The organism is Microbacterium sp. H83, from assembly GCF_001650405.1.
Classification (GTDB): domain Bacteria; phylum Actinomycetota; class Actinomycetes; order Actinomycetales; family Microbacteriaceae; genus Microbacterium.
The window spans coordinates 225,601-281,255 of the sequence record NZ_LWCU01000001.1 but is presented as its reverse complement, the minus strand read 5'-3'; the positions used below and the strand labels follow the sequence as shown (position 1 = coordinate 281,255).

55 protein-coding genes and 1 tRNA gene (2 of these 56 only partly in view) are annotated in these 55,655 nt (G+C 70.5%); 31 read left to right on the top strand and 25 right to left on the bottom strand.

The genetic code is table 11. The annotated features are described in order from the left end of the window. Positions 1–1,407: the 3' portion of a sensor histidine kinase gene (locus A4X16_RS01390; RefSeq protein WP_067115221.1), read on the top strand. 78 nt of this gene lie to the left of the window's left edge; the window shows 1,407 of its 1,485 coding nt (coding positions 79–1,485); the start codon falls outside the window, past its left edge; the stop codon is at positions 1,405–1,407. Between the two features lie 54 nt (positions 1,408–1,461). Here the strand turns inward: A4X16_RS01390 and A4X16_RS01385 are convergent, their stop codons facing one another. Then, positions 1,462–1,710, bottom strand: a complete 249-nt coding sequence (locus tag A4X16_RS01385; RefSeq protein WP_017203224.1) for a WhiB family transcriptional regulator — start codon at positions 1,708–1,710, stop codon at positions 1,462–1,464. A 232-nt stretch (positions 1,711–1,942) separates the two neighbouring features. Here A4X16_RS01385 and A4X16_RS01380 point away from each other — a divergent pair, with 232 nt between their 5' ends. After that, positions 1,943–2,326 (top strand): hypothetical protein, encoded by a 384-nt coding sequence (locus tag A4X16_RS01380; protein WP_067115218.1) that lies wholly within the window; start codon positions 1,943–1,945, stop codon positions 2,324–2,326. A 20-nt stretch (positions 2,327–2,346) separates the two neighbouring features. Here the strand turns inward: A4X16_RS01380 and bcp are convergent, their stop codons facing one another. From bcp to aroA, 3 genes are read right to left on the bottom strand one after another with little or no spacing between them, the layout of a single operon-like run. Beyond that, positions 2,347–2,820 carry a thioredoxin-dependent thiol peroxidase gene (gene bcp / locus A4X16_RS01375; protein WP_067115216.1) on the bottom strand — a complete coding sequence of 158 codons (474 nt, stop codon included), beginning with the start codon at positions 2,818–2,820 and terminating at the stop codon, positions 2,347–2,349. A gap of 9 nt (positions 2,821–2,829) precedes the next feature. Then, a complete protein-coding gene (gene rsgA, locus A4X16_RS01370; protein WP_067115214.1) occupies positions 2,830–3,900 on the bottom strand; it encodes a ribosome small subunit-dependent GTPase A in 1,071 nt (356 codons plus the stop codon). After that, the gene (gene aroA / locus A4X16_RS01365) at positions 3,897–5,222 is read right to left on the bottom strand and encodes a 3-phosphoshikimate 1-carboxyvinyltransferase (protein ID WP_067115211.1); all 1,326 of its coding nucleotides are present in this window, start codon (positions 5,220–5,222) and stop codon (positions 3,897–3,899) included. The genes rsgA and aroA overlap by 4 nt, the downstream gene beginning before the upstream one ends. A 70-nt stretch (positions 5,223–5,292) precedes the next feature. On the opposite strand from aroA, the gene A4X16_RS01360 reads away from it, so the two are divergent. The 3 genes from A4X16_RS01360 to A4X16_RS01350 are packed head-to-tail and all read left to right on the top strand — an operon-like array spanning position 5,293 to position 7,550. Continuing rightward, positions 5,293–5,955 carry a sigma-70 family RNA polymerase sigma factor gene (locus A4X16_RS01360; protein WP_067115209.1) on the top strand — a complete coding sequence of 221 codons (663 nt, stop codon included), beginning with the start codon at positions 5,293–5,295 and terminating at the stop codon, positions 5,953–5,955. Continuing rightward, on the top strand, positions 5,952–6,197 hold the full coding sequence (locus A4X16_RS01355) for a zf-HC2 domain-containing protein (RefSeq protein ID WP_042541911.1): 246 nt from the start codon (positions 5,952–5,954) through the stop codon (positions 6,195–6,197). The genes A4X16_RS01360 and A4X16_RS01355 overlap by 4 nt, the downstream gene beginning before the upstream one ends. A 48-nt stretch (positions 6,198–6,245) precedes the next feature. Further along, positions 6,246–7,550 (top strand): GNAT family N-acetyltransferase, encoded by a 1,305-nt coding sequence (locus A4X16_RS01350; protein WP_067115206.1) that lies wholly within the window; start codon positions 6,246–6,248, stop codon positions 7,548–7,550. Between the two features lie 114 nt (positions 7,551–7,664). Here A4X16_RS01350 and A4X16_RS01345 read toward each other — a convergent pair whose 3' ends face one another. After that, a complete protein-coding gene (locus tag A4X16_RS01345) occupies positions 7,665–11,339 on the bottom strand; it encodes a multifunctional oxoglutarate decarboxylase/oxoglutarate dehydrogenase thiamine pyrophosphate-binding subunit/dihydrolipoyllysine-residue succinyltransferase subunit (protein WP_067115204.1) in 3,675 nt (1,224 codons plus the stop codon). Positions 11,340–11,498: 159 nt separating this feature from the next. On the opposite strand from A4X16_RS01345, the gene A4X16_RS01340 reads away from it, so the two are divergent. The 3 genes from A4X16_RS01340 to A4X16_RS01330 all read left to right on the top strand — a co-directional run bounded on the left by A4X16_RS01340 (position 11,499) and on the right by A4X16_RS01330 (position 15,436). Beyond that, positions 11,499–12,953: a GuaB1 family IMP dehydrogenase-related protein gene (locus tag A4X16_RS01340; RefSeq protein ID WP_067115201.1), complete on the top strand. Its 1,455-nt coding sequence runs from the start codon at positions 11,499–11,501 to the stop codon at positions 12,951–12,953. A 108-nt stretch (positions 12,954–13,061) separates the two neighbouring features. After that, entirely contained in the window at positions 13,062–14,378 is a 1,317-nt protein-coding gene (locus tag A4X16_RS01335; RefSeq protein ID WP_067115198.1) for a hemolysin family protein, read from the top strand. Beyond that, positions 14,375–15,436, top strand: a complete 1,062-nt coding sequence (locus tag A4X16_RS01330; protein WP_067115196.1) for a hemolysin family protein — start codon at positions 14,375–14,377, stop codon at positions 15,434–15,436. The genes A4X16_RS01335 and A4X16_RS01330 overlap by 4 nt, the downstream gene beginning before the upstream one ends. 54 nt (positions 15,437–15,490) lie before the next feature. Here A4X16_RS01330 and A4X16_RS01325 read toward each other — a convergent pair whose 3' ends face one another. Beyond that, positions 15,491–16,558, bottom strand: coding sequence for an NADH:flavin oxidoreductase/NADH oxidase (locus A4X16_RS01325; RefSeq protein ID WP_067115194.1), 1,068 nt, complete (start codon positions 16,556–16,558; stop codon positions 15,491–15,493). Between the two features lie 56 nt (positions 16,559–16,614). On the opposite strand from A4X16_RS01325, the gene A4X16_RS01320 reads away from it, so the two are divergent. From A4X16_RS01320 to A4X16_RS01300, 5 genes are all read left to right on the top strand, one after another. Then, a complete protein-coding gene (locus A4X16_RS01320) occupies positions 16,615–17,460 on the top strand; it encodes an ADP-dependent NAD(P)H-hydrate dehydratase (protein WP_067115192.1) in 846 nt (281 codons plus the stop codon). Beyond that, positions 17,457–18,695, top strand: coding sequence for a hypothetical protein (locus A4X16_RS01315; protein ID WP_231880224.1), 1,239 nt, complete (start codon positions 17,457–17,459; stop codon positions 18,693–18,695). The genes A4X16_RS01320 and A4X16_RS01315 overlap by 4 nt, the downstream gene beginning before the upstream one ends. Before the next feature lie 4 nt (positions 18,696–18,699). Then, positions 18,700–19,029, top strand: coding sequence for a thiamine-binding protein (locus A4X16_RS01310; protein ID WP_067115189.1), 330 nt, complete (start codon positions 18,700–18,702; stop codon positions 19,027–19,029). Positions 19,030–19,084: 55 nt separating this feature from the next. Then, positions 19,085–20,305 (top strand): MFS transporter, encoded by a 1,221-nt coding sequence (locus A4X16_RS01305; RefSeq protein WP_067115185.1) that lies wholly within the window; start codon positions 19,085–19,087, stop codon positions 20,303–20,305. A 67-nt stretch (positions 20,306–20,372) separates the two neighbouring features. Continuing rightward, a complete protein-coding gene (locus tag A4X16_RS01300; RefSeq protein WP_067115183.1) occupies positions 20,373–20,981 on the top strand; it encodes an NUDIX hydrolase in 609 nt (202 codons plus the stop codon). On the opposite strand, the gene metX is transcribed toward A4X16_RS01300, so the two are convergent. Together metX and A4X16_RS01290 are read right to left on the bottom strand one after the other, a co-directional pair. Beyond that, positions 20,978–22,186 (bottom strand): homoserine O-acetyltransferase MetX, encoded by a 1,209-nt coding sequence (gene metX, locus A4X16_RS01295; RefSeq protein ID WP_067115181.1) that lies wholly within the window; start codon positions 22,184–22,186, stop codon positions 20,978–20,980. The genes A4X16_RS01300 and metX overlap by 4 nt on opposite strands. Before the next feature lie 169 nt (positions 22,187–22,355). Then, positions 22,356–23,678 carry a bifunctional o-acetylhomoserine/o-acetylserine sulfhydrylase gene (locus A4X16_RS01290; RefSeq protein WP_067115179.1) on the bottom strand — a complete coding sequence of 441 codons (1,323 nt, stop codon included), beginning with the start codon at positions 23,676–23,678 and terminating at the stop codon, positions 22,356–22,358. 148 nt (positions 23,679–23,826) lie between these two features. Here A4X16_RS01290 and A4X16_RS01285 point away from each other — a divergent pair, with 148 nt between their 5' ends. Genes A4X16_RS01285 through A4X16_RS01275 form a run of 3 tightly spaced genes read left to right on the top strand, consistent with a single transcriptional unit; the run spans position 23,827 to position 25,945 of the window. Beyond that, the gene (locus A4X16_RS01285; protein WP_067115177.1) at positions 23,827–24,609 is read left to right on the top strand and encodes an SDR family oxidoreductase; all 783 of its coding nucleotides are present in this window, start codon (positions 23,827–23,829) and stop codon (positions 24,607–24,609) included. A gap of 45 nt (positions 24,610–24,654) precedes the next feature. Next, positions 24,655–25,323, top strand: coding sequence for a uracil-DNA glycosylase (locus A4X16_RS01280; RefSeq protein ID WP_082914197.1), 669 nt, complete (start codon positions 24,655–24,657; stop codon positions 25,321–25,323). A gap of 4 nt (positions 25,324–25,327) precedes the next feature. Next, entirely contained in the window at positions 25,328–25,945 is a 618-nt protein-coding gene (locus A4X16_RS01275; protein WP_067115173.1) for a GNAT family N-acetyltransferase, read from the top strand. Between the two features lie 35 nt (positions 25,946–25,980). Here the strand turns inward: A4X16_RS01275 and A4X16_RS01270 are convergent, their stop codons facing one another. From A4X16_RS01270 to A4X16_RS01245, 6 genes are all read right to left on the bottom strand, one after another. Then, complete coding sequence (locus A4X16_RS01270) at positions 25,981–26,775, bottom strand: ABC transporter ATP-binding protein (protein ID WP_067115171.1); 795 nt, start codon at positions 26,773–26,775, stop codon at positions 25,981–25,983. Then, the gene (locus A4X16_RS01265) at positions 26,772–27,563 is read right to left on the bottom strand and encodes an ATP-binding cassette domain-containing protein (protein ID WP_067115169.1); all 792 of its coding nucleotides are present in this window, start codon (positions 27,561–27,563) and stop codon (positions 26,772–26,774) included. Before A4X16_RS01265 ends, A4X16_RS01270 begins: the two co-directional genes overlap by 4 nt. Continuing rightward, a complete protein-coding gene (locus A4X16_RS01260) occupies positions 27,560–28,426 on the bottom strand; it encodes an ABC transporter permease (protein WP_067115166.1) in 867 nt (288 codons plus the stop codon). The genes A4X16_RS01265 and A4X16_RS01260 overlap by 4 nt, the downstream gene beginning before the upstream one ends. After that, positions 28,426–29,373, bottom strand: a complete 948-nt coding sequence (locus A4X16_RS01255; protein ID WP_067115164.1) for an ABC transporter permease — start codon at positions 29,371–29,373, stop codon at positions 28,426–28,428. Before A4X16_RS01255 ends, A4X16_RS01260 begins: the two co-directional genes overlap by 1 nt. Before the next feature lie 13 nt (positions 29,374–29,386). Continuing rightward, positions 29,387–30,907, bottom strand: coding sequence for an ABC transporter substrate-binding protein (locus A4X16_RS01250; protein ID WP_067115162.1), 1,521 nt, complete (start codon positions 30,905–30,907; stop codon positions 29,387–29,389). Positions 30,908–31,005: 98 nt separating this feature from the next. Then, complete coding sequence (locus tag A4X16_RS01245; protein ID WP_231880223.1) at positions 31,006–31,920, bottom strand: alpha/beta fold hydrolase; 915 nt, start codon at positions 31,918–31,920, stop codon at positions 31,006–31,008. A 178-nt stretch (positions 31,921–32,098) separates the two neighbouring features. Here A4X16_RS01245 and A4X16_RS01240 point away from each other — a divergent pair, with 178 nt between their 5' ends. From A4X16_RS01240 to A4X16_RS01230, 3 genes are read left to right on the top strand one after another with little or no spacing between them, the layout of a single operon-like run. Further along, positions 32,099–32,575, top strand: coding sequence for a carboxymuconolactone decarboxylase family protein (locus tag A4X16_RS01240; protein WP_067115160.1), 477 nt, complete (start codon positions 32,099–32,101; stop codon positions 32,573–32,575). Next, on the top strand, positions 32,572–33,300 hold the full coding sequence (locus tag A4X16_RS01235; RefSeq protein ID WP_067115158.1) for a tyrosine-protein phosphatase: 729 nt from the start codon (positions 32,572–32,574) through the stop codon (positions 33,298–33,300). The genes A4X16_RS01240 and A4X16_RS01235 overlap by 4 nt, the downstream gene beginning before the upstream one ends. 33 nt (positions 33,301–33,333) lie before the next feature. Next, positions 33,334–33,804, top strand: a complete 471-nt coding sequence (locus tag A4X16_RS01230; protein ID WP_067115155.1) for an SIP domain-containing protein — start codon at positions 33,334–33,336, stop codon at positions 33,802–33,804. Here A4X16_RS01230 and A4X16_RS01225 read toward each other — a convergent pair. From A4X16_RS01225 to A4X16_RS01210, 4 genes are all read right to left on the bottom strand, one after another. After that, entirely contained in the window at positions 33,762–34,241 is a 480-nt protein-coding gene (locus tag A4X16_RS01225; protein WP_067115153.1) for a Fe-S oxidoreductase, read from the bottom strand. The genes A4X16_RS01230 and A4X16_RS01225 overlap by 43 nt on opposite strands. Continuing rightward, positions 34,238–35,041 carry an arginase family protein gene (locus tag A4X16_RS01220; RefSeq protein ID WP_067115340.1) on the bottom strand — a complete coding sequence of 268 codons (804 nt, stop codon included), beginning with the start codon at positions 35,039–35,041 and terminating at the stop codon, positions 34,238–34,240. Before A4X16_RS01220 ends, A4X16_RS01225 begins: the two co-directional genes overlap by 4 nt. A gap of 65 nt (positions 35,042–35,106) precedes the next feature. Next, positions 35,107–35,850, bottom strand: coding sequence for a PspA/IM30 family protein (locus tag A4X16_RS01215; RefSeq protein WP_067115151.1), 744 nt, complete (start codon positions 35,848–35,850; stop codon positions 35,107–35,109). 55 nt (positions 35,851–35,905) lie between these two features. Continuing rightward, positions 35,906–37,942, bottom strand: a complete 2,037-nt coding sequence (locus A4X16_RS01210; RefSeq protein WP_067115149.1) for a TPM domain-containing protein — start codon at positions 37,940–37,942, stop codon at positions 35,906–35,908. A 120-nt stretch (positions 37,943–38,062) separates the two neighbouring features. Here A4X16_RS01210 and A4X16_RS01205 point away from each other — a divergent pair, with 120 nt between their 5' ends. From A4X16_RS01205 to A4X16_RS01185, 5 genes are all read left to right on the top strand, one after another. Continuing rightward, a complete protein-coding gene (locus A4X16_RS01205) occupies positions 38,063–38,902 on the top strand; it encodes a DUF3097 domain-containing protein (RefSeq protein ID WP_067115148.1) in 840 nt (279 codons plus the stop codon). A 42-nt stretch (positions 38,903–38,944) separates the two neighbouring features. Beyond that, positions 38,945–39,670, top strand: a complete 726-nt coding sequence (gene trmB / locus A4X16_RS01200) for a tRNA (guanosine(46)-N7)-methyltransferase TrmB (protein WP_067115146.1) — start codon at positions 38,945–38,947, stop codon at positions 39,668–39,670. Beyond that, the gene (locus tag A4X16_RS01195; RefSeq protein WP_067115145.1) at positions 39,667–40,560 is read left to right on the top strand and encodes a CPBP family intramembrane glutamic endopeptidase; all 894 of its coding nucleotides are present in this window, start codon (positions 39,667–39,669) and stop codon (positions 40,558–40,560) included. Before trmB ends, A4X16_RS01195 begins: the two co-directional genes overlap by 4 nt. Positions 40,561–40,599: 39 nt before the next feature. Then, a complete protein-coding gene (locus A4X16_RS01190) occupies positions 40,600–40,992 on the top strand; it encodes a DUF1304 domain-containing protein (protein ID WP_067115143.1) in 393 nt (130 codons plus the stop codon). 76 nt (positions 40,993–41,068) lie between these two features. Continuing rightward, complete coding sequence (locus A4X16_RS01185) at positions 41,069–42,148, top strand: DNA polymerase IV (RefSeq protein WP_067115141.1); 1,080 nt, start codon at positions 41,069–41,071, stop codon at positions 42,146–42,148. 266 nt (positions 42,149–42,414) lie between these two features. On the opposite strand, the gene A4X16_RS01180 is transcribed toward A4X16_RS01185, so the two are convergent. The 4 genes from A4X16_RS01180 to A4X16_RS01165 all read right to left on the bottom strand — a co-directional run bounded on the left by A4X16_RS01180 (position 42,415) and on the right by A4X16_RS01165 (position 44,844). Further along, positions 42,415–43,392 (bottom strand): zinc-binding dehydrogenase, encoded by a 978-nt coding sequence (locus A4X16_RS01180; protein ID WP_067115139.1) that lies wholly within the window; start codon positions 43,390–43,392, stop codon positions 42,415–42,417. 44 nt (positions 43,393–43,436) lie between these two features. Further along, entirely contained in the window at positions 43,437–43,859 is a 423-nt protein-coding gene (locus A4X16_RS01175; RefSeq protein WP_067115138.1) for an organic hydroperoxide resistance protein, read from the bottom strand. Positions 43,860–43,902: 43 nt separating this feature from the next. Then, positions 43,903–44,364 carry a MarR family winged helix-turn-helix transcriptional regulator gene (locus A4X16_RS01170; RefSeq protein WP_197491738.1) on the bottom strand — a complete coding sequence of 154 codons (462 nt, stop codon included), beginning with the start codon at positions 44,362–44,364 and terminating at the stop codon, positions 43,903–43,905. Positions 44,365–44,451: 87 nt separating this feature from the next. Further along, the gene (locus A4X16_RS01165; RefSeq protein ID WP_067115136.1) at positions 44,452–44,844 is read right to left on the bottom strand and encodes an ester cyclase; all 393 of its coding nucleotides are present in this window, start codon (positions 44,842–44,844) and stop codon (positions 44,452–44,454) included. A 103-nt stretch (positions 44,845–44,947) separates the two neighbouring features. Between A4X16_RS01165 and A4X16_RS01160 the strand changes: the two genes are divergently transcribed. The 5 genes from A4X16_RS01160 (at position 44,948) to A4X16_RS01140 (ending at position 51,029) form a co-directional block, all read left to right on the top strand. Continuing rightward, positions 44,948–46,660 carry an MDR family MFS transporter gene (locus A4X16_RS01160; protein ID WP_067115134.1) on the top strand — a complete coding sequence of 571 codons (1,713 nt, stop codon included), beginning with the start codon at positions 44,948–44,950 and terminating at the stop codon, positions 46,658–46,660. Between the two features lies 1 nt (position 46,661). Next, on the top strand, positions 46,662–47,117 hold the full coding sequence (locus A4X16_RS01155) for a MarR family winged helix-turn-helix transcriptional regulator (protein WP_067115132.1): 456 nt from the start codon (positions 46,662–46,664) through the stop codon (positions 47,115–47,117). A gap of 64 nt (positions 47,118–47,181) precedes the next feature. Next, positions 47,182–47,676 (top strand): MarR family winged helix-turn-helix transcriptional regulator, encoded by a 495-nt coding sequence (locus A4X16_RS01150; RefSeq protein ID WP_067115130.1) that lies wholly within the window; start codon positions 47,182–47,184, stop codon positions 47,674–47,676. Between the two features lie 120 nt (positions 47,677–47,796). Beyond that, on the top strand, positions 47,797–48,852 hold the full coding sequence (locus A4X16_RS01145) for an NAD(P)-dependent alcohol dehydrogenase (protein ID WP_067115128.1): 1,056 nt from the start codon (positions 47,797–47,799) through the stop codon (positions 48,850–48,852). Positions 48,853–48,938: 86 nt separating this feature from the next. Next, positions 48,939–51,029, top strand: a complete 2,091-nt coding sequence (locus A4X16_RS01140; RefSeq protein ID WP_082914191.1) for a heavy metal translocating P-type ATPase — start codon at positions 48,939–48,941, stop codon at positions 51,027–51,029. An 86-nt stretch (positions 51,030–51,115) separates the two neighbouring features. Here A4X16_RS01140 and A4X16_RS01135 read toward each other — a convergent pair. Then, positions 51,116–51,188: transfer RNA gene (locus tag A4X16_RS01135), tRNA-Arg, on the bottom strand. Between the two features lie 16 nt (positions 51,189–51,204). After that, the gene (locus A4X16_RS01130) at positions 51,205–52,011 is read right to left on the bottom strand and encodes an SGNH/GDSL hydrolase family protein (RefSeq protein ID WP_067115126.1); all 807 of its coding nucleotides are present in this window, start codon (positions 52,009–52,011) and stop codon (positions 51,205–51,207) included. 70 nt (positions 52,012–52,081) lie between these two features. Between A4X16_RS01130 and argS the strand changes: the two genes are divergently transcribed. Then, on the top strand, positions 52,082–53,746 hold the full coding sequence (gene argS / locus A4X16_RS01125) for an arginine--tRNA ligase (RefSeq protein WP_067115124.1): 1,665 nt from the start codon (positions 52,082–52,084) through the stop codon (positions 53,744–53,746). Between the two features lie 37 nt (positions 53,747–53,783). After that, positions 53,784–54,632 (top strand): LmeA family phospholipid-binding protein, encoded by an 849-nt coding sequence (locus A4X16_RS01120; protein ID WP_067115122.1) that lies wholly within the window; start codon positions 53,784–53,786, stop codon positions 54,630–54,632. Positions 54,633–54,645: 13 nt separating this feature from the next. Here A4X16_RS01120 and A4X16_RS01115 read toward each other — a convergent pair whose 3' ends face one another. Continuing rightward, positions 54,646–55,655 carry the 3' portion of a YihY/virulence factor BrkB family protein gene (locus tag A4X16_RS01115; RefSeq protein WP_082914190.1) on the bottom strand. Its footprint extends 58 nt past the window's final position, so only the last 1,010 of its 1,068 coding nucleotides appear in the window; its start codon lies off the right edge, out of view; it ends in the stop codon at positions 54,646–54,648.

Here is a 55,655-nt window from a genome sequence, read left to right as displayed (position 1 = left end):
GGCGACGGCCAGCTCCTCGCGGATCTCGCCTCGGCGGACATCGTGGTCTGGGTCCAGACGGAGGACGGATCCTTCATCGCCGTCGCGCACGCGCGTCCGAGTGGAGCGGCGACGCTCTTCTACCGGGACATCGTGGGCGAGCGCGTCCGACCGCAGTGGAGGACCCAGGTCCAGGGCGCCTTCGAGTCGGCCCAGATCGTGGACTCCTCGTCGCCGGACTGGTTCGAGGAGACGCCGACCAGGGTGCGCGCCGTTCCCATCGTCAGCGAGCGACAGGGCGGTCAGCGCCCGGCATCCGTGATCGGCGTCGTGACCCGGCACACGAACCTCGGCGAGGCCAGGACGCCCTCGCGACAGCAGATCACCTTCGACGAATGCGCGAACGACCTGTTCCGCATGATCGCGGACGGCAGCTTCCCCGACCCCGCCGCGCCGACGTCTCCGCGTCGAGGCGCTCCGCGAGCGTCGGACGGCCTGATCCGCATCGACGTCGACGGGATCACCACGTTCGCGAGTCCCAACGCGCTGTCCGCCTTCAACCGGATGGGCTTCGACGACGAGCTCGAGGGGGAGTCCCTCGCCGAGGTGACCACCCGTCTCGTCCCGCCGTCGCGACAGGTCGACGAGTCGCTGCCGGTGGTCGTGACCGGGCGCGCCCCGTGGCGGACGGACATCGAAGCCCGAGGCGTCACCGTCTCGCTGCGCGCCATCCCGCTCAAGGACCACGGCACGCGCATCGGCGCGATCCTGCTCTGCCGCGACGTCTCGGAGCTGCGCCACCAGGAGCAGGAACTGATCACCAAGGACGCGACGATCCGCGAGATCCACCACCGCGTCAAGAACAACCTCCAGACGGTGGCATCGCTGCTGCGCATCCAGGCGCGTCGCACGCATTCGGACGAGGCGAGGGATGCTCTGACCCAGGCCATGCGCCGGGTCGATTCCATCGCCGTCGTGCACGACACGCTCGCGCAGGGTCTCACGCAGAAGGTCGACTTCGACGAGGTCTTCCACCGTGTGCTCAAGCTCGTCGCCGAGGTCGCCTCTGCGCCCAACACCCGGGCGCGGACACAGTCCACCGGTCGTTTTGGGGTCCTGCCGAGCGAGTACGCGACGCCGCTGGCGCTGGCGCTCACCGAGGTCGTCACGAATGCGGTGGAGCACGGCCTCGCGGGGCAGGAGGGCATCGTGACGATCGATGCCGCCCGCACCGAGGAGAACCTGCGTGTCACGGTGCGCGACACCGGGCACGGGCTGCCGGAGGGCCGGATCGGCCAGGGGCTCGGCACTCAGATCATCCGCACGCTGATCCAGGGCGAACTGGGCGGTTCGATCGAGTGGCGGGGGAGCGAGGGCGACGGCACGGAGGTCGTGATCGACATCCCGCTGCGGTGGCTCACGGCCTGACCCCGGATACACGGAAGGGGCCCGAGACGACGTCTCGGGCCCCTTCCGGTTCGATCAGGAGGCGCGGCGGGCGCGCGCGGCGCGACGCTTGAGAGCGCGACGCTCGTCTTCGGAGAGGCCGCCCCACACGCCCGAGTCCTGGCTGGTCTCGAGGGCGTACTGCAGGCAGATCTCGGTCACCGTGCAGGTGGCGCAGACGGTCTTCGCCTTCTCGATCTGGTCGACGGCCGGGCCGGTGTTCCCGACGGGAAAGAAAAGCTCGGGGTCGACAGTCAAGCAGGCGGCCTTGTCGCGCCAATCCATGGGGGCTCCTCGGTGTGGATGTTCAAGAGATGTCGCAGCGCGACGTCTCGATTTCGGGTGGCAGTTCGGGTTCAGCTACCCTGTTGAGATACGGACGGATGCCCGCATTTGTGATGCGGGCACGAAGCCCGCCCCACGCCGCTGTGGGAGCACATGACGCTGTCCATTCTGTTACATGAAACCGGCGAAATCAAGGGTTTTCTCCCTTCTCATTCGATTCTCAGGAGACATCGTGCGCTCACCAGCTCTGGCTCTCGCGGCGGCGGCCGTCCTCGCGGCGGAGGGGATCGCGCTCCTCGTGTTCGCGGTCGTGGAGCTCATGGGACTGGGCGCGGGGGACGCCGCATCGACCTCGACGGCGGTGGCTCTGATCGTGCTCACGCTCATCGGCGCCGTCGCTCTGATCGCCTTCGCGATCGGGACGCGCAGCGGCCGATCCTGGGCGCGCTCCGGCGGTATCGTCTTCCAGGTCCTGGCCGTCGCGCTGGCCTTCGCCTCGCTCACGGTCCAGCCCATCGTCTGGGGGTTCACGCTCGCGACCGCGATCCCGGGGGTCGTCGGGTTCGCGCTGCTGATCGCGAGCACGCGCGCCGAGAACGAGCGTCCGGCCGAATGAGCCGTCGCCGGTCCTGACCGTCAGGCGTCGATGCCGAGGAGCTTCCGCAGGCGGGCGACGTGGCCGGTGGCCTTGACGTTGTACTGCGCGATGGCGATCGATCCCGCCGCGTCGATCACGAACGTCGAGCGGATCACGCCCTCGACGACCTTGCCGTAGTTCATCTTCTCGCCCCAGACGCCGTACGCGGTGTGGACGGAGTGGTCGGGGTCGCTGAGCAGCGTGAACGTCAGGCCGTCGCGGTCGCGGAACTCCGCGAGCTTCGCCGGCTCGTCGCGGGAGACCCCGATGACCCGGTATCCGGACCCCTGCAGCGAGGCGATGCTGTCACGGAAGTCGCAGGCTTGGGTGGTGCATCCCGGCGTCATGGCGGCCGGGTAGAAGTACAGCACGATCTTCTCGCCCCGGAGGTCGGAGAGGCGGACGGTCTCGCCGTCCTGATCGAGCAGCGAGAAGTCGGGGGCAGCGGTTCCGGGTTCCAGGCGCACAGTCACGCGTCCAGCCTAGCGGCCGGGTGCCTGGTCGGCCTTGTCGGCGAACGTCTGCAGCAGCCGCTGCAGGGAGTCGAGGCGAGCCAGACCGGTCTCGGTGAGATCGCCGCGCTGCGCGGCCTCGATGAGGGCGCAGTCCGGGGCGTCCGGCAGGTGCGTGCAGCCGCGGGGACAGTCCTCCGCGATCTCGGCGAGCTCCGTGAAGGCGGCGAGGATGTTCTCGGGATTCACGTGCCCCAGTCCGAAGGAGCGAACCCCGGGTGTGTCGATGACCCACCCGCTGCCCTCCGGGCCCTCGTAGCGGAGCGAGACCGTCGAGGACGAGGTGTGGCGACCGCGCCCTGTCACCTGGTTGACGTGCCCGGTCGCCCGGAGCGCGCTGGGGACCAGGGCGTTCACGAGGGTCGACTTGCCCACCCCGGAATGGCCGACGAACACGGTCGAGTGGCCGACCAGGGCGGCGCCGATCTCGTCGACCGGCATCTCGTCCCGGGCGCTCGTGAAGACGCGCAGATCGAGCCCGTCGAAGTGAGCGAGGAAGGCGGTCGGGTCGGCGATGTCCGTCTTCGTGACGACCAGGAGCGGGCGGATGCCCGCGTCGAGAGCTGCGACGAGGTAGCGATCGACGAGACGGGCGCGCGGCTCCGGGTCGGCGGCGGCGACCACCACGAGCATCTGGTCCGCATTCGCCACGATGACGCGCTCGACCTGGTCGGTGTCGTCCGCGCTGCGCCGCAGCAGCGACGTGCGCTCGACGATGCCCACGATCCTGCCGAGCGTCCCCTCCTCGCCCGAGGTGTCGCCCACGACGCGCGCCTGGTCGCCGGTGACGATCGGCGTGCGACGCAGCTCCCGTGCACGAGCCGCGGTGATGGTGCGCTCGTCGTCCGACCCCTCGAGGAGGAGCACGGAGTAGCGGCCGCGATCGACGCCGAGCACGCGCCCGATCTGGGCGTCCTCGTGCGCGGGTCGTCGTTTCGTGCGGGGGCGGTTCGCCTTCGGGTTCGGACGGGTGCGGATGCTGCTCTCGTCGTAGTCCTCGAAGTCGCCCTCGAGGTCGTCAGCGTCGTCGAGCCAGCTCACGCGGGGGCGCCCCCCAGCATCCGCTCCCACAGCATCGTGAACTCGGGGAGGGTCTTCGACGTCGTGCCGATGTCGTCGATCTCGACGCCGGGGACGCGGAGTCCGATGAGAGCTCCCGTCGTCGCCATGCGGTGATCGTGATGGGCGGCCCAGCCGCCGCCGCGGAGCTCGCGGGGGATGATGCGGAGCCCGTCAGGGAGCTCCTCGGCCTCGCCGCCGAGCGCGCGGATGTTGCCGATGAGGGCGGCGATGCGGTCGGTCTCGTGCATCCGGATGTGACCGATGCCGCGGATCGTGGTGGGGCCCGAAGCGAAGGCGGCGAGACCGACCAGGGTCGGGGTGAGCTCGCTCGCGGCGGAGAGATCGAGCTCGAGTCCGCGGATCTCGGTGCCCGCTCGGACGGTGAGGACGCCGCTGTGCCGTCCGACGTGCGCACCCATCGCCTGCAGGATCTCCGGCAGGAGTGCGCCGGGTTGCGTGGAGTGCACGGGCCAGCCGGTGACCGACACCGCGCCGCCGGTGACCAGCGCAGCCGCGAGGAAGGGGGCGGCGTTCGAGAGATCGGGCTCGATCGCGATCTCCTTCGCGCGCGGGACCCCCGCCTCGACGAGCCATTCACCCGTCGCCGGCCGCTCGATGCGGATGCCGCGGCGGCTGAGCGCCTCGATCGTCATGTCGATGTGGGGGAGGCTCGGCAGGTGGTCGCCGGTGTGCACGAGGTGCAGTCCGACATCGAAGCGCGGCGCCGCGAGGAGCAGACCGGACACGAACTGACTGGACGCCGAGGCGTCGATCTCGACGCGCCCGCCCCGGATGCGTCCGTGGCCGCGGATGGTGAACGGGAGCGCCCAGGTGCCCTCGTCGTCGATGTCGACGCCGAGATCGCGAAGAGCGCTGATCAGACCGCCCATGGGGCGGTGCAGAGCCGTCTCGTGCGCCGTCAGGTGGACATCGTGCTGCGCGAGTCCGGCCAGCGGGGCGATGAACCGCATGACGGTGCCGGCCTGACCGCAGTCCACGGTGGTGCCCCCGAGGAGCTTCGCGGGGGTCACGACGAGATCGGGGCCGAACTCGCCGGAGCCCTCGACCTCCTCGATGCCGACGCCGAGCGCACGCAGCGCATCGACCATCCTCCGGGAGTCGTCCGAGTGCAGAGGGGAGACCAGGCGACCCGGTCCATCGGCGATCGCGGCGATGATGAGCTCGCGATTCGTGAGCGATTTCGACCCCGGAACCGTCACGGTGGCACGAACGGGATCAGAGGTCGTCGGCGCCACGTAGGCGCCCTGGACAGGGGAGGGGGAATACCTGTTGGCGCTCATCGGTTCCCACCTTAGTAAACGCGAGTCGCAGGCCCATCGAATCCGGTGCGCTCGCCGAGAAGGAGAGAGTATGCTCGCCACGCTGGAACGCGGGTTCGCGGACCTCAGCGGCCTAGACTGGCCGGTGATGGATGACACCGCACCCGCAGCCTCGGTCGACGACCCTCGCCGCGAATTCGAGGAACAGGCGATCCCGTTCATGGATCAGCTGTACGCCGCTGCCATGCGCATGACGAGGAACCCCGCGGACGCCGCCGACCTCGTGCAGGAGACCTTCGTGAAGGCGTACGGCTCGTGGTCGACCTTCACGCAGGGGACCAATCTCAAAGCGTGGCTGTACCGCATCCTCACCAACACGTACATCAACATGTACCGCAAGAAGCAGCGCGAGCCCTTCCAGGGCACGATCGACGAGCTCGAGGACTGGCAGCTGGGCGGCGCGGAGTCGACCACCGCCTCGCACAGCCGGTCGGCCGAGGCGGAGGCGATCGACCACATGCCCGCATCCGTCGTGAAGGACGCGCTGCAGGCCGTGCCCGAGGATTTCCGGCTGGCGGTGTACCTCGCCGACGTCGAGGGCTTCGCCTACCAGGAGATCGCGGACATCATGAAGACGCCCATCGGCACCGTGATGAGCCGTCTGCACCGAGGCAGGCGGATGTTGCGGGAGCTGCTGGCTGATTACGCCGCGGAGCGGGGAATCTCCGCGGCCGACCCGAGGAGCAGGAAATGACCGACTGCGGCTGCGACAAGGCCCGGAAAGACCTGGAGGAGTACCTCCGCAACGAGGTGTGCAACACCGAGCACACCGAGATCCGCGAGCACCTGGAGAACTGCCCCTCGTGCCGCGATGAGGCGCTCGTCGCCACGACCTTGACCGAGGTGGTGGCGCGCGCGTGCAAGGAGACCGCTCCGGAGGAGCTGCGCGATCAGGTGTTCGCGCGCCTGCGCGAAGTGCAGGCCGCCCAGCACTGATCCCGGAGGCCCGCCGGCGACGTCGGCGTGCGCCCGTAGGGTAGGGGCATGACGCTCATCGACTCCCGCGACATCCCCGCAGACCCGACCTCCGCCGAGCGACTCGCCGCGCAGTCCCTGTCGTATCGCGTCGTCGATCTGAGCGACGACCCGCATGTCGAGAGGTTCCAGCGCACGATGGCGCGCGGATTCCTGGGACCCGAGCCGTCGCCGGAGGCTGTCGCCTTCGGCCGGTCGACGGTGGACGCTCGCCGCAACGTCGGCGTGTACGACGACGTCGCTCCGGAGGACGCCGGACCCGTCGCCACGGTCGATGCCTGGGTCACGCCCCTCGCCCTCGGCGGCGGAGCGGAGATCCCGATGTGGGCGATCAGCGGCGTCACCGTGGCGGGCACGCATCGGCGACGCGGGATCGCACGGGCTCTGCTCGAAGGCGAGCTGCGGGCTGCGGCCGACGCGGGGGTGCCGATCGCCGGGCTCACGGTCACCGAGGCCACGATCTACGGACGCTACGGATTCGGCTCCGCCGTGCCGATGGCGCAGTTCGCGGTCGACACGCGCCGCGCCGGATGGTCGGGGCCGCCCGTGGCCGGCTCGCTCGAGTACATCGACCGGGACACGCTCGCCGCGGAGCTCGGCGCCGTGCACGAGCGCGCGCGTCGCGATCGACCGGGGTCGATCCCGGGGTGGGACGCACGCTGGCGGGGCATGGCCGGGCTCTCGCCGAGTGACACCGACCGAGACCAGGTGCGCGGGGTGCGGTTCCGCGACGAGTCCGGCGCTGTGCGCGGTGCGCTGGCGTTCACGCTCGGCGAGCGGAGCGGCTCGTTCCGCTTCACCCTGACCGTGCGCCTGCTCGTCGCGGAGACGCCCGCGGCGACGGCCGCGCTCTGGGGATTCGCCCTCCAGCATGACCTCGTCGACGAGGTGCGCGCCGACCTGCGACCCATCGACGATCCGCTGCCATGGCTCGTCCGCGATCCGCGCGGCATCACGCAGACGGTGCACGACCACGGCTGGCTCCGGATCCTCGACGTGCGGGCATCGCTCGAGGCGAGGAGGTACTCGGCTCCCGCGGATCTCGTCATACGGGTCCACGACCCGCTCGGCCTCGCCGAGGGCGCGTGGCGGCTGCGGATCGACGAGAGCGGTCGCGCGGCGGTCGAGCACGCAGCCGATGCGGCGGAGGACGTCGAGCTGGACATCTCGGCCCTCTCGATCCTGGTGGCCGGCGGCGTGCGGGCGTCCGCTCTGGCCGCCGCGGGCCGCATCACCGCCGACGCTGCGGTCGTCGAGACGCTCGACCGCGCGTTCGCCTCGTTCCCGGCGCCCGCGTTGGACATCTGGTACTGATCGCACGCAGGAACAGCGAAGGGGGCGTCCCGACCTCGGTCGCGACGCCCCCTTCACTTCTCTGCTCAGGTGCTGTTCTGTTCAGGTGCCGTTCTGATCAGGACGCTGTTCTGGTCAGGACGTCGTCAGCGCGTCGCGGAGCAGCTTCGCCTGCTCGGCGGCATGCACCTTCGACGACCCCGTGGCGGGCGACGCGGAGGCGGGCCGCGACACCGGCCGGAACGACCGATCTCCCGGGACGTCGGCGAAGGCCAGCGCCAGGAACGGCCATGCACCCTGGTTCTCCGGCTCCTCCTGGACCCACACGAGCTCCGCGTTCGGGTAGGAGTCGGTGATCGCCTTGAGCGCGTCGATCGGAGTCGGGTAGAGCTGCTCGAGCCGGACGAGGGCCACCTCGGGGTTCGGCTTCTTCTCGAGCTCGGCCCGCAGGTCCCAGTGCACCTTGCCCGAGTGGACGAGCACGCGCTTCACCGCGGACCGGTCGAGGTCGCGTGCGTCGTCGATGACCGGCTCGAAGCGGCCCTGGGTGAACGCCTCGACCGGGCTGGTCGCGCCGCGGAGGCGCAGCATCGCCTTCGGCGTGAAGACGATCAGCGGCTTGCGCGGACGGGCGTACGCCTGGCGACGCAGCAGGTGGAAGTACGATGCCGGGGCCGACGGACGCGCGACGATCATGTTCTCCTGCGCGCACAGCTGGAGGAAGCGCTCGATGCGGGATGACGAGTGGTCGGGTCCCTGGCCCTCGTAGCCGTGGGGGAGCAGCAGCGTGACGCTGGACTGCTGGCCCCACTTCTGCTCCGCCGCGGAGATGTACTCGTCGATCACGGATTGGGCGCCGTTGACGAAGTCGCCGAACTGCGCCTCCCAGAGGACGAGCGCCTCGGGCGCCTCGACCGAGTAGCCGTACTCGAATCCGAGAGCCGCGTACTCGCTGAGCAGCGAGTCGTAGACGAAGAAGCGGCCCTGGGACTCGGAGAGGTTCGCCAGCGGCAGCCACTCCTGCCCGTTGGCGCGGTCGTGCAGAGTCGCGTGACGCTGCACGAACGTGCCTCGGCGGGAATCCTGTCCGGCGAGTCGCACGGGGGTGCCCTCGACGAGCAGCGAACCGAAGGCGAGCAGCTCGCCGAAGCCCCAGTCGATGTTGCCGTTGCGGCTCATGTCGAGACGCTTCTCAAGCTGCTGCTGCAGCTTGGGGTGCACCGTGAAGCCCTCCGGCTTGTTCACGAAGGCGTCGCCGATCAGCTGGATGACCTCGTTCGGCACGCCCGTCACCTCGGGTGCACCGGTCTGCTCGTCGGCGGCCGGCAGATCCTGGCCCACCGACATCGCGCCGGTCTCCGCGGCGTGGGTCTCGGCGAACGCGATCTCCAGACGGTTCTGGAAGTCGGCCTTCGCCTCGTCGTACTCCTCCTCGGTGATGTCACCGCGACCGACGAGCGACTCCGTGTACAGCTTGCGCACCGAGCGCTTCGCCTGGATCAGGTCGGTCATCAGCGGCTGCGTCATCGAGGGGTCGTCGCCCTCGTTGTGGCCGCGGCGGCGGTAGCAGACGAGATCGATCACGACGTCGCGGTGGAAGCGCTCACGGTACTCGAACGCGAGCTGGGCCACGTGGATGACGGCCTCGGGGTCGTCTCCGTTCACGTGCAGCACGGGCGCCTGGATGGTCTTCGCGACGTCCGTGGCGTAGACCGAGGTGCGGGAGTCGTTGGGGAGGGTCGTGAAGCCGACCTGGTTGTTGACGACGATGTGCACGGTGCCGCCGGTGCGGTAGCCGCGCAGCTGGGACATCTGCAGCGTCTCGACGACGACGCCCTGACCCGCGAACGCCGCGTCGCCGTGCACGAGGATCGGCAGCCAGGTGAAGGTGCCGATCGGCTTGCGGTCCTGCTTCGCGCGGACGATGCCCTCGAGCACGCCGTCGACGGTCTCGAGGTGGGACGGGTTGGCGGCGAGGTAGACGGGGAGCTGCGAGCCGTCGTCGGCGACGAAGGTGCCCTCGGTGCCGAGGTGGTACTTCACGTCTCCGGATCCGCGCTGGTTGCCCGGGGTCTGCGTGCCCTCGAACTCCTGGAAGACCTGACCGTAGGTCTTGCCCGCGATGTTCGTCAGGACGTTGAGGCGGCCGCGGTGGGCCATGCCGATCGCCGCGCCCTCGAGGCCTGCGGTCGCAGCTCCCTGGAGGATCTCGTCGAGGAGCGGGACGAGGGACTCGCCGCCCTCGAGCGAGAAGCGCTTCTGGCCGACGAACTTCGTCTGCAGGAAGGTCTCGAATGCCTCCGCCTCGTTGAGCTTGCGCAGCACGCGCAGCTGCTCGTCGTGTCCGGGCTTCTGGTACTTCACCTCGACCTTCTCCTGGAACCACCGACGCTGCTCGGGGTCCTGGATGTGCATGTACTCGATGCCGAGCGTGCGGCAGTACGAGTCGCGCAGCACGCCGAGGATGTCGCGGAGCTTGGCGATGCGCCGGCCGCCGAAGCCGCCGGTCACGAACTCGCGGTCGAGATCCCAGAACGTGAGTCCGTGGCTCTCGATCTCGAGGTCGGGGTGCGAGCGCTGGACGTACTCGAGCGGGTCGATGTCGGCCATCAGATGCCCGCGCACGCGGTAGGAGTTGATGAGCTCCTGCACGCGCGACTGCTTGTCCACGCGCTCGGCGAGGTCGACGGCGATGTCGGGGTTCCAGCGGATCGGCGCGTACGGGATGCGCAGCGCGGCGAAGATGTCGTCGTAGAAGCCGCGCTGGCCGATGAGCAGCTCGTGGACCTTCTTGAGGAACTCGCCGGAGCCCGCACCCTGGATGACGCGGTGGTCGTAGGTGCTCGTCAGCGTGATCGTCTTGCCGATCGCGAGCTCGTTGAGGGTCTTCTGGCTCGCGCCCTGGAACTCGGCCGGGTACTCGAGTGCGCCGGCGCCGATGATGCAGCCCTGTCCCTTCATGAGACGGGGGACGGAGTGCACGGTGCCGATGCCGCCGGGGTTCGTGAGCGACACGGTGGTGCCCTGGAAGTCGGCGGCGGTCAGCTTGTTGCCGCGGGCGCGCGTGACGAGGTCCTCGTACGCCGAGAGGTACTCGCTGAAGGTCATGGTCTCGGCGCGCTTGATGCTGGGCACCATGAGGGCGCGGGTGCCGTCGGGCTTCGGCAGGTCGATCGCGATGCCGAGGTTCACGTGCGCGGGGGCGACGACCGAGGGCTTGCCGTCGACCTCGGCGTAGAACACGTTCTGGCTGCGGAACTCGTCGAGCGTGCGGATGAGCGCCCACCCGATCAGGTGGGTGAAGCTGATCTTCCCGCCGCGGGTGCGCGCCATGTGGTTGTTGATGACGATGCGGTTGTCGATCATCAGCTTCGCGGGCACCGTGCGGACGCTGGTGGCCGTCGGAACTGTGAGGGACTCGTCCATGTTCGCGGCCAGGGTCTTCGGCAGGCCGCGCAGCGGCGTGACCTTGTCCTCTTCGGCCGGGTCCTGGGCATCCGTCGTCGCGGGCTTCGGCGCCTGCGCGGGGATCGGAGCGGCGGCCGCGGGCTTCGTCGTCGTGCGGGCGACGGGCTGCGCTCCGATGACGGGGATCGGGGCGGTGACCGGGTGCGCCGGCTGCTCGGCGGCGGGCGCCGCCGGGGCAGCGGGCGTCGAGGCGGCCTCCGAGTGGTACTTCTCGAGGATGGGCCACCATTCCTTGTCCACGGAATCGCGGTTCACCTTGAACTGCTCGTAGAGCTCTTCCACGAGCCAGGAATTGGCTCCGAACCCCCCGTCGCCCCCGACGCCGGTCACCTGGTTCGACACGCTCGATCGCCCTCTTTCATCGCTGAATCTCACATGTGCACACCGCGACGCAGGATGCGTCCGGGCCCGCACACTCTCGACTGACAAGCCTAACGTGTTTCCCTGCCGGATCGTCCAAGGCATGCACCTCGGCCCCCTTGATCTGAGTACCGTGGGCGTATGGAGTTCTCCGGCGAGTCACCCACTGTCGATCTGACCTATTCGGACGTCTTCCTCGTCCCGCGACGTTCGGACGTCACCAGTCGACTGCAGGTCGATCTGTCGCCCCTGGACGGCACGCCGGCGACGCTGCCGCTCGTCGCGTCGAACATGAACTCCGTCACCGGTCCCCGGCTGGCGGCGGTGCTTGCGCGTCGCGGCGGCCTCGGCGTCCTCCCCCAGGACATGCCGCTGCAGGCGCTGGACGCCGCGATCCGCGAGGTGAAGGCGCAGCCCGTGCCCTGGGACACCCCGATCGTGCTGCCGCCGGAGGCCTCCGTCGCCGACGCCCTGCGCTGGCTCCCTCCGACCGCAGGCCAGGGGATCGTCGTCGCGACCGGCGACGCCCCCTACGACGTCGAGCGCATCGTCGGGGTGCTCCCGGCCACGCGACTCGCCACGGCGCTGCCCGACGCTCAGCTCGGAGACCTCGTGCACTCGGGGACGCCGTCGCTGGACGCGGACGACATCGGCTCCGAGAGGCACGCCTTCGACGTGATCACGGATGCCGGTGCCGAGATGGTCACCGTCACCCGGCACGGGCATCTGGTCGGCACCCTCAGCGCGCGCAGCGCTCTGCGGTCGACGCTCTACGCGCCCGCACTGGACGGCGACGGACGTCTCGCCGTCGCGGCCGCCGTGGGGATCAACGGCGACGTCGCGTCGAAGGCGAGGGCGCTCGCGGCCGCGGGAGTCGACGTCCTCGTCGTCGACACCGCCCACGGGCACCAGGAGGGGATGCTGCGGGCCCTGCGCACCGTGGCGGACCTCGGCCTCGGCATCCCGATCGTCGCCGGCAACGTCGTCACCGCGGACGGCGTCGAGGACCTCGTCGCCGCCGGAGCGACGATCCTCAAGGTCGGCGTCGGTCCCGGCGCGATGTGCACGACGCGCATGATGACGGCCGTCGGACGGCCGCAGTTCTCCGCGGTCCTCGAGACCGCGGAAGCGGCGCGCGGGCTCGGCGCGCACGTGTGGGCGGACGGTGGTGTGCGCTACCCGCGCGACGTCGCCCTGGCGCTCGCCGCGGGCGCGGCGTCGGTGATGGTGGGCTCGTGGTTCGCGGGGACGATCGAAGCCCCCGGCGAGCTCCAGAGCGACGCGGACGGTCGGCTCTTCAAGGAGTCGTGGGGGATGGCGTCGACGAAGGCGGTCCAGGCGCGGTTCGGTCGGCTGGACGCCTACGAGCGGGCGCGCAAGGAGCTGTTCGCGGAGGGGATCTCCTCGTCGCGCATCTATCTCGACCCCCTGCGCCCCGGACTCGAGGACCTCCTCGACATGATCACCTCGGGCGTCAGATCGTCGTTCACCTACGCCGGCGCCTCATCGGTGCCGGAGTTCCACGACAGGGCGCTCGTCGGGTTGCAGTCCGCCTCCGGCTACGAGGAGGGGAAGGCGCTGCCGGTCAGCTGGTGACGCCCTCCGCGACGGCCCGATCCCGTACAATCGTCACACTATGGACGACCCTCCCAGTTGCAGTAGATCGCCCCACCGCCCGCCTCTCCGACGTGAGGGGAACCACTGATGGATTACATCCTGTTGGGCGTGGGGCTGCTGCTCACGGTCGGCACCGGACTCTTCGTGGCGAGCGAGTTCGCCCTGGTCAACCTCGACCGCGCCGATCTCGAGGCTCGACAGGCCAGGGGTGAGTCACGTCTGTCAATGACCATCGGCGCCCTCCGCCACACCTCCACGCACCTCTCGGCGGCGCAGCTCGGCATCACCCTGACGACCCTGCTCACCGGATACACGATGGAGCCCGCGCTCTCGAATCTGCTGCGCCCGACGCTCGTCGCCTGGAGCATCCCGGAGCCGGCGATCGCTCCCATCGCCACTGTGGTGGCGATGGTCGTGGCCACCGCGCTGTCGATGATCCTCGGAGAGCTCGTGCCGAAGAACTTCGCTCTCGCGCTGCCCCGCGCGACGGCCAAGCTCGTCGTGCCGTTCCAGGTCGCCTTCACGACGGTGTTCAAGCCCGCGGTGGTCGTCCTCAACGGCAGCGCGAACGGCGTGCTGCGCAGCATGGGCATCGAGCCCAAGGAGGAGCTCTCGGGCGCCCGCACGGCGGAAGAGCTCTCGTCCCTCGTCCGGCGGTCGGCCAGCGCCGGCGTGCTCGAAGCGGACACGGCCACGCTGCTCGACCGCACGCTCACGTTCTCGCGTCTCTCGGCCGCCGACGTCATGACGGCGCGGCCGAGCATGCACGCGCTCGCGGCGAGCGACCCCGCGGACGAGGTCATCCAGCTCGCTCGGCGCACCGGCCACAGCCGCTTCCCCGTGTACGGGGAGGACCTGGACGACATCACGGGCGTCGTGCACCTCAAGGCCGCCATCTCGGTGCCGCGCGAGCGCCGCGCCGAGGTCCCGGTGGGCGCGCTGTCGACGGAGCCTCTGCGCGTGCCGGAGACCGCCCACGTCGACGGGCTCATCACCGAGCTCCGGGCGCGCGGATACCAGCTCGCCGTCGTCGTCGACGAATACGGCGGCACCGCCGGGCTCGTCACGCTGGAGGACCTGGTGGAGGAGATCGTCGGCGAGGTGTCGGACGAGCACGACCGCTCACGGGCGGGCGTCGTCGTCGGGCGCGGCGGGGTGACGTTCCCCGGCGAGCTGCGTCCGGACGAGCTCCGGCGCCGCGCCGGCGTGGACGTGCCGGAGGGCGATGTGTACGACACCGTCGCCGGCTACATCATGAGCGTCCTCGAGCGGGTCCCGGTCGTCGGCGACGAGGTCGCCGTCGACACCGGCACGCTCCAGGTGGTCCGCATGGACGGCCGACGCGTCGACCGCATCCGCTACATCGCGACTCCGCAGACGGCGGACGAGGAGGTGACCCGATGAACGATTGGGCAGGAATCGCCTGGCTCGTCGTGCTGCTCGTCGCGAACGCGTTCTTCGTCGGCGCCGAGTTCGCCGTGATCTCGGCGCGACGCTCGCAGATCGAGCCGCGTGCCGAGCAGGGCTCGCGCGCGGCGAAGACCGCGCTCTACGCGATGGAGCACGCCACCCTGATGCTGGCGACGTCGCAGCTCGTCATCACCATCTGCTCGCTGCTGATCCTGAACGTCTCCGAGCCGGCGATCCACCACCTCCTCGCCACACCGCTGCAGGCGGTCGGATGGTCGGAGGGGGTCGTCGACGCGGTGTCGTTCACCATCTCGCTCCTGTTCGTGTCGTTCCTGCACGTGGTGTTCGGCGAGATGGTGCCGAAGAACCTGGCGTTCTCGGTCCCGGATCGCGCCGTGCTGATCCTCGCGCCGCCGCTCGTCTGGGTGTCGAAGGCGTTCATGCCGGTCATCTGGGTGCTCAACGCCGCAGCCAACGGCGTCCTGCGGCTCTTCCGCGTGGAGCCGAAGAACGAGGCCGCCTCGACGTTCACCCTGGGCGAGGTGGCGACGATCGTCGACCAGTCGCGTCGGGAGGGCATCCTCGCCGACACGGTCGGCGCGGTGGCCGCGGCGGTGGAGTTCACCGACAAGAAGGCCCGCGACATCGCGGTGCCGCTCGGAGATCTCGTCACGCTTCCGCAGACGACGACGCCGGACGAGATCGAGAGGGCGGTCGCCCGGTACGGGTTCTCGCGCTACGTGATCGTCGACGGCGAGGGGATACCGGTCGGCTACGTGCATCTGAAGGACATCCTCCGCGCATCCGAGGGCCCCGATGCGGCAGCGAAGCTCGTCGAGCCGCTGCCCGCCAAGCGCATCCATCACATGGTGCCCGTCCAGGAGGACACGGATCTGGAGGACGCCCTGGCGGTGATGCGTCGCGCCGGACGTCACCTGGCGAAGGTGCGCGATCCACAGGGGAACACGACAGCGGTGCTCTTCCTGGAGGACATCCTCGAGGAGCTCGTGGGCGAGGTGCAGGACGCGACCAGACGCGTGCGCGGTCACTGACCCCGGACAGCGCGAAGCCCTCCGATCCCGCAGGGACCGGAGGGCTTCGTCGTGTCAGCGCCAGTGCGCCCGCTCGTACTGCGGAGGCCAGGCGACGTCCGCGCCCAGGTCGTGCGCGGCGCGCAGGGCGAAGTGCGGATCGCGCAGCCACTCTCGCCCCGCGAAGATCGCATCGGCGGCGCCGTCCGCGAGGACCTGCTCGGCCTGCGCTGCGGCGGTGATGAGTCCGACCGCGGTGGTGGGGATGCGACCGCCCTGGCGCACGGTCTCCGCGAGGGGCACCTGATAGCCGGGGAAGACGTCGATCTGCTGGTGGGCGACGAGCCCGCCGCTCGAGACGTCGATGAGGTCGGCGCCGTGCGCGGTGGCCCAGTCGCCGACGGCGGCCGCCTCCTCCGCGGTGAATCCCCCCTCGGCGTGGTCGGTGGCCGAGATGCGGACGAACACCGGCACGGCCTCGCCCACGGCGCCGCGGACCGCATCGATCACGCGGAGCAGCAGACGCGCCCTGTTCTCGAGCGACCCGCCGTACTCGTCGCTGCGGAGGTTCGACAGCGGGGAGAGGAACTGATGCAGGAGGTAGCCGTGCGCGCCGTGGATCTCCAGCACGTCGAACCCCGCCTGCCGCGCGCGGCGAGCCGCTGCGGCGAAGCCCTCGACCACGGCGTCGATCCCCGCGGCGTCCAGAGCGACCGGGGCGTCGAACCCGTCGAAGGCGACGGCAGAGGGCGCCGTGGTCTGCCAGCCGCCGTCCGCCTCGGGCACCGATCCCCGAGCATCGGCCCACGGCCACCACGTCGACGCCTTGCGACCGGCATGCGCGAGCTGGATCCCGGCGGCCGCCCCGCGCTCATGGATCGCTCGGACGATGGGCGCCCAGGCATCGCGCTGGGCGTCGTTCCACAGACCGGCGTCCCGCGGTGAGATGCGTCCCTCGGGGACGACCGCGGTCGCCTCGGCGACGATCAGCCCGGCGCCGCCCGACGCGAACTGCGCGAGGTGGGTGTGGTGCCATTCCTGCACGACGCCGTCGACGGCGCTGTACATGCACATGGGCGAGACCCAGAGCCTGTTGCGGAGTTCGAGCGATCGGATGGTGACGGGGGAGAAGAGGATGCTCACCCTTCGACGGTAGTGCGCGGCAGGGGGATCGGGGGCCGCGCCGCTAACGTGGAGTCATGTTCGAGGTGCGCGAGTGGACCCGCGACGACACGGCGCGCTTCGTGCGCGTCCCCGGCGCCGACGACGACAAGTACTCGAGGGGCGTCGTGGGACTGCGCACCGGTTCCCCGGCGTACCCCGGAGCGGCGGTCCTCGGCGTGGAGGCGGCATGGCGCGCCGGCGCCGGATTCGTCCGCTACATCGGCGAGGGTCCGGCCGCCCATGCGGTTCTGGCCCGTCGCCCCGAGACCGTGGTCAGCCCGGACGTCGAGGGTGCGCGCGTCGGCGCCTGGGTGATCGGATCGGGGACGGACTCCGCGCATCGGGCCGAGGGCGAGGAGGAGGAGCTGCGGGGCCTGTTCCTCGGCGAGCAGCCGGTGGTCGTCGATGCCGGCGCGCTGGACCTGGCGCTGGATGCCGCGACCGCCCCCGTGCTGCTCACGCCGCACCTCCGGGAGTTCGCGCGGCTTCAGGCCCGTGCGGGGATGGGCCCCGACGTCGACGCCGACCGCGCGTGGTCGGCGGCGCGCGCCGCGGAGGCCCTCGAGACCGTGGTGCTGCTGAAGGGGGCGAACACGCTGATCGCCTCACCGGACGGCGAGGTGCTGCAGGTGTCGGGCGGCACCGGGTGGCTCGCCACCGCCGGAACCGGCGACGTGCTCGGCGGAGTCCTGGGAGCGCTGCTCGCGGCGAATCCCGGCGCGCCGATCGCCGAGGTCGCCGCGGCGGGGGCATGGCTCCACGGCCTGGCCGGCAGGATCGCAGCGGGCGTCGATCCGGAGCGCGGTCGCCCCGGGCATCCGATCGTCGCGCTCGACGTCGCCGAGGCGCTGCCGCGCGCGGTCGCGGACCTTCTGGCGTGAGCCGCGCCGCGACCCTGCGCACCGCGATCCTGTGGGGCGCCTTCCTGTCGGTGCACGTGCTCACGGCCGTGGTCGGCTGGGTCTATCCCAGTCAGCCGATGGGCGACGTCGTGCTGGTGTACGAGCCGTGGGCGACGTCCGCGCTCGCCGGGGGAGCGGTGGTGGGCGTCACGGAGCCGTGGGTGTACCCGCAGGTCGCCCTCCTCCCGATGCTGGCGGCGAAGGCGATGTCCCTCCCGCTGATCGGTGCTCTCGGTGCTTCCGGCGCGTACCTGATCGCCTGGGCGGTGCTCGTGACCGTGCTGGATGCCGTCGCGTTCGGGGTGCTCGTGGCACGGACGCCGTCGTCTCCACGCCGCCTCGCCGCCTGGTTCTGGACCGCCGCGATCCTTCTGCTGGGTCCCATCGCGCTCTACCGCATCGACGCGGTGACGGTGCCACTGGCCGTGATCGGCGGCCTGTGGCTGACGCGACGGCCCGCCGCGGCCGCCGCTCTCCTGACGATCGGCGCCTGGATCAAGATCTGGCCCGGAGCCCTCGTGCTCGCCGCCGTCGTCGCCGCGAGGCACCGGATGCGGATGCTCGTCACGGCCGCCGCCGTGACGGCGGGCATCATCGGGACCCTGCTCCTTCTCGGAGCCGGCACGGAGCTCTTCGGCTTCCTCACCGAGCAGACGGGGCGCGGCCTGCAGATCGAGGCCGTCGCCGCGACGCCCTTCCTGTGGATGGCCGTGATGGGCGCGGCGCGCATCGAGTACAGCACGGAGATCCTCACGTTCCAGATCGCCGCACCCGGCGCGGACGCCGTCGGCGCCGCGCTCACGCCCGTGATGGTGGTGGTCGTCGCGACCATCGCCGTGCTCGGGGTCTCCCGGTCGATGCGCGGCGCATCCGCGTCGCGTCTGTTCCCGCCGCTCGCGCTGTCGCTCGTCGTCGCCCTGATCGTCGTCAACAAGGTGGGCTCGCCGCAGTTCCAGACGTGGCTGATCGCCCCCGCGCTGCTGTGGATGGTGTGGGACCGGACGCGGGCAGCGGCGCCGGCCGTCCTCGTGCTGACGCTGTGCGCCCTCACCTGCCTGGTGTACCCGCTGAACTACGACGCGCTGCTGCGTGCGGATGCGCTCGCGGTGGTCGTCCTCACCGCCCGCAACGCGCTGCTGATCGTGCTGCTCGTCGTCGGCATCCGCGCCCTCGTGCGCGTGCCCGTCCTCCGAACCACCGACCCCCGGGAGTGAACCCATGCTGATCGCCTTCTCCGTCGCACCGAGCGGCACCCCCGCCGACGGCTCCGACCGCTCCGACGCATCCGTGCACGACGCGGTGGCCGCGGCCGTGCGCGTCGTCCGCGAGTCCGGGCTGCCGCACCGCACCACGAGCATGTTCACCGAGATCGAGGGACCGGACTGGGATTCGGTGATGGCGGTCGTCAAGCGTGCGACCGAGGCCGTCATGCCGTTCGGATCCCGCGTCTCACTCGTGCTCAAGGCGGATATCCGCCCCGGGTACTCGGGCGAGCTCGACGCCAAGATCGAGCGGCTCGAGGCGGCGATCGACGAGTCGGGCGACTGACCCGGAGTGCGTCCGGGGTGCGTTCCGAGCCTCGTCCGGCCGGTAGGCTGTACGGGTGAATCCCTCGACTGAATCGAGGGGTGCGGCGAAGTGGGCGCTCCTCTCCCTCGCCATAGGCAGCTTCGGCATCGGCATGACCGAGTTCGTGATCATGGGCCTGCTGCCCAACATCGCCGCCGAGCTGCTCCCGACCCAATGGGCGTCCAGCCCTGAAGACGCGCTGAGCCAGGCGGGATGGCTGATCTCGCTCTACGCGCTCGGCGTCGTGATCGGCGCGCCGACGATCGCCGGCTTCGTCGCGCGCTTTCCGCGGCACCGCGTGATGATCGGCCTCGCCCTGGCGCTCACGGTCTTCAATGCGCTCACGGTCGTGCTGCCGACCTTCGAGCTGGTCGGCGTGTCCCGCCTCCTCGCGGGACTCCCGCACGGCGCCTACTTCGGCATCGGCGCCCTCGTGGCCGCCGACGTGATGGGCCCGGGCAATCGCGCAAAGGGCGTCGCCTTCATCCTCACCGGTCTGACCGTCGCCAACGTGGTGGGCGTCCCGCTCGGAACCTTCCTCGGGCAGCAGTGGGGGTGGCGGGTCGCCTTCGCCGTCGTGGCTCTCGTCTTCGCGCTGGCCACGCTCTCCATCGCGTTCTTCGTCCCCCGGCATCCCGGATCGCCGGGGCGTACCATGCGGCAGGAGCTCGGCGTGTTCCGCATCCCGCAGGTGTGGTTCGCGCTCGGGATCGGATCGATCGGGTTCGGCGGCTTCTTCGCCGTCTACAGCTACATCGCGCCGCTGGTGACGGACGTCGCCGGCTCGCCGGAGTGGGTGGTGCCGATCGTGCTGGTCCTGATGGGACTCGGGATGACGGCCGGCAACCTCGTGGGCGGGCACCTGGCGGACATCGACCTGCGACGCACACTCCTGGTCGGCCTCGCCACGCTGGCGGCGGTGCTCGGCCTGCTCGCGGCGCTGTCGTTCTGGATCGTCACCCTGTGCATCCTCGTGGTGGTGGTCGGGTTCGTGTCCTCGGTCCTGAGCCCGACGATCCAGACCCGCCTCATGGATGTCGCGGGGGACAACCAGTCGATCGCGGCCGCGCTCAACCACTCGGCTCTCAACATCGGCAACAGCCTGGGCGCGTTCCTCGGCGGCGTCGTGATCGCGATCGGATGGGGCTTCACGGCGCCGTCCTGGACCGGCGCGGCGCTCGCCGTCGCCGGACTCGTGATCGCCCTGGTGTCGTACCGCGTCGAGTCCCGCCGCCGCGTGCTCGTCCCGGCCTGATGTCGACGGAGCCCGGCCCGCCGACGGGCGCCCGCCTCCGAGCGGATGGTCCCCGTAGAGTGTGAGCGTGGACGACGACGACCCGATCCCGGTGGCAGGCACGGTCGTCGTGATCCGATCGGGCAGCCGCGGCGTCGAGGTGCTCCTGATGCGCCGCCCCGATCGCGGATCCTTCTCCGGCGCCTGGGTCTTCCCCGGCGGTCGGATCGAGGACGTCGACCACCGCCCCGGCGCACGCGAGGTCGACGACGCCCGCCGCGCCGGCATCCGGGAGACGCGCGAAGAGGTGGGGCTCGAGATCGCCGAGCCCGTCGTCCTGTCGCGCTGGCAGCCGCCCCCGGAGGCGCCGGTGCGCATCCGCACCTGGTTCTTCATCGCCGAGACGTCCTCGTCCGAGCTTCGGACGTCCCCCGATGAGGTCGTCGATGCCCGGTGGATCCGACCTGCCGACGCGCTGGCCGCGCACGCCTCGGGGGACTGGACGCTGTATCCGCCCACGTGGGTGACCCTCGATCGGCTGAGTCGCTTCGACACCGTGGCCGATGCCGTCGCAGCGTCGGGCATCCCCGGGCTCTTCTCGACACGCGTGACCCCGTCGCCCGCCGGGCCGGTGTTCGAGTGGGAGGGCATGCGACTGCACACCGGGACGCTGCCGTGGCGGCTCGTCGAGGACTAGGCCGCGAGCAGCCGTCGCAGGTGCCGGCCGACGGCGTCGGTCTCGATGAGGAAGCCGTCATGCCCGAAGTCGCTGTGCAGGACGATCGCCTCATCGCCGTCCAGCGTGTGCGGGATGCCGTGCGCGATCCGGTGCTGACCGTCGACGGGGAACAGGCGATCGCTGTCGATGCCGAGCACGAGCGTCGTGGCGGACACCGAGGCCAGCGCCTCCTCGACACCGCCGCGGTCGCGCCCGACGTCGTGCGAGTTCATGGCCTCGACCAGCGTGATGTAGCTGTTCGCATCGAAGCGCCGGGTGAACTTGTTGCCGTGGAAGTCGAGGTACGACTCGACCGCGAACCGCCCGCCATGGCCGAGCGGCGACACGGTCGACTGCCACGAGCGCTGGAATCTGTGGTTGAGCTCGATCGGGCTGCGGTAGTTCAGCAGAGCCATGCGGCGGGCGAGGGCCAGACCGCGGTGGGGTCCGTCTCCGTCGCCCAGGTCGTAGTACTCGCCGCCCTGGAAACGCGGATCCATGCGGATCGTCTCGAGCTGCACGGTGTTCAGTGCGATCTGGTCCGCGGTCGTCACGGGAGGGGAGGAGAGCACGGCGAGGCGCTCGACGCGGTCGGGGTGCGACACCGCCCACTCCAGGGCGTGCATGCCGCCCATCGATCCGCCCACGACGGCGGCCCACCTGTCGATGCCCAGCGCGTCGGCGAGGCGCACCTGCGCGGCGACCTGATCGCGGATGGTCAGGTACGGGAAGCGGGAGGCCCACTCGTAGCCGGACGGGGCGATGCTCGCGGGACCGGTGGACCCCTGGCATCCGCCCAGCATGTTCGGGGCGATCACGAACCAGCGATCGGTGTCGAGCGGAGCGCCGGGTCCGGTGACGTCCTCCCACCAGCCTGCGGTCGGGTGGCCGGCGCCGGCGTCGCCGCGCACATGGCTGTCGCCCGTCAGTGCGTGCAGCACGAGCACGGCGTTGTCCCGAGCGGAGTTCAGCTCTCCCCAGGACTCGTACGCGAGGCGGATGCCGGGCAGCTCGGCGCCGCTCTCGGTCCGGAACGCGCCGAACGAGGCGAAGCGACGTCCGCCGACCGCGTCGCCGTCGCGCCACGCTCCGGTCGCGGGCGGCCGGGCACGGAGCAGCCGGACGTCGGCCTCCGTCACGGGTGCCGACGGCACCGTGTCCTCCGAGGTCGTCTGCCAGTCCATATGTCCATTCTCGCGTGGGCCGCGGTCGGGCGGCCGAACGTTACGCCGCCGGGTGAGCCGCGCACGTCGGCGCCGGCTCCGAGGCACCGCCGCGCGGCGCGTCTCCCCTCCGAACGCGGCGATGCCCCGGACCACGGCCCGGGGCATCGCCGATCGCTTGCGGGGGCGGTCAGGCCCGAGCAGCCTCCGACACGCGTCGCGCGGCGGCGAGCGCCTGGTCGAGATCGGCCTTGAGGTCGTCGATGTTCTCGATGCCGACCGAGAGGCGCATGAGCCCGGGGGTGACGCCGGCGGTGAGCTGCTGCTCCGGCGTGAGCTGGGCGTGGGTCGTGGAGGCGGGGTGGATGACGAGCGAGCGCACGTCGCCGATGTTGGCGAGGTGACTGAACAGCGACAGGCTGTTCACGAACTCGCGTCCGGCCTCGACGCCGCCCTTGAGCTCGAACGACAGCACCGCGCCGACGCCCTTGGGCGCGTACTCGTTCGCCTTCGCGTACCAGGGCGAGGACGGCAGCCCCGAATAGTTGACCGATGCGACGTCATCGCGGCCGTCGAGCCATTCCGCGATCTCCTGCGCGTTCTGGACATGGCGCTCGATGCGCAGCGACAGCGTCTCGATGCCCTGGATGAGGTTCCATGCGCTCTGCGGCGCGATGGCCGAGCCGAGGTCGCGGAGCAGCTGCACGCGCGCCTTGATGATGTAGGCGAGCGGGTCGCCGACGGCCGCCGTGTACGAGGCGCCGTGGTAGGAGGGGTCCGGCACCGTCAGGCCCGGGAACCGGTCGACGTTCTTCGACCACTCGAACGTGCCGCCGTCGATGATGACGCCGCCGATCGTGGTGCCGTGTCCGCCGAGGAACTTGGTGACGGAGTGCACGACGATGTCGGCGCCGTGCTCGAACGGGCGGATGAGGTACGGCGTCGCGATCGTGTTGTCCACGATGAGCGGCACGCCGCCTTCGTGCGCCACGTCGGCGACCGCGCGGATGTCGAGGATGTTGATCTGCGGGTTGCCGATCGTCTCGGCGAAGAACAGCTTGGTGTTCGGGCGGAGGGCGCGACGCCACTCCTCGGGGTCGTCCTGGTTCTCGACGAAGGTGACCTCGATGCCGAGCTTCGCGAGCGTGTACTTGAAGAGGTTGTACGTGCCGCCGTAGATGGAGCTGGACGACACGATGTGGTCGCCGGCCTGGGCGATGTTGAGCACCGCGAACGTCGAGGCGGCCTGGCCGCTGGAGAGGACGAGGGCGCCGGTGCCCCCCTCGAGCGCGGCGAGGCGCTGCTCCAGGACGTCCTGGGTCGGGTTCTGGATGCGGGTGTAGATGTTGCCGAACTCGGCGAGGGCGAAGAGGTTCGCCGCGTGGTCCGCGCTGTCGAAGACGTACGACGTGGTCTGGTAGATCGGCGTCGCGCGCGCCTTGGTGACGGGGTCGGGTGCAGCGCCGGAGTGGATCTGCTTGGTCTCGAAGCGCCAGGTCTCGGGTGCGGACATGTGTTCCCCCTGGAACGGTTGGAAGGTCGGGACGGCTGATGCCGTTGCAGCGAGAGTACGGAACATCGATTCCTGTCAACAACGGACGGGAAATGTGACGTAACAGTGTGCGCCCGCGTTTCCGCCCGGAACATCGTACGGTGGAGGCATGGTGATCAGGCGTGCAGTCGTGACCGGTGCGAGCTCGGGGATCGGAGAGGCGACAGTGCGCAGGCTCCGCGCCGCGGGCTGGGATGTGATCGGCGTGGCGAGGCGCGCCGATCGGCTGTCGGCCCTGGCGCAGGAGACGGGGGCATCCGCGATCGCCTGCGATCTCACGGACGGGGACGCGGTGACGGCGCTGGTCGAGGAGGTCGAGCGGTCGGGGCCGGTGCACGCGCTGGTGCAGGTGGCGGGCGGAGCCCGCGGCACCGACCGGGTCGAGGACGCGTCCGTCAGCGACTGGCAGTGGATGTACGACGCGAACGTGCTGTCCAGCCAGCGGCTGGTCGCGGGCCTGCTGCCTCTGCTGCGTCGCGCCGCGGCCCAGGACGGGCACGCCGACACGCTCTTCGTGACGTCGACCGCGGCGCAGGTGGCCTACGCCGGCGGCGGTGGATACAACGCCGCGAAGGCCGCGCAGTCGATGCTGGTGCACGCATTGCGGCTCGAGCTGAACGGCGAGCCGATCCGCGTCGCGGAGGTCGCCCCCGGCATGGTCCACACCGAGGAGTTCACCCTGAACCGCCTCGGCGGCGACAGCGTGGCGGCCGAGGCCGTGTACTCCGGAGTCGAGGCGCCGCTGCGCGCGGAGGACGTCGCCGACGTCATCGCCTACGCGCTCGACGCGCCCGGCCACGTGAATCTGGACCTCATCACCATGCGCCCTGTCGCGCAGTCCGCGAATCATCTGCTCGCACGCGGTCCGCTGCGCGTGCGCCCCGTCGGCTGACCCGTGACGCCGCGCACCCTCGCGGAGCTCGCCGCCGACGGCCTCATGGATCCGGGCTGGGCGCGCGCCCTCGCTCCCGCCCAGGACGTCGTCACGACGCTCGGCGAGCGCCTGCGCGCCGAGCAGGCCGCCGGCCGCGGATACCTCCCGGCCGGTGACCACGTGCTGCGCGCCTTCCAGCGCCCGCTCGCCGACGTCAGAGTGCTCATCACGGGACAGGACCCGTATCCGACGCCCGGGCACCCCATCGGCCTCTCGTTCGCCGTCGACCGGGAGGTCCGCCCGCTCCCGCGCAGCCTCGGCAACATCTACCGGGAGCGCGAGAGCGACCTGGGCATCCCGCCGGCACCGCACGGCGACCTCACCGCCTGGAGCGATCAGGGCGTGCTGCTGCTGAACCGCGTGCTCACCGTGCGGCCGGGCGCCGCCGCCTCGCATCGCGGGTGGGGGTGGGAGGCCGTGACGGAGCTCGCGATCAGGGCCCTCGTCGCGCGGCAGGAGCCGCTCGTCGCGATCCTCTGGGGCCGGGATGCGGCGAAGCTCGAGCCCCTGCTCGGCACGACCCCCGTGATCGCCTCGGCGCACCCGTCGCCGCTGTCGGCGAGTCGCGGTTTCTTCGGCTCTCGGCCCTTCTCCCGGGCGAACGCCCTGCTGGAGGGTCTCGGCGCGTCCGCGGTGGACTGGCGCGTCGAGGGAGAGCGCCCCCTAAGCTGATCGCATGCAGTTCGAACCCGGTGATCGTCGCCGGGTGCTGCCGCGCCATCTGCGTCCGCCGTCGTCTCCCGACGTGTTCGCCTACTCGATCCGCGCGGCGCGCTCCGCGGACCTCCCGTACGTGCGGGAGATCTACAACCATTTCGTGAGCAACTCGGTCGTGACGCTCGACGACCGACGGAGCAGCATCCCGTACTGGCGGGAGAAGTTCGCGCTCCTGACGAAGCTCCGGCTGCCGTTCCTCGTGGCGGTGTCGCCGTCGGGGGTCCTGCTCGGGTACGCCCTCGCGCAGCCCTGGGCGGGCAAGAACGCCTACCGGTACACGGTCGAGGATTCGATCTACCTCGGTCCGGGCGCCGGCGGCAAGGGACTCGGGCGGGCCCTGCTGCAGGCCCTCATCGATGCGTGCGAGCAGCTCGGCATCCGCGAGATGGTGGCGGTGATCAGCGACTCCAAGGCGGAGGCGTCGATCCGGCTGCACGCCGCGCTCGGTTTCGAGGAGGCGGGCCGCATGGGGCGGGTCGGGCACAAGTTCGGCCGTGAGCTCGGGACGGTGTACATGAAGCGCGCTCTCACCCCGGACCGCCGTCGCAGGCTCTTCGGCGCGTCCGCCGGTCGCTGAGCGCGGCCGCCGCGGCGGAGCCGCGCCGGAGCGGATCAGGCCGGGGGAGCGGGGATGACCGGTATCGCCGCCAGCAGCGTCCTGGTGTACGGATGCTGCGGGGCACGCAGCACGGCCGCCGTGCCGCCGCGCTCGACGATGCTGCCGCCCTTCATGACGACCACCGTGTCGCAGACGCTCTGCACGACGCCGATGTCGTGCGAGACGAGGACCAGGGTCAGCTCCGTGCTCCGGCGCAGTTCGACGAGCAGCTCCAGGATCTGGGCGCGCACGGTGACGTCGAGCGCGGACAGCGGTTCATCGCCGACGAGGATGCGCGGGCGGTGCACGATCGCGCGGGCGAGCGCGATCCGCTGGCGCTGCCCTCCCGAGAACTCGTGCGGGTAGCGCTCGGCCATCTCCGGGTCGAGACCCACCTGCTGCAGCACCTCCCGGACGCGGGCGCGTCGATCGCCGGGGATGTCGAGCGCCCACAGCGGCTCGCCGATGATCTGCCCCGCCGACATGCGCGGGTCCAGGGAGGCGTAGGGGTCCTGGAACACCAGTCCGGTGAGCCTGCGCAGCCAGTGCAGCGACCGGGCCGGAGCGCTCGGGTCGACGGGCCTGCCGTCGACGGCGACGGTGCCGGAGGTGGGGCGATCGAGACCCAGCAGCAGTCGGACGAGGGTCGATTTGCCCGATCCGGACTCGCCGATGATGCCGACGGACGATCCCGCGACGATGTCGAGGTCGGTCGGCGCGAGCGCGGTCTGCGTGCCGATGCGTCCGAAGGTCGAGCGCCCCGGTGTCGGGAAGTCCCTCTGCAGACCCCGTGCTTCGATGAGATTCATCCCTCATCTCCTTCCGGACGCCACAGCGTCGCGGTCGCGTCGCGGAGCAGCGCCCGGGTGACGTCGGCCGCTGGGCTCGTGAGCAGGGTGCCGATGGGGGCCGACTCCACGACCCGGCCGCGATCGAGCACCACGCCGTGGGTGGCGATCTGGGCCAGCACCGCGAGGTCGTGCGTGATGAACACCAGGGACATGCCCTCCTCTTCGACGAGCCGGAGGAGGAGCGTGAGGATCTCCGCCTGGATCGTGACGTCGAGAGCAGTCGTCGGCTCATCGGCGATGAGCAGTCGGGGACGGCAGGCGAGCGCCATGGCGATGGCGACGCGCTGGCGCTGGCCTCCGGAGAGCTGGTGCGGGTAGCGGTCGACGATGGTCGGCGGATCGGGGAGCCGCACGCGCGCCGCCTCCTCGATGGCCCGGTCCCGCGCCTCGCGGCGACCGACGCCCTCGTGGATGCGGATCGACTCGGCGATCTGCCTTCCCACCGTGCGGATCGGATTCAGGGCTGTGCGCGGCTCCTGGAAGACGATCCCGATGTCGTCGCCGCGGAGCCTCGCGAGTTCGCGGTCGGGCATCCCGATGAGCTCGACGCCGTTCCAGCGGATGCTGCCGGAGGCCTCCGCTCCGTCGGGCAGGAGTCCGAGCAGCGCCAGGGCGGTGAGGGACTTCCCGGATCCGGACTCGCCGATGAGTCCGAGACGGGTGCCGTCGGGGACGTCGAAGGACACGCCGTCGACCACCGCCCGTCCGTCGATGCGGATCACGAGGTCCTGCACCACGAGGCTCATGCGACCACCGCCGGGGTGTGGGTCTCGGCCGTCCGGTGTCGCAGAGTTGGGTCGGTCGCCTCCCGCAGGCCGTCGCCGAGGAGATTCAACGCGAGGACCGTGACGGTGATCGCGAGCCCCGGCCAGATCACCGAGAGCGGATGCACGCCGATGTAGCGCTGCAGGTCGGCGAGGAGAAGACCCCAGCTGGGCTCGACGACCGACGCGCCGAAGCCGAGGTACGACAGCCCGGCCTCGGCGAGGACCGCGACCGCCATCGACCACGACAGCTGCACGATGAAGACCGGAGCCACGTTGGGGAGCAGATGGCGGATGAGGCTCTGGCCGCTTGTGAGCCCGGAGGCACGCGCCGCGAGGACGAAGTCGCTGCGCTGCACCCGCCGCAGCTCGGGGCGCGTCACGCGGGCGATGTTCACGCCGAAGCCGATGCCGACGGCCCAGATCACGACCCACAGCGATCCTCCCCACACGGACGAGATCATCATCGCGATCAGGAGCACGGGGAAGGCGATGAGGATGTCGACGAGCACCGCGACCGACTCCCGGACCCAGCGGGCGGTGAGAGCGCCGAGCGCCGCGAGGGCGATGCCGAGCAGGGTGGCGATGATCCCCGCACCGACACTCACGAAGACCGTCGTACGGGCGCCGGCCATCAGCAGGCTGAGGATGTCGCGCCCGGTGTCGTCCGTTCCGAGGAGGTGAGGCCATCCCGGCGTCCCCCAGCGGCTGCGCAGGTCGGACTCCTGTGGATCGAAGGGCGTCCAGAAGAGGGACACGAGGGCGGCGATCCCGACGAGCGCGACGACGACGAGGCCGAAGCGACCGGTCGCGGTCCGCCACAGTCGTGGCATCCAGCGGGGCATCACGCCTCCCTCTGCCGCGGGTCGACGGCGCGGTGCAGGAGATCGACGAGGAAGCCGACGATCAGCACGAAGCCCGTCAGGACGAGGAGCTCGCTCTGCACCTTGATCAGGTCGCGCGTGCCCACGTCGGCGACGAGCATCCGTCCGATGCCGGGCAGCGTGAACAGCTGCTCGATGACGACGGATCCCACGATGATCCCCGCGACCTGCAGGCCGAGCACCGTGATGATCGAGAGACCCACGGCCGGGATGCCGTGCGAGATGAGCGCCCGGGTGCGCGTGAGCCCCTTCGCCGCCGCCGTGCGCACGAAGTCCTCGCTCGCGGCCTGCAGCGTCGCGCTGCGGACGAAGCGCATCAGCATCGCGCCCTCGACGATCCCGATGGTGAGCGCGGGGAGCAGCAGGGATTCGATCGCCTGCCCCGGGGTGCTCCATCCCGTACGGGGGAAGCCCTGCGGGGGAAGCCATCCCAGCCATACGGAGAACACCACGATCAGCATCATCCCGGCCCACACCACGGGGACCGCCGCCAGGGCCTGCGCTCCGACGCTGAGCGCCGTTCCGCCGGCGCCGCCCCGACGAAGCGCAGCGAGGATGCCGAAGGGCACCGCGATGAGCACGGCGATGAGAAGGGACATGACCCCGAGAGGCACGGTGACCTGGGACTTCAGGAGCAGCTCCTCGCCGACCGAGGCGCCGGACAGCAGAGAGGTCCCGAGGTCTCCGCGGAGGATGCCGCCGATCCACTCCGCGTACTGCGCGGGGAGCGGGCGATCGAGACCCAGGGACTCTCGCAGTGCGTCCACCTCGTCGGGAGACGCCTGCGTCCCGGCGATCAGCTGAGCCACATCGCCGGGGAACACGCGGAGGGTCAGGAAGATGAGCACGCTCGACACGAGGAGCCCTGCGATGAGCAGGGCTCCTCGGCCGAGCGCGTAGCGGATCACGACGTGGGGGTCGTCACTGCTCGGCGGCGACCGTGACGCCGGCGAGGTCGATCCGCGAGTTGATCGAGTCCTTCGGGAAGCCGGAGACCAGCGGGCTGACGGCGGTGATGGTGGCGCCGTTGTACAGCCAGTCCGCGGCGTGATCCTCGGAGACGATGCGCGCGGCCTCGGCCAGCAGCTCGGCGGACCTGTCGGGGTCGACCTCAGCGAGGGCCTCGGTGTAGAGCGCCTGCACCTCGCTGTTGTCGTAGCCGAAGTAGTAGTCCGGGTCGGCGAAGTTGCCGAAGTCGCGCGGCTCGACGTGGAGCACGAAGCTCAGGTCGTAGTCCTTGTTGGTGTAGACGTCCTCGAGCCACGTGGGGAACTCGACGGAGTCGACCTCCAGGGTGACTCCGACCTTCTGGAAATCGGAGATCAGGACCTTCGGAACGGTCGTGCCGTAGAACCCGGGGATCGTGAGGGTGAGCTCGAGGTCCTCCTGCCCGGCCTCGGCGAGCAGCTGCTTGGCCTTCTCCGGATCGTACGAGATCACATCGGAGAGGTCCTCGTATCCGGGGTCGAGCTCGGGGATGGGGCCGTAGAGCGTCGAGCCCGACCCGACGGCCTCCACGAGCGCCTCGTGATCGATCGCCAGGCGCAGGGCCTCGCGCACGCGCACGTCGTCGAGCGGTGCCTTGGCGTTGTTGAACGCGAGGGTCGCCTTGTCGGTGGTCCGCCCCGTCGTCAGAGTGAAATCGCCGGAGTCCTCGAGCTGCGGCGCGAGGTTGGGGTCGACCGCCGTCAGCACCTGGACGCCGCCGTCGAGCGCGGTGTTGACACCGGCCGTGAAGTCGGGGATGTACTGGAACTCGACCTCGGCGACGCCCGCCGGCTCGCCCCAGTAGGCGTCGTTCCGCGCGAACGTGATCGCGCTGCCCTTGCTCCACCGGGTGAGGGTGAAGGGGCCGGTGCCGTTCTCCGCCGTCTTGAGGTCGGTGGTGTCTCCCGTCTGGAAGACGAGCCCGGCCGGACCGGTGAGCGAGAACAGGAAGTTCTGGTTCGGCTCCGACAGCACGATCTGCACGGTCGCGGGATCGGGGGCGGTGATCGAGGCGACCGGGGCGAACTCCGCGTTGCCCTGCAGCGTGGTGTCGGTGCGGACCGCCTCGTAGGACGCCACCACGTCGGCGGACGTGAGCGCCGTGCCGCTGTGGAACGTGATGCCCTCGTTCAACGTGAACGTGTAGGTCAGTCCGTCGTCGGAGACCTCGTACTCCGCAGCGAGGCGCGGGACGATCTCGTTCTCCGGAGTGCGGCTGACCAGTCCCTCGTAGATGTTGTCGATCAGGATCTGCTCGAGCGCCGCACCGCTGGTGCGTCGGATGTCGAGGTTCGTCGGCTCGAGGACCAGACCGACCTGGAGCGTGGCATCGGGATCGGGTTCGCCGACCGGGGTCGTGGTCTCGGGCTCCGCAGAGCCGGAGCAGGCGCTGAGGATGACGGCGCTCGCCGCGAGTGCGGAGATCAGCGCGAATCGTCGCGTACGTCGGAACATGGGTGTTTCCTCTCGGTGCGGCAGGTGCTGTGTGCCGGTGGATCGAGCCTAGGGATGTCTCGGGGTGGTGCGGGCCCCTGTGGAACGGAGCGTCACAATCAGGCGGCGGGGGCGGATGCTCCGATCAGCGCGGCGAGTTCGGTCGGGGCCGTCTCCTGCACGTTGTGCGTGGCTTGCACGACCACCACGCGTGCATGGGGGAGCCTGCGGAGGAACTCCTCCGCGTCGCTCTCGGCGACGAACCCGTCGGTCGCACGGACGAGGGTCAGCGGCGACTCGACGCCGGAGAGGTCGTCCCATCCCGAGCCGTCCAGCACCGCCGGGGCAGCCGCGACTTCCGCGTCGGGCGCCGCGAGAGCGTGTGCGGCGAGGTGGGCGAAGTGATGCTTCCACTCGACGCGACCGTCGGGTCGGACGCGCGTGTTCAGGAACACACCGCGCTCGGTGTCGGGCCTCGCGCCGCCGAAGCCGAAGGCGATCGCGCGGTCGACCAGCTCGTCGCGCGTGGCGAAGTCGGTGGGGCCGGCGTAGAAGTCGCGCAGCGCCGCGGGACCCGCGGTCGTGTCGATCCCCGGAGTGATGTCCACGACGAGCAGCGCGGCGACGAGGTCGGGACGCGACGCCGCGAGCGCCGCGCCGGTGAGACCGCCCAGGGACTGTCCGACGATCAGCTGCGGCGCGTTCGTCCATTCGTCGAGTGCGGCGGCGACGTCGGCTGCCAGGGTTCGCGGGGTGTAATCGGCGTCGCTGCGCCAGGACGAATCCCCGTGACCCGCGAGATCGATCGAGAGCACGGGGTGCCCCAGCGCGAGGGCGGTCGTGTCCCACGTGTGCGCGTTGAGTCCCGCGCCGTGCAGCAGCGTGATCCTCGGCTCTCCCTCGCCGTAGCGCAGAGCGCTGAGCCGTCGCCCGTCCGGGAGGTCCACTGCCACGCGCTCGGCCCGGGGGAGAGCAACCCCGAGGGTCTCGGCCTGGAGGGGGAGATAGCTGAACTCGTCGATGTCGATCGCCACGCCCTCATTCTGCTCTGGGTGGAAGGTGCACGAGAAATGCGGGAGCAGAATGTGCGTCGTAGTGTCCACTGAATGGCGCTTAATGCCATACCAAATTGACTTCTGCTTGTGCATATGTGATCTACGACCTGTACGGCCGCGAGGCGAGCCGACGTGCACTTCGGAATACTATTGATCCATGAGCGAGACGCGTGTGCATCTGTCCAAGACCGAGCCGGCGGCGTACAAGGCCCTCGACGCGTTCTCGCGGACGGTCGGACAGATCTGCGCGGCGAACGGGATCGACGACCGCCTCAAGGAGATCGTGATGATCCATTGCTCGCAGCTCAACGGCTGCGGCTACTGCACGCGCATCCACGTCGACAGGGCGCTCGCCGCGGGGATCGACACGGACACCCTCATGCAGATCGCGACCTGGCGGGAGAGCGACGTGTTCAGCGAGCGCGAGGAAGCCGCCCTGGAGCTGGCCGAGGCCTTCACCTTCATCTCCGAGGACGGGATCTCCGACGACGTGTACGACCGCGTCGGCGCGATCTTCACCGAGAAGGAGTACGCGGCGCTCAGCTGGGCGTGCGTGTCGATCAACGCGTTCAACCGCGTCGTCATCGCGGGCCGCTACCCGGTTCCCCCGCGCGACAGCCAGGCATCCGCATGAGCGTCCTCGACATCGAGGGCGTCAACAACGTCCGCGACGTCGGTGGGATGCCCGCCGACGGCGGACGCATCCGATCGGGTGTGCTGCTGCGCTCCGGCCAGCTCTCCGCTGCGACGACGGCGGGAGCGGTCGAGCTCCGTCGGCGGGTCTCGCACATCGTCGACCTGCGGGACGGCGAGGAGGTCGCCGCGGAGCCGACCGAGATCGAAGGGCCGGACACCACCCACCTCCCGCTCTTCCTCGGCTCGGTGCGCTCCTTCTTCGAGGCGGACACCAGCCTCGACGACCTGTACCTCCACCTCCTCGAGGAGAGTGCCGAACGTCTCGTCGCGGCCATCCGGATCATCGCGAAGGGGGAGCCGACGCTGATCCACTGCACCGTCGGCAAGGACCGCACGGGTGTCACCGTCGCGCTCGCCCTGGCCGCCGTCGGCGCAGACCGCGAGGCCATCATCGAGGACTACGCGCTCACGGAGTCTCAGCTGCCGCCGGAACGGTCCCGCCGGATCCTCGCATACCTCCGTGACCAGCATCCCGAGGCCGTCCACGCGGCGGCCCTGGCGACGCAGTCGCCCGCACCGGTGATGCGCGCCCTCCTCGACGGCGTCGACGAGCGATGGGGCTCCGCCGCCGGCTACCTGCGCGCGAACGGCATGACCGACGCCGAGCTGATCGATCTGCGTCGTGCTCTCGTCGACGTCGACGAACCGGACGAGCAAGGTTAGGCAACCCTTCTCCTGGTGTACGATGGAGGAACGATGAGCACCTCCCTCGAAACCCGCAGCACGCGCGCCGAGCGTCGCGCCGCGCGTCGTCGTGCGCACAACCTGGTCACGGCCGACGAGACCTCGCTGGTCGAACTCGAAGCGTTCCTGACCACGCTGCCCCTGTGCGCTTCGGGACGCGTGTTCATCGAGGTCCCCGAGAAGTCCGACGTCGGCGTGATCGACGCCCCTGCGCGGATGACCGTCACCTGGCTGGTCCGGGCCGATCGCTCCGGTGCCCCGGGTACGGGACGCTCGTGCACGCCGGGGCTCGCGCTCGCCCGCGCCACCTGCGCGTGGGCCGACGAGATGCTCTGCGACGACGAGTTCGAGACGCGCGTGACCCTGCTCGGCGGCTACCTCGGCACCGCCGACATCGTCGAGCACCTGACCGGCGAGCTCGCCGTGCGCGCAGAGCAGATCTACGCGCCGGAGCGCTTCGGGCTGCTGCCCTCCGGTCGCTGACCGCTGCCGCGTCGCACGTAGTTCCCGTCCTCCAGGCCCGCCTCGATCTCGAAGCGGTTGCGCAGCGGGTCGCGACCCGCGATCAGGTAGAGGACCGGCATCAGCATCCCGTAGCGGAGCCACTGCGCCTTGTGCACGGCCTCGTGGCGCAGCACGGCATCGGTCGGTCGTCTGCTGCCGGTCAGGAAGCAGCCGCCCACGCACACGCCGCCTCGGTTGAAGGTCCATTCCGGCATCCCCTGGAAGATCCAGAGCCCGCCGCGGCGCTCCACCGGTCCGGTGCTCCACAGCGACCCCCACATCCAACCGACCGCGGTGCCCCACCAGTACCCGGCGCGACTGATCGGCGAGCGGAGGAGGACGGAGGGGATGCGGCGATCGAGCCGTCTTCCGTGATCGAGCGCTCTCTCGGCCGCGGGGCGCCAGTCGTCGCTCATGCGACGGCGCCCACGAGTCGCAGCAGGGCACCGAGGTCGTCGACGGCGTCGACCGGGGTCCGGGGTGCGAACCCGGCGATCGTCGCACCCGCCAGAGGGAGTCGCGCGCGGAGCGCGCGGATGGATGCGCTGAGGTCTGCCGGCGCCACGCCGAACGGCGCGGGAGACGAGACGCCCGCGATCGCGGAGGGGTCGAGCACGTCGACATCGATGTGCACCCAGACCCGGGCGGCACCGGTGGCCGCCACGGCGTCGGCCAGTGCATCGGGGTCGGCGAGATCGGCCACGGACACGCCGCGGAGCTCGTCCTTCACCGGGACCTCGTCGTCGTCGAGGTTCCGCATCCCGACCGTGACGATGCGCTCCCGAGGGATGCCGGGGGAGAGCGCGAGCTGCGGTTCGCCCTCCCCGAGGACGGCGCGGAGCGCCATACCGGAGAAGGCGCCGGAGGGCGAGGAGTCGGGCGTGTGGAGGTCGCCGTGCGCGTCGCACCAGACGACCGCGAGATCGTCCGTGCCGCCGGGCAGCGAGGCCAGCGCGGCCACGGTGACGCTGCAGTCCCCGCCGATCACCACCGTGTCGGTCGTCATGTTCTCGGCGACGAGCTCTCGCGTGCGGCGGATCGCACTGAGCCTGCGCACCCCGGTGCCGAGGGACTCGCCGGCCTCGATGGGCACATCGAGCACCGACGTCGCCGCACGGGGCAGGTCGCCGGCGATGGCCGATGCGCCGTCCATCAGGAGCATCGCGCGCGCAGCGGGAGAGCCCTGCCACTGCGGAACCACGAGGAATCGCACCATGAGTGCCTCCAGCTGCGGAAGAGCGGATGCCCCGGACGTGATCGTCCGGGGCATCCGCGGGTGGATCAGGAGCCTTCGATCGCCTGACGCGGCGCGGAGCCCCCGGCCTTGAGCTCGGCGAGGCGCGCCTCGACCTCGGTGAGCTCGCCGAGGTCCTCGAGGCTCTCGAACTGCGCGTCGAGGCTCGACGCCGCGAGCTCGGCCTTGCCCTGAGCGAGCGCCTCCTGGCGACGGACCTTGTCCTCGAAGCGGCCCAGCTCGCTGGTCGGGTCGAGGACGTTGATCGACGACACCGCGTCCTGCACCTTGGTCTGCGCCTCGGCCACCTTGGCGCGGGCGAGGAGCTCGCTGCGCTTGTTCTTCAGCTCGCCCAGCTTGTCCTTCATGCCGTTCAGGCCGGACTTGAGCTTGTCGACGATCTCGGTCTGCGCCGCGATCTGCGGCTCGGCGCCGGTCGCCTCGCGCTCGGCGCTGATCTGGCGCTGCAGCGCGATCTTGGCGAGGCTGTCGAACTTGTCGGCATCCGCGGCGTTGCCGCTGCCGCGCATCTCGTCGGCCTTGCGGCTCGCCGCGAGAGCCTTGTTGCCCCATTCGGTCGCCGCCTGGACGTCTTCCTCGTGGTCGCGCTCGAGCAGACGAAGGTTGCCGATGGTCTCGGCGATCGCGGACTCGGCGTCGGAGATGCTGTTCGTGTAGTCGCGGACGAGCTGGTCGATCATCTTCTGCGGGTCTTCCGCAGAGTCCAGAAGGGAGTTGATGTTCGCGCGGACGAGGGTCGAGATACGTCCGAAGATGGACTGCTTGGTCATGCGTTGTTCCTTTCAGAGGGTCGTAGTCGAGGTCTGTGAGCGATCGCGAGGCGGGTCAGAAGCGTCCTCCTCCGGAGCGGCCGCTGCGACCGCTCGAGCGGCCGCCACCGCCTCCGCCGAATCCCGAGCTGCGGAACCCGCCGCCGCCGCTCGAGCGCCAGCTGCTGCTGCGGGACGAACCGCCGCCGCCTCCGCCGCCGGACAGGAGTCCGCCGATGATGCCGCCGAGGATGTCGCCGCCGAGTCCGGATCCGGACGAGCTGCCGCCGAAGATGCCGCCGCCGCCCCAGCCGTCGTTCTCGTAGCGGCTCGGGCTCATGGCGGTCACATCGGCCTTCGCCGACGCCGTGGCCTGTCGGGCGAGATCGAGGGCGCGACCCGCGTCGGCGAGGGCGGCGTCTGGATTCGACGTGCGGAGATCCAGCGCCTGCGTCAACGTCGACTCGGCCTGCGACAGCCGCGTGCGGGCCGTCGAGCCCACCGTGCCGCGGCGCGTCTCGATGAACTCGCGCGCCGCGCGGATCTCGGAGCCGGCCTGCGACAGCGTCTGCTCGAGCATCTGCTGCGTCCGCCGTGCGCGCTCGACGGCCGCGGTGCCCTGCGCGATGGCGCTGTCGATCTGCGTGTTCGCCGCGGTGAGCGCCTCGAGCACCAGCTGCGGGCTCCGGGCGGAGCCGGCGAGGTTCGCCTGCGCCCGCTGCAGCTGCTGCGCGGTGACGCTCGCCGCGGCGGCGATGGTCCCTCCGCTGTCGGGAAGCTGCTGCGCGGTGACCAGATCGGTCTGCAGCTCGGCGATCAGCGCCTGAGCCTGCGCCTCGATCGCGGCGAGCTCCTGGCCGAGCGTGCCGATGGCGTGGATGAGCTGAGTGGCCTGCGCCACGGACTGCTCGGCCGTGCGGATCGCGAAAGCCGCCTCGCCCGAGCGTCCTGCGGTGACGGCCTGCGCCGCCGCCCCGATCGCGCGGTCGGCCAGCGCGGCTCGCTCCTCGGCCTGAGCCGGGTTGTCCGAGACGGTGGCGAGCGCCGCCTGATCGTACGCCCCGGAGAGCGCGGCGAGCTGCTGCGCGGCACCGGCGAGGAGCGGCTCCAGGGCCTGTCGCTCGGCGCGCACCCGCTCGAGCTCCTGCGGCGCGTTCTCCTGGAGCTTGCGCAGGGCGTCGAAGGCCTCGGTGTTGTCGTCGAGGACGTCGTCGATCTCGTCGCACAGACCGATGATGCGGATGTGCCAGGCACGGCGGTCGAACACGGAATCCTCGACCTCGTCGTCGAGCTTCTGCTTCAGATCGAAGGCCTCGGACATCTTCGCCGTGGCCGTCTCGATCGCACCGCTGAACTCGGCGGTGGCCGCTTCGCCGAACTGGGCGACGGCGAAGCCGAGCTCCTCGCGACTCGAGGTGATCGCGTCGTCGGCCTGCACGAGCGCCGCACCCGCCTGCGTCTGCACCTGCGCGTCGGTGAGAGTCGAGAAGGGATCGTTCGGATCGGGGGTCTCCGGCATGGCGCCGCGACGCCGGACCTCGGCGGCCCGGCGGGAGCGTCGGATCAGCGCGACCGCGAGCCAGACGAGGAGACCGGCTGCGACGATGCCGACGACGATGAGAGTCGCCCGGATCGCCCCTGCGCCGCCGTCGCCCTGGATCTCGTCGGCGGCGAGCAGGATCGCGCCGTCCCAGTCCTCCTGAGCGAGGAGCGGCTGGATCTTCTCCTCGACATCGTCGAGCTTCCCGTCGCTGAGCGGTCCGCCCGCGGCGGCCGAGATGTAGTAGCTGCGGCCGTCGACCGCGATCGCCAGCAGATACTGCTCAGGACCCAGGTTGTTGTCCTCGGCCACGGTGTCGGCCCAGCCGACGTTGTCCGAGGGGGACGTGAACTCGTCGACGAGCACCACGAACAGATCGGCCGAGGAGTTCTCGGTGAGGGTCTGCAGTCGCGTCTCGACGGCATCCTTCTCCGCGGCGCTGAGCGCTCCGACATCGTCGGTCACGTACCCGGGATCGAGCGTGACGGGATCGGTGGCGAAGGCGGGCGACGCGGCCAGCGCTCCGATCGCAGCCGCCGTGACGGCGGCCAGCGCGAGCCACCGAGTCTTCATCGTCGTACCTCTGACAGACAGCCGCCCCATGGCACGAGTCTATGCACAGAGTCCGACACGCGACAGCTTCGGCGCCCCGATCGCCGTTCGCCCTGAGCGGAGACACATACGCTGGAAGGCATGGACGACAGGTACGGATCGGATGTGCTCGCCGCGGGCTGGCGAGAGCGCGCGGCGAAGCCGGTTCCGCAGGTGCCCGCGGAGCTCGATCTCGTCGTGGAGGTCGCCGACGACGGCTACTGCGGCGCGGTGACCGGAGTGCAGGGCGGCACCGTGGCGCTCGAGGATCGACGGGGACGCACACGGCTCTTCCCCCTCGGCGGCGGCTTCCTGATCGACGGAGCCCCGGTCCGTCTCACAGCCCCGGCGGCGAAGGCGCAGGGACCGCGGCGCACGGCATCCGGATCGTTCGCGGTCGGCGACCAGCGTGCGCGCGTGGCGCTCCCCAGCCGCATCCTCGTCGAGGGGAAGCACGACGCGGAGCTCGTCGAGAAGGTGTGGGGAGCGGACCTCCGTGTCGAGGGCGTGGTCGTGGAGTTCCTCCAGGGCGTCGATCTCCTCGACGAGCTTCTCGCCGCGGAGCCCCCGAGCGCGACCCGACGCTACGGCGTGCTCGTCGATCACCTGGTCGCGGGCTCGAAGGAGACCCGCATCGCGGAGGCCGTCGCCCGCGGACCGCACGGCCGGCACGTCCGGATCGTCGGACACCCGTTCGTGGACGTCTGGCAGTGCGTGACGCCTCGCGCGCTGGGGATCGCGAAGTGGCCGGAGATCCCGCGCGGGATCGACTGGAAGACGGGCATCTGCCGGGCATTCGGGTGGCCGCACGAGACCCAGGCCGACACGGCGAGGGCGTGGCAGCACATCCTGTCGAAGGTGCACACGTACCGCGACCTGGAGCCTGCCCTGCTGGGTCGGGTCGAAGAGCTGATCGACTTCGTCACCGCCCCCGCGTCCTGAACCGCGGTCGGGCCGCCGACACTCGCCGACTACCCTGGAAGCATGCCCGAACCCCGCACCTTCCGTGACGAGCCGGTGTCCTTCGTGCGCCGCAGCGGCCGGATGTCCGATGCACAGGAGCGCGCGTTCGACGAGCTCGGCCCGCACTATCTCCTGGATGTGCCCCGCGACGTCGCCTGGACGTCCGTGCACCCCGAGGCGAGGCTCCACCCGGTCGACGAGTACGGCCGCGACGCGGACCTGTACGTCGAGATCGGATCAGGACAGGGGCACGCCATCGTCGCTGCCGCGTCGTCGCGTCCGGACGACGACTTCCTCGCCGTCGAGGTCTTCCGGGCGGGACTCGCCCGGACCATGCTCGACGCCGATCGCGAGGGCGCGCGCAATCTCCGGGTCGTGGAGGCGAACGCCCCCGAGGTCCTCGCCTCGTACCTGCCCGAGGCGGCGGCCGCCGAGGTCTGGATCTTCTTCCCCGATCCCTGGCACAAGAAGAAGCACACGAAGCGGCGGCTCGTGCGGGACGGATTCGGTGCGACAGCCGCGCGCGCGCTGCGTGACGGGGGCATCCTGCGCCTGGCCACGGACTGGGAGGACTACGCCCTGCAGATGCGGGAGGTCCTCGACGAGGATCCGCTGTTCGAGCGGGCGTTCGACGGCGACTGGGCCGAGCGGTTCGACGGTCGCGTCATGACCGCGTTCGAGCGCAAGGGGATCGCGAAGGGGCGCGACATCCGCGATCTCGCCTACCGGCGGAGGGCCCGCAGGTGACCGACCTCGGCCGCACCACCGCACTGCGCATCGAGCTCCTGCCGGCCGTGCTGGTGTGCGCGGCCGCCCCGGCGTTCTTCGTGCTGGAGACCCCCTGGCTGGGGTGGGTGCTGCTCGCGGTCGGCGTCGTCGTCGCGTGGGCCCTGGAGCGTCGGGCGGCACGTCCCGCACTCGAGGCCGTGCGCGTCGCCCCACATGGGCCTTCACCGGAGGCCGTCGGCGAGAGTCGCGCGCCCTCGCTCACGCGCGACCTCGCGCTCATCGCACTGGGCATGCTCATCGTCAGCGTGATCCCCTTGAAGGCGGAGCTCGATGACCTCGCGATGCTGCGCTTCACGATCGTGCTCGGCGGCGCCGTCGCCGTGCCGTACCTCGTCTCCCGCTTCGTCTTCAAGGATCGGGCGATCGGCTTCCCGTGGCGGACCCGTCGGCGCTGGGGCCCGCTGCAGTGGGGGTGGCTGGTCGCCGTGCTCGTGCTCGGCTGGCTGATCCTCCCGTTCTACTTCATCACGAGCGGCGTCTACCAGAACTGGCCGGTGGTCGACACTCCCGACCTCATCGCGCGTCTCTTCGTGGGTGTCGGCGCGGTCGGCATCTGGGACGAGCTCTTCTTCATCTGCACCGTGTTCGCCCTGCTCCGCAGGCACTTTCCCGACGCGACGGCGAACGTCCTCCAGGCGGTCGTCTTCGTGTCGTTCCTGTGGGAGCTGGGCTATCGGGAATGGGGTCCGCTGCTCACGATCCCCTTCGCGCTCCTGCAGGGATCCATCTTCTTCCGCACGCATTCGCTCGCCTACGTCGTCACCGTGCACCTGCTCTTCGACGCGGTCGTCTTCGCCGTGCTGGTCCACGCGCACAATCCGGGCCTGCTCCCCATCTTCCTGCTCTGAGCTCGCCGTCCGACGCCGCTCGATCGCTACGATCGACACATGCTCATCGTCGGACTCGTCCTCGCCGCCGCCGCCGCCGCCTTCCACGTCTTCATCTTCGCGCTGGAGTCGCTCCGATGGACCGAGCCCGAGACGAGGAGGATCTTCGGCGTTCCGAGCGAAGCCGATGCCGTCACCATGAAGCAGCTCGCGTTCAACCAGGGCTTCTACAACCTCTTCCTCGCGCTGACGGCTCTGCTCGGCGTCGGGTTCGTCATCGTCGGCCTGCAGACGGTCGGGCTCACGCTCGTCTTCGCGGGGACCGGGATGATGCTGGCCGCCGCGCTCGTGCTCATCCTGTCGGACCGCTCGAAGGCGCGGGCCGCGCTGATGCAGGGCACGCTGCCCCTGCTCGCGGTGATCGCGACCGCGATCGGGGTCGCGATCGGCTGACGGATACCGTCGACTTCCGGCGCCTCTCCGTGCAAGGGGGTGGCGTCGTCGCCCGTCGACGGAGCACACTCGACGCATGGCCGAGTGGGTGCTGCACGTCGACATGGACCAGTTCATCGCGGCCGTCGAGGTGCTGCGTCGCCCCGAGCTGATCGGCAGGCCCGTCATCGTCGGCGGGCGCGGCGATCCGACGGAGCGGGCGGTCGTCTCCACAGCGTCGTACGAGGCCCGCGCCTTCGGCATCGGCTCCGGCATGCCCCTGAAGATCGCCGCGCGAAAGGCTCCCGAGGACGCGGTCTTCCTCCCGGTCGACCACGCCGCCTACGAGCAGGCGTCCGCCGAGGTCATGGCGGCCCTGCGTGCGCTGCCCGGGGTGGTCCTCGAGGTCATCGGGTGGGACGAGTGCTTCCTGGGCACCGCCACCGACGACCCCGAGGGGGTCGCGGAGCGCGCTCGTGCCGCCGTGCTCGCGGCGACGGGACTGCACTGCTCGGTCGGCATCGGCGACAACAAGGTGCGGGCGAAGATCGCCACCGAGTTCGGCAAACCCCGCGGCGTCTTCCGACTGACGGCAGAGAACTGGTTCGCCGTCATGGGGGAGAAGCCCACCAGAGACCTGTGGGGCGTCGGGCCGAAGGTGCAGAAGAGACTCGCGACACATGGCATCCACACGGTCAGGGAACTGGCCGATGCCGAGGAGTCGGCGCTCGTCGCCGAGTTCGGACCGAAGATGGGTGTCTGGTATCACGGGCTGGGATCCGGGCGGGGTCCGGCGGTCGTGGATGCCACGCCCTGGGTCGCGCGCAGCCACAGCAGGGAGACGACCTACCAGCAGAACCTCACGACGGCTGGGCAGGTGGACGACGCGCTGAGGGAGCTCGCCGGAGCGGCCTTCGACGACTGCGCCGCGGAAGGACGGCCGGTGATGCGCGTGCACCTCAAGGTGCGGTACGCGCCGTTCGAGACGAAGACGTTCGGCCGTAAGCTGCTCGCGCCGACCGCGGAGCGGGGCGAGGTGATCGATGCGGCGCTCGCGCTCGGGGCCACGCTCGACCGGTCGAGAGAGGTACGACTGCTCGGTGTGCGCGCCGAGATGGTGCCCCCGGAGGGCGCGCCCGATCCCGTGGAACGCACGCCGATGCGCGGGCGGATCTGAAGCGGCTCCGCGGCCTCGCGAGCGCGGATCAGTCGCGGATGACCGCAGCGATCGCGCTGACCTCGATGACCGCTCCCGGGACGCCGAGTCCGGAGACGAGTGCTCACCGCATCCGCGTGCCGTGGCCGGGGTCCACCGTCTCGACCCTCTTCGCGTCGAGGCCAGCGGGTTGGAGAAGGCGTTCCACCGGCAGAACGGCCGGCTGGCCGCGCTCGGTCCGCGTCGCGCAACTCGGGTCCGGCCCCGGGGGCCGGACCCGAGCAGGCTCAGAAGGACAGGAGGACCTTGCCCACCCGGCCGGCCGTGTTGCTCGCCCGCACCGCGTCCGCGGCCTCCGCGGCGTCGAACACCCCGGCGACGGGAAGGGTCAGGGTGCCGTCGGTCACGCGCTGGATGAGCTCGCCGAAGAGCGCGCTTCGGGTCGCGGCGTCCATCGTCTGGATGACCTTGCTGCCCCAGAATCCCTTGATCGTGGCCTGCGAGAAGATCACGTCTCCCGAGGCGATCTCCATCGTGGGCGACGACATCGCGCCGAACGCCACGAGGGTCCCGCCCTCGCCGAGCAGGGACAGCACCTCGCCCGACGACGCTCCGCCGACCGAGTCGACTCCGAAGGCCACATGTGCGCCGCCGGTGATCTCGGCGACGCGCTCGCGCCACCCCTCGTCATCCGTCGTGACGACGCGATCGATGCCCTGCTCGCGGAGCTCGTCCACGCCCTCGGAGCGACGGACGAGACCGAGCACGTTCACGCCGCGTGCGGCGCCCATCTGCGCCAGCATCCGCCCGACAGCGCCGTTCGCCGCATTCTGGACGATCCAGTCGCCCTCCTTCGCGCCGAGGAACTCGAGCAGGCTGATCGTGCTGAACGGCATGGACACGAGCTGTGCGGCGCTCTCGTCGTTCAGCGACTCGGGCACCGGGATGAGCCCCGCAGCCGTCGCGACCACGTACTCGGCCCACGCTCCGAACGTGCCTCCCGTCGCCACGCGCTGACCGATCGTCAGCCCCTCGACGCCCTCTCCCAGGGCGTCGACGACGCCGAGAGCCTCGGTGCCGGATGCGGCGGGGAGCTCGGGCTTGAAGCCGTACGTGCCGCGGATCGTCCAGAGGTCGTGATTGTGGATCGGCGACAGGACGATCTTGAGCCGGACCTGGCCGGGGCCGGGCTCGGGCAGGGGACGCTCGTCGAGGTGGAGGACGTCTTCGGGTTCGCCGAACGTGTCGTGGATCAGTGCGCGCATGGTCGTGTTCTCCTTGTGGGATCGGGTGCGATGGTCGGGGCGGGTCAGTCGTCGGAGACGGTGATCCGGACGTCGATGTTGCCGCGCGTGGCGTTCGAATAGGGGCAGACCTGGTGCGCGGCGTCCGCGAGAGCCTGCGCCTGCTCGTGCGGAAGCTCGGGGATGACCACCTCGAGCTCCACGGCGAGGCCGAAGCCGCCGTCGCCGTTCGAGCCGATCTGCACGCGGGCGCCGACCGAGGTGTCGGTGAGCTTCACCTTCTGCGACCGCGCGACGGTCTGCAGCGCGGAGTGGAAGCAGGCCGCGTATCCGGCGGCGAACAGCTGCTCGGGGTTCGCCCCGTCGCCGCTGCCGCCGAGCTCCTTCGGGACGGCGAGGTCGAGCTCGAGCCGTCCCTCGCTCGTGGCGACGCGTCCGTCGCGTCCTGCGCCGGTCGCGAGTGCTTCTGCGGTGTAGAGAGCGTCCATCGTGTGGATCCTTCCGTTGTGGTGGGGCAGACGTCGGTCGACGTCAGTGGTCGGCGCGGGTCTCCGCCGGGGAGTCGGTCGCGACCCGCTGCAGCAGTTCCGTGAGCCCGTGCAGCTCGCTGATCAGGCGATGCCGGCGGGCGTCGTCCTGCACGCCGGCGAGCTCGGCCACGCGCGCCTGCATCGGCGCGACCTCGGCTCGCAGCGCATGACCCGCCTCCGTGAGCTGCACGAGGACCACCCGCTCATCGTGGGGGCTTCGCGTTCTGCGCACGTACCCTGCCTGCTCGATGCGGCGTACCAGCGGGGAGAGCGTGCCGGAATCCAGCTGCATCGCGTCGCCGAGAGAGCCGATCGTCTGCTCTCCCTCATGCCACAGGATCGCGAGGACGAGGTACTGCGGGTACGTGAGTCCCCAGGGCGCGAGCAGCGAGCGATAGGCCTGCGTGGTCGCACGGGCGGCGGAGTACAGCGAGAAGCACACCATCTCATCGGTCACGGCCATGCATCGAGTATTGCACGCGATTGTATTGTGCACAATCTATCGTGTGCAGGTCGCCCTCGGTCGCTCGGCGAACAGGGGGCGCGCGGCTCAGATTCCGAGCTGAGCGCGGATCAGCGGATCGGAGTCCGAGCTCGTGTGCTCGGTGATCAGGCCGCGTTCGACGCGGTACATCGAGAATTCCGCGATGTTGACCCGGCGCCGGGTGGGGGGAGTCCCGCGGAGATCGCCGAGGTGCCTACCGCCGCCTCGGAGGTGTGCGGCGAGTCGGTCGTCCTCGACGACGAGCTGGATGCGCTTCCACTGCCAGTCCGGGAAGGCATGGAACAGCTCCGCGAGATCGGAGATCCAGGACTCGACGCCCCCCGGCAGATGTGCGCGGCGCACGCCGGGAGCCACGAACTCGCGCACGGCCGTCAGGTCGTGACGATTGCAGGCGTCGAGGAACTCCGCGTACCACTCGCGCATCTCCCACGGCTCCACAGTGTCATCCTCTCGCACTGACCGCGGGGCTCAATAGTTGTGCTTTGGCAACCATCGGCGTATAGTTGATCGAAATCAACTAGTACGCAGGAGCGTTCACCCCGTGACAACAACCCCATCCTCTTCCGCCGAGACCCGCTCGGCCCGCGAGGTCTTCACCGCGATCTCCGGACTCGTCGTCGGCATGTTCGTCGCCGTGCTCTCGGGCACCGTGGTGTCGACCTCGATGCCGGTCATCATCGCCGACCTCGGCGGCACGCAGTCCCAGTACACCTGGGTCATCACCGCGAGCCTCCTCGCGACCGCCGTCTCCACCCCGATCTGGGGCAAGCTGGCCGACCTCGTCGACCGCAAGATCCTCGTGCAGATCTCCCTCATCCTCTTCACCGCCGGCACGGTGATCGCCGGGTTCTCCACCGACACCAACATGCTCATCGCCGTCCGTGTCATCCAGGGCATCGGCGTCGGCGGACTGATGTCGCTCGTGATGATCGCCGTCGCGCTGATCATCTCTCCGCGCGAGCGGGGCAAGTACATGGGCGTCGTCGGCGGCATCATGGCCCTCGGCACCATCGGCGGCCCGCTGCTCGGCGGACTCCTCACCGACGTGTGGGGATGGCGCTCGAACTTCTTCGTCGGCGTGCCGTTCGCCCTCCTGGCGCTGGTCCTGCTGCAGTTCACGCTCCACCTGCCCAAGCCGCAGCGCGACCGCAAGGTCTCGATCGACTACTTCGGGATCGTCCTGCTCGCGGTCGGCGTGTCGACCCTCCTCATCTGGGTGTCGATGGGCGGCAGCCAGTTCGACTGGGACTCGTCGACGAGCATCATCCTCGCGGTCATCGCCGCGGTCGCGATCGCCGCGTTCATCACGGTCGAGTTCTTCGTGACCGAGCCGATCGTCCCGATGTCGCTGTTCCGCAACCGCACCTTCACGCTGTCGGTCATCGCCTCCATCGCGATCGGCGTCTCGATGTTCGCCACGTCGGTGTTCCTCGCCCAGTACTTCCAGCTCGCGCGCGGTGCCACGCCCACCGAGTCGGGTCTCATGACGATCCCGATGATCATCGGCCAGATGGGCGCATCGATCGTCATCGGCCAGCTCGTCAGCCGGTTCGGCAAGTGGAAGGGCTGGATGCTGACCGGCTCCGTCCTCGCGACGGTCGGGGTCAGCCTCATGGCGACTCTCCGCTACGACACCCCCTTCGGTCTCGTCGCCGTCTACATGTTCGTGCTCGGCGCGGGTCTCGGCATGGTGATGCAGAACCTCACGCTCATCGTCCAGAACGACACGGCCCCGCAGCAGCTGGGCGCGGCGTCGTCGAACGTGAACTTCTTCCGTACGATCGCGGGCACCATCGGCGTCACGATCATGGGATCGCTGCTCTCGACGAGCGTCGCGAACTACATGACCGATGCGCTCGATGGCTTCACGCCGACGACGCCCGACGAGGTCGACGCGCTGAAGCACCTCGCCTCTGGCGACGTGCCGAAGGTGACGCAGCTGCCCGACACGATCCGCACGATCGTCGAGAGCGCGTACGGACACGGCATCGCCGACGCCTTCATCATCGCCATCCCGCTCGCCGTGATCTCGATCATCGCGATCGCGTTCATCCGCAACAAGCCGCTCTCGACGAAGAACGCCGCGGAGCAGCTGCGCGACCAGGCGGAGGAGTCGGTGCTCGAGGTCTCGGAGGCGGAGGTCGGGGCCACGATGTCCACCGGCACCATCCGCATCGCCGGCGTCGACTCGTCGACGCCGACCACGGGCTCCGTCACCGTCCTCGAGCGCGAGGACCGGGAGCAGGGGCGCTGACATGATCGCCTCGGACGCGGCCGTGTCGCAGGACGTCGACACCGCCCTCGGCGACCTCCAGGCGCACCTCAACCTCATCTTCGCAAGGACGAGGTCGCTCTGGAGGGAGTCGGCCGTGCGCGTGCACCCCGACCTCACGGTCGGCGGCTACAAGCTGCTCACCTTCATCGACCGCGCCGGCACCGCCAACGCGCACGAGCTGGCCGAGCGATTCGAGATGGACAAGTCGATGGTGAGCCGACAGGTGCGGATGCTGGAGGACCTGGGTCTGATCGAGTCGCGCCCCGATGAGCGCGACGGACGGCTTCGCGTGCTGTCGGCCATGCCTGCGGCGTCCGAGGCGCTCGTCGAGCTTCGTCGTGAGCATGCGACGCGCCTGCGCGCCGTCATCGGCGAGCTGACCCCCGACGAGGTCAGTGCGGCGTCGAAGGCCTTCCGGCTCCTCGCCGAGGTCTGATCGTGACCCGCCCGACGCCCCGCTGTCGTGATCGACGGCGGGGCGTCGCCGTAAGCTGGCGGGTATGAGCGCCGTGCCCGACGACCGTGTCGACCCCGACGCCCCGATCTCCGAGCTGGACGAGGCCGTCACCCGGGTCGAGCAGGAGCTCGGACGCCTCTTCGCCCGGATCCGGGTGAGCTGGCGCGAGGCCGCGGTGACGGTGCACCCCGACCTGCAGCCCCTCGGGTACCAGGTGCTCACATCGATCGCCTCCGGCAGGGCCACCTCGGCCGGAGCGATCATCGAGCGACTCCAGACCGACAAGTCGGCGGTGAGCCGTCAGGTGCGTCAGCTCGAGCAGCTCGGCCTCGTCGAGAGCGTGCACGACCCGGAAGACCGCCGCGCGCGGGTCCTCGTGGCCACGGCTCTCGCGCAGGAGCGCATCGCCCTCGCCCGCGCCCGCTATGAGGAGCGCATCGGCGACCGGCTGCGGCGCTGGACAGCCGCCGACCTCGACCACTTCACGGCGCTGCTCGCCTCGCTGGGGGGCGATGCGCCGACGACGTCGGGGGAGTGACGGGCGGCGTCGTCTCGGCCGCTCGCCGCGCTCGCGGCGACTCCGCCGGTGGGAGGCCCTGCCAGTCCCTGTCTCACCAGGGACTGCCAGGGACCGTCGCGGCGGACGTACCGTCGATGCATGACCACCGTCTCCGCATACGCCGCTCCGTCCGCCTCCGAGCCGCTCGTCCGGACCACGATCGAGCGCCGCGAGGTCGGCCCGAACGACGTCCTCATCGCGATCCGGTACGCCGGGATCTGCCACTCCGACATCCACACGGTCCGTGGCGACTGGGGGCCCATCGCCTACCCGCAGGTCGTCGGGCACGAGATCGTCGGCGAGGTCGTCGAGATCGGCGCCGACGTCGCGACCCACGCCATCGGCGACCGCGTCGGCGTCGGATGCATGGTGAACTCGTGCCGTGAGTGCGAGAACTGCCTCGCCGGCATGGAGAACTATTGCCTGAAGGGCAACACCCAGACCTACGCATCCGTCGACCGCGACGGCACCATCACTCAGGGCGGGTACTCGACGCACATCGTCGTCGATGCCGACTTCGTCCTGAAGGTCCCGGAGAACATCCCGTACGAGGCCGCCGCGCCCCTGCTGTGCGCAGGGATCACGACCTATTCGCCCCTGTCGCACTGGAACGCCGGTCCCGGCAAGCGCGTCGCGGTCGTCGGCATGGGCGGACTCGGCCACGTGGCGGTGAAGATCGCCGCGGCGATGGGAGCCGAGGTCACGGTGCTCTCTCGGACTCTCGACAAGGAGGCGGATGCACGCGCCTTCGGCGCCTCTCACCACTACGCCACCTCGGACGCCTCGACCTTCGAGAAGCTCGCGAACCACTTCGACCTCATCCTCAACACGGTGAGCGCTCCGCTCCCGCTGGACGACTACCTCGCGCTGCTCCGCCTCGACGGCACCATGGTCAACGTCGGCGCGCCGGCCGAGCCGCTGCCCATCACAGTCTTCACGCTCTTCGGCAACCGGCGCTCGTTCGCCGGATCGGGCATCGGCTCCATCGCCGAGACGCAGGAGATGCTCGACTTCTGCGCCGAGCACGGTATCGCCCCCGAGACTGAGCTGATCTCCGCCGCGCAGATCAACGACGCCTACGAGCGCGTGCTCTCCAGCGACGTCCGCTACCGTTTCGTCATCGACGCGGAGACCTTCCGGGGCGAGGCATCATGACCGCTCGCTCCGGCACCGTCACCATCGACCCGAGCAAGACCAGGAGATGATGCCACGACTATACCCCCCAGGGGTATAGTCGTGGCATGAGCGGACTTCACAGCGATTCCGATGGCCACAGCGGCCACGCTTCTCCCGGCGCCCACGCCTCCCACGGCGACCACACCGCCCACGGCGGCCACGCCACCCACGGCGACCACGTCGGACAGTTCCGGCGGCTCTTCTGGATCATGCTCGCGCTCGCCGTCCCGGTGGTCGCCTTCTCTCCGATGTTCTCGATGCTGCTCGGCTACCCGCTGCCCGCGGCGACGTGGGTCATGTGGATGTCGCCGGTCCTCGGCACCGTCATGTTCGTCTGGGGCGGGGCGCCGTTCCTGACCGGCGCGGTGAGCGAGCTCCGCGTGCGCGCGCCCGGCATGATGCTGCTCATCGCGCTCGCCATCACGGTGGCGTTCGTCGCGTCGTGGGGAGCGAGCCTCGGACTCCTGCACCACGAGCTGGACTTCTGGTGGGAGCTGGCGCTCCTCATCGTCATCATGCTGCTCGGCCACTGGATCGAGATGCGCTCGCTCGCGCAGACCACGTCGGCGCTGGATTCGCTCGCGGCCCTGCTGCCCGACGAGGCGGAGAAGATCGACGGCGCGGAGACGGTCACGGTCGCACCGGCGGATCTGCGGGTGGGTGACGTGGTCGTCATCCGCCCCGGTGGCAGGGTTCCTGCAGACGGGCGGATCGTCCAGGGCTCGGCGAGCCTCGACGAGTCGATGATCACGGGGGAGTCGCGGCCGGTGCGTCGTGCCGCCGGCGATCAGGTCATCGCCGGCACGGTCGCCACGGACTCGGGCGTGCGAGTGGAGGTCACCGCCGTCGGGCAGGACACCGCGCTCGCCGGCATCCGGAGGCTCGTCGCGGACGCGCAGAACTCGTCGTCGCGCGCACAGCGCCTCGCCGACCGCGCAGCGGGCTGGCTGTTCTGGTTCGCGCTGGGTGCCGGAGTGATCACCGCCGTCGTATGGACGCTGCTCGGTCTGCCGGATCAGGCGGTGATCCGCACCATCACCGTCCTCGTCATCGCCTGCCCGCACGCACTGGGCCTCGCCATCCCGCTGGTGGTGTCGATCGCGACGGAGCGCGCCGCTCGCGCCGGCGTCCTGGTGAAGGATCGCCTCGCGCTGGAGAGCATGCGCTCCGTGGACACCGTGCTCTTCGACAAGACCGGCACGCTCACCACGGGCACGCCTGCCGTCACCGCCGTCGAGCCCGCGGGAGACCTGTCCGCCGACGAGGTGCTGGTTCTCGCGGCATCAGCCGAGTCGGATTCGGAGCACCCCCTCGGCCGCGCCATCGTCGCCACCGCGAAGGAGAGACATCTCACCCTCCTGACCTCCCGCGGATTCGCGTCGTCGCCGGCAGTCGGCGTCCGCGCCGAGGTGGACGGGCGCACGGTGGAGGTCGGCGGCCCGCACCTGCTGGAGCAGGAGCAGGCTGCCGAGCTGAGCGTGGCCGAAGGATGGCGCCAGGAGGGCGCCATCATCCTCCACGTCCTCGTCGACGGCACGGTCGCGGGTGCGCTGCGGCTCGCGGACGCGATACGGGGCGAGTCCCGAGAGGCCGTCCGCGCCCTTCGCGACCGGGACGTGCAGGTCGTCATGATCACCGGCGACGCCGAGGCCGTCGCCGCATCCGTGGCGTCGGAACTCGGCATCGACCGGTTCTTCGCCGGGGTCCGCCCCGAGCACAAAGCGTCGACGGTGAAGGAGCTGCAGTCCGAGGGGCGGAAGGTCGCGATGGTCGGCGACGGCGTCAACGACGCACCCGCGCTGGCGCAGGCCGACGTCGGGATCGCCATCGGCGCGGGAACCGATGTCGCGATCGCCTCGGCCGGAGTGATCCTCGCCAGCGATGACCCTCGGTCCGTGCTGTCGGTCATCGAGCTGTCCCGGGCAAGCTATCGGAAGATGACGCAGAACCTGTGGTGGGCGGCCGGCTACAACCTCCTGTCCGTCCCGCTCGCCGCCGGTGTCCTCGCGCCGCTCGGGTTCGTGCTGCCGATGTCGGTCGGTGCGGTGCTGATGTCGCTGTCGACCATCGTCGTGGCCCTCAACGCGCAGCTGCTGCGCCGGTTGAACCTCGCCCCGGACGCCGTCGTCGCCGGATCGAGGGCTTCTTCACGGTGAACCGACGGGCGGCGGGGGCGATGCTCTGCACCCGGTGAACGACGAAGACCCCGCCCGGACGGGCGGGGTCTTTCGAATGCTGTATGTGCCCCCGACAGGAGTCGAACCTGCGACCTACGGTACCGGAAACCGGCGCTCTATCCACTGAGCTACGGAGGCGTACCGAACGACGATATCACTGCTCGGGGGCGGTCTCCGACCCGGCCTCCGTCACGGGCGCGTCGCCGAGCTCGCCCAGGGCTGCCGCGAGCCTCTCGGCGAGGTAGCGGTGCCCGTCGGTCGAGGGGTGCTTGCGCCCGACCTCGACGTCGATGACCGACAGGTAGTTCTGGGTCGTGATCCACTCGTCGGCGATGGGGGAGATGTACCACCAGCCGCGCGCACCCGCGAGCTCGCGCAGGTCCGTGTCGATGCGCGCGGTGCCTGCTCCGACCGGGAGCTCGTGCGGCGCGGGTCCGAGGACCACGATGGTCGCATCGGGATAGGTCGCCGACAGGGCGTCCCAGGCGGCGTTCACGGCGTCCCGGTACCCGGCGACTCCCTGCTCGCGGTCGTTGATCGACCCCTGCATGACGATCAGGTCCGGGGCGAGGGCGGGGTCGAGGGCGGCGATCCGCTCTCCGAAGGCCGGGCCGTCGAGGCCGGGCTTGAGGTACCCGCTGCCGCGCACGCCGTTCACGATGGTCTCGCCGTCGAGCAGATCCGCGAGCACGTAGGCGTATCCCTGGGTGGGTTCGGTGGCCGCCGACCCGTACGTCCAGGAGTCGCCGAAGACGAGCACGGTCGGGTGCTCGGGGAGGATCAGCGGAGCGGGCGCGACGGCGGCGACGGACTCACCCGACGCGGCGGCTCCCGCCGGGGCGGACGACGGCGCCGAGACCCAGGGACGCCAGACCCCGAGGACCACCGCTGCGAACGCCAGGACGACGGCGATCGAGACCCCTGCCAGGGGCAGGCGGCGGCGGGTGGAGGCGGGCGTCATGGCATGACTGTAGATCACGAATCCGCCCCCGCAAATTCCGGCCGGTGACGCGCCGTAAACTGGGAGGCCTATGAACCCTGAAACGCTCGCCGAAGCCCTCCTCGCCGTCCTCGCACCGATCGCCGAGGAACGACGTCCCGGCGAACCGCTCGCGCTGACCGCGACCGACATCGTGCTGGAGCGCCCGCGCAACCGCGATCACGGCGATTGGGCCTCGAACGTCGCGATGCGGGTGGCCAAGCAGCTGGCCACGAACCCCCGTGAGCTCGCCCAGCAGATCGTCGACGGTCTGGCGCAGGTCGAGGGCGTCCAGAGCGCCGAGGTCGCCGGCCCCGGATTCATCAACATCCGTCTCGACGCGGCGGCCGCCGGTGCGCTCGCGAAGGTGATCGTCGACGCCGGTGCGAGCTACGGGCAGAACGAGACGCAGGCCGGCCGCAGCATCAACATCGAGTTCGTGAGCGCGAACCCGACCGGTCCACTGCACATCGGGCACACGCGGTGGGCTGCTCTCGGCGACGCGATCGCACGCGTGCTCGCGGCATCCGGAGCGAATGTCGCCCGGGAGTACTACATCAACGACGCCGGAGTGCAGATGGAGCGCTTCGCGCGCTCCGTGCTCGCCGCCGCCACGGGCGAGCCGACTCCGGAGGGCGGCTACGCGGGCAGCTACATCGGCGATCTCGCCGTCCGCGTCCTCGCAGCCCGACCCGATCTCCTCGACCTGCCTGCGGACGAGCAGCTGCTGGTGACCCGTGAGCTCGCCTACGAGTTCCAGCTCGACGAGCAGAAGCAGTCGCTGGCGAAGTTCAACGTCGAGTTCGACGTCTGGTTCTCCGAGCGCGTGCTGCACGCCAGGAACGACGACGGAGTCAGCGTCGTGGACCAGGCGGTCGACCGCCTCCGCGAACAGGGCCACGTGTTCGACGACGAGGGCGCGGTGTGGGTGCGCACCACCGACTTCGGCGACGACAAGGATCGCGTGATCCGCCGCTCGAACGGCGAGTACACCTACTTCGCCGCGGATGCCGCGTACTACCTGAACAAGGGCGACCGCGGCTTCGAGTACAAGCTCTACCTCCTGGGCGCCGACCACCACGGCTACGTGCACCGCCTGAAGGCGATCGCGGGCGCCGCGGGGGAGGACCCGGAGAAGAACGTCGAGGTGCTGATCGGCCAGCTGGTCTCGGTCGGCGGTGCTCGACTGAGCAAGCGCGCGGGCAACATCATCGAGATGGACGATCTGCGCGAGTGGCTCGGCACGGATGCCCTCCGGTACTCGCTCGAGCGATCGCCGGCGGACTCGCCCCTGGCGCTCGACCCCGAGCTCCTGCAGAAGCGCACGAACGACAACCCCGTGTTCTACGTGCAGTACGCGCACGCCCGCACCCACAACGTGGCGCGCAACGCCGCCGATTCGGGCGTCGATCGCTCGGAGTTCGCGCCCGAGACGCTCACGCACGAGACCGAGGCCGCGCTCCTCGGCGCGCTGCAGGAGTTCCCGCGCGTCGTCGCGTTCGCGGCCGAGGTGCGCGAGCCGCACCGCGTCGCGCGCTATCTCGAGGAGCTCGCCGGGCTGTACCACCGCTGGTACGACAACTGCCGCGTGATCCCGCTGGGCGACGGTCCGATCGAGAGCGTGCACCGCACGCGACTGTGGCTGAACGACGCGGCCGGACAGGTGTTCCGCAACGGCCTCGACCTGCTGGGAGTGTCCGCGCCCGAGCGCATGTGAGCCGCGCCGCCGCCTCCGGGTGCGGCAGGATGGCACCATGAGCGACGACAACCGCACCCTCCCGTACCCCGCTGCGGATTCCGAGCATCCGACGCTCGTCATCCCGGGCGAGGGGAACGGCGCGGATGCCGAGGTCGGCCGACCGCGCCGGCGACGCCGGTGGCCATGGGTGCTGCTCATCGTCGTCGTGGTCCTCGCGCTGCTCGCGGTCGCCGCGGAGCTCGTCGCTCGGGCCGTCCTGCCGGGGATCGTCCGCTCGATCGTGATCGAGCAGCTCGATCTCCCCGCCGATCAGGAGCTCGAGGTCACGGCCGACGGCATCCTGATCCCGCAGCTGCTGGGCGGCAGCCTCGACCGTCTGCACCTGACCACCGACTCCGTGACGCTCGAGGGCATCACCGGAGCGGCGGACGTGACGGCGACGGGCGTGCCGCTGCGCGGCGGCGACCTCGGCGGCGCATCGGGGACGATCCGGATCGACGAGTCGCAGTTCACGGCGCTTCTCGACGGCACCGATCTGCCGATCGAGACGGTCACTCTCGAGACGCCGAATGCCACGGTCGCTGGGTCGGTCACGGTGCTCGGGATCGCGATCCCCGTGTCGCTCACCGTGACGCCCGGCATCGCGGAGGGCGATCTGGAGCTCACGCCCGTCGGTCTGACGATCGGCGGGCTCGAGGTCGACGCCGACCAGGTCGGGGCATCCCTGGGCAACCTCGGCGAGCGCCTCACCGAGACGCAGCGCATCTGCATCGCCGATCAGCTGCCCGCGGGGATCCTCCTCACCGGACTCGCGGTGGACGGGAGCGAAGCGGTGATCGACGTCGACGTCGACGGGCGCATCGCCACCGACGAGAGCCTGCTCGAGAAGGGCGTGTGCCCGTAGCCCCGGGCGCTGCTCAGTCTCCGGCCGGTGCGCCGCGCGACTCGCGCTCGGCCTTCTGCGCCGTCCGCAGGGTGGCGGTGGCGAGCGCGACCTCGGCCTCGGCACGCTGCACTCGTCGCTGCTCGAACGTCGTCGCCCCGAACCGGGCGTGCACGCGATCGTGCCTCTCCTCCTCCGAGGTGACGATGTACGCGCACGCGATGAGGATGACCTGCGTCGACAGGTTGAGCCAGATCAGGAGAGCCAGCAGCGAGGCGAACGAAGCCAGCAGCGGGTTGCTGGTCGCGCCGCCCACGAACAGACCCGACAGCTCCTGCAGCACGAGCAGACCCGCTCCGCCGATCAGTGCGCCGATCCACAGCGACCGGGCGGCGGCGTCGACGCCGGAGAGCAGGCGGAAGACCCCGGCGATCAGGACGGTGTCGAGCGCGAGCACGACGATCAGCGACACGATCCGGATGCCCCAGGCGGCGAGCGGCGAATCGTCCTCGATGCCGATGAGCCCGGCGACCCACGTGATGCCGATGCGGCCGATGAAGGTGACGGCCGCGGCGGCCACGAAGAGGACGGCGACGCCGACGGCGAGAAGGAGGTTCCGCAGCAGCACCCAGATCCACAGGATGTCGTCCTGCGCGGTGCCGGAGATGACGCGCACCGCGGTACGCAGCGAGCCGACCGCGGCGAGGGCGGAGCCGGCGAGGGCGACGGACGAGACCGCGCCCGCGATCGACAGCGACACCGGCACCCGCAGATCGTCGGGATCGATCACGCCTCCCTCGCCGATCAGGCCCGGTACCACCGACTGCACGGCGGCGATGATCGCGCGCCAGGCGTCGGGGTTCCCGGCGAGCCAGAGCGCGGCGATGGAGAAGCCGAGCAGCACCGCGGCGAACACGCTGAACAGCGCCCGATAGGTGACGCTGTCGGCGAGCATCGCGCCGCGCCGCTCGCTGTACAGGAGGAAGGCGCGGACGGGGCGCCGCATGAGGGCCCATCGGATCGCCGCGCTGCTCACGCGCTGGA

Coding starts and splice junctions, on each gene's coding strand:
- A4X16_RS01385 (WP_017203224.1), bottom strand. CDS start 1,710: ATGGATTGGCGCGACAAGGCCGCCTGCTTGACTGTCGACCCCGAGCTT.
- aroA (WP_067115211.1), bottom strand. CDS start 5,222: ATGAGCGCCAACAGGTATTCCCCCTCCCCTGTCCAGGGCGCCTACGTG.
- A4X16_RS01360 (WP_067115209.1), top strand. CDS start 5,293: ATGCTCGCCACGCTGGAACGCGGGTTCGCGGACCTCAGCGGCCTAGAC.
- A4X16_RS01355 (WP_042541911.1), top strand. CDS start 5,952: ATGACCGACTGCGGCTGCGACAAGGCCCGGAAAGACCTGGAGGAGTAC.
- A4X16_RS01350 (WP_067115206.1), top strand. CDS start 6,246: ATGACGCTCATCGACTCCCGCGACATCCCCGCAGACCCGACCTCCGCC.
- A4X16_RS01340 (WP_067115201.1), top strand. CDS start 11,499: ATGGAGTTCTCCGGCGAGTCACCCACTGTCGATCTGACCTATTCGGAC.
- A4X16_RS01335 (WP_067115198.1), top strand. CDS start 13,062: ATGGATTACATCCTGTTGGGCGTGGGGCTGCTGCTCACGGTCGGCACC.
- A4X16_RS01330 (WP_067115196.1), top strand. CDS start 14,375: ATGAACGATTGGGCAGGAATCGCCTGGCTCGTCGTGCTGCTCGTCGCG.
- A4X16_RS01320 (WP_067115192.1), top strand. CDS start 16,615: ATGTTCGAGGTGCGCGAGTGGACCCGCGACGACACGGCGCGCTTCGTG.
- A4X16_RS01310 (WP_067115189.1), top strand. CDS start 18,700: ATGCTGATCGCCTTCTCCGTCGCACCGAGCGGCACCCCCGCCGACGGC.
- metX (WP_067115181.1), bottom strand. CDS start 22,186: ATGGACTGGCAGACGACCTCGGAGGACACGGTGCCGTCGGCACCCGTG.
- A4X16_RS01290 (WP_067115179.1), bottom strand. CDS start 23,678: ATGTCCGCACCCGAGACCTGGCGCTTCGAGACCAAGCAGATCCACTCC.
- A4X16_RS01285 (WP_067115177.1), top strand. CDS start 23,827: ATGGTGATCAGGCGTGCAGTCGTGACCGGTGCGAGCTCGGGGATCGGA.
- A4X16_RS01280 (WP_082914197.1), top strand. CDS start 24,655: ATGGATCCGGGCTGGGCGCGCGCCCTCGCTCCCGCCCAGGACGTCGTC.
- A4X16_RS01275 (WP_067115173.1), top strand. CDS start 25,328: ATGCAGTTCGAACCCGGTGATCGTCGCCGGGTGCTGCCGCGCCATCTG.
- A4X16_RS01270 (WP_067115171.1), bottom strand. CDS start 26,775: ATGAATCTCATCGAAGCACGGGGTCTGCAGAGGGACTTCCCGACACCG.
- A4X16_RS01265 (WP_067115169.1), bottom strand. CDS start 27,563: ATGAGCCTCGTGGTGCAGGACCTCGTGATCCGCATCGACGGACGGGCG.
- A4X16_RS01260 (WP_067115166.1), bottom strand. CDS start 28,426: ATGCCCCGCTGGATGCCACGACTGTGGCGGACCGCGACCGGTCGCTTC.
- A4X16_RS01250 (WP_067115162.1), bottom strand. CDS start 30,907: ATGTTCCGACGTACGCGACGATTCGCGCTGATCTCCGCACTCGCGGCG.
- A4X16_RS01240 (WP_067115160.1), top strand. CDS start 32,099: ATGAGCGAGACGCGTGTGCATCTGTCCAAGACCGAGCCGGCGGCGTAC.
- A4X16_RS01235 (WP_067115158.1), top strand. CDS start 32,572: ATGAGCGTCCTCGACATCGAGGGCGTCAACAACGTCCGCGACGTCGGT.
- A4X16_RS01230 (WP_067115155.1), top strand. CDS start 33,334: ATGAGCACCTCCCTCGAAACCCGCAGCACGCGCGCCGAGCGTCGCGCC.
- A4X16_RS01225 (WP_067115153.1), bottom strand. CDS start 34,241: ATGAGCGACGACTGGCGCCCCGCGGCCGAGAGAGCGCTCGATCACGGA.
- A4X16_RS01220 (WP_067115340.1), bottom strand. CDS start 35,041: ATGGTGCGATTCCTCGTGGTTCCGCAGTGGCAGGGCTCTCCCGCTGCG.
- A4X16_RS01215 (WP_067115151.1), bottom strand. CDS start 35,850: ATGACCAAGCAGTCCATCTTCGGACGTATCTCGACCCTCGTCCGCGCG.
- A4X16_RS01210 (WP_067115149.1), bottom strand. CDS start 37,942: ATGAAGACTCGGTGGCTCGCGCTGGCCGCCGTCACGGCGGCTGCGATC.
- A4X16_RS01205 (WP_067115148.1), top strand. CDS start 38,063: ATGGACGACAGGTACGGATCGGATGTGCTCGCCGCGGGCTGGCGAGAG.
- trmB (WP_067115146.1), top strand. CDS start 38,945: ATGCCCGAACCCCGCACCTTCCGTGACGAGCCGGTGTCCTTCGTGCGC.
- A4X16_RS01190 (WP_067115143.1), top strand. CDS start 40,600: ATGCTCATCGTCGGACTCGTCCTCGCCGCCGCCGCCGCCGCCTTCCAC.
- A4X16_RS01185 (WP_067115141.1), top strand. CDS start 41,069: ATGGCCGAGTGGGTGCTGCACGTCGACATGGACCAGTTCATCGCGGCC.
- A4X16_RS01180 (WP_067115139.1), bottom strand. CDS start 43,392: ATGCGCGCACTGATCCACGACACGTTCGGCGAACCCGAAGACGTCCTC.
- A4X16_RS01175 (WP_067115138.1), bottom strand. CDS start 43,859: ATGGACGCTCTCTACACCGCAGAAGCACTCGCGACCGGCGCAGGACGC.
- A4X16_RS01170 (WP_197491738.1), bottom strand. CDS start 44,364: ATGGCCGTGACCGATGAGATGGTGTGCTTCTCGCTGTACTCCGCCGCC.
- A4X16_RS01155 (WP_067115132.1), top strand. CDS start 46,662: ATGATCGCCTCGGACGCGGCCGTGTCGCAGGACGTCGACACCGCCCTC.
- A4X16_RS01150 (WP_067115130.1), top strand. CDS start 47,182: ATGAGCGCCGTGCCCGACGACCGTGTCGACCCCGACGCCCCGATCTCC.
- A4X16_RS01145 (WP_067115128.1), top strand. CDS start 47,797: ATGACCACCGTCTCCGCATACGCCGCTCCGTCCGCCTCCGAGCCGCTC.
- A4X16_RS01140 (WP_082914191.1), top strand. CDS start 48,939: ATGAGCGGACTTCACAGCGATTCCGATGGCCACAGCGGCCACGCTTCT.
- A4X16_RS01130 (WP_067115126.1), bottom strand. CDS start 52,011: ATGACGCCCGCCTCCACCCGCCGCCGCCTGCCCCTGGCAGGGGTCTCG.
- argS (WP_067115124.1), top strand. CDS start 52,082: ATGAACCCTGAAACGCTCGCCGAAGCCCTCCTCGCCGTCCTCGCACCG.
- A4X16_RS01120 (WP_067115122.1), top strand. CDS start 53,784: ATGAGCGACGACAACCGCACCCTCCCGTACCCCGCTGCGGATTCCGAG.